Origin of the sequence: secondary endosymbiont of Heteropsylla cubana (assembly GCF_000287355.1) — a bacterium.
Taxonomy (GTDB): Bacteria; Pseudomonadota; Gammaproteobacteria; order Enterobacterales; family Enterobacteriaceae.
Genome location: NC_018420.1, coordinates 634,384 through 692,054, shown reverse-complemented (window position 1 = coordinate 692,054; position 57,671 = coordinate 634,384). Strand labels below are relative to the sequence as shown.

Annotated in this window: 28 protein-coding genes, 1 tRNA gene, 1 other RNA gene and 1 pseudogene (1 of these 31 running past the window's edge); 23 read left to right on the top strand and 8 right to left on the bottom strand. The window is 29.0% G+C overall.

Going from position 1 to position 57,671, the window contains the following annotated elements:
* Both alaS and csrA read left to right on the top strand, forming a co-directional pair.
* A protein-coding gene (alaS, locus tag A35E_RS01815; protein WP_014888978.1) for an alanine--tRNA ligase crosses the window boundary here: on the top strand, positions 1–1,594 show its 3' portion. It extends 1,037 nt beyond the left edge of the window; only the last 1,594 of its 2,631 coding nucleotides appear in the window; the start codon falls outside the window, past its left edge; the stop codon is at positions 1,592–1,594.
* Between the two features lie 267 nt (positions 1,595–1,861).
* Positions 1,862–2,047 carry a carbon storage regulator CsrA gene (csrA, locus tag A35E_RS01810; protein ID WP_014888977.1) on the top strand — a complete coding sequence of 62 codons (186 nt, stop codon included), beginning with the start codon at positions 1,862–1,864 and terminating at the stop codon, positions 2,045–2,047.
* Between the two features lie 1,756 nt (positions 2,048–3,803).
* Here the strand turns inward: csrA and rne are convergent.
* The 4 genes from rne to ribD form a co-directional block, all read right to left on the bottom strand.
* Complete coding sequence (rne, locus tag A35E_RS01805; RefSeq protein WP_014888976.1) at positions 3,804–7,028, bottom strand: ribonuclease E; 3,225 nt, start codon at positions 7,026–7,028, stop codon at positions 3,804–3,806.
* A gap of 2,521 nt (positions 7,029–9,549) precedes the next feature.
* Complete coding sequence (gene nusB / locus A35E_RS01800) at positions 9,550–9,987, bottom strand: transcription antitermination factor NusB (RefSeq protein WP_014888975.1); 438 nt, start codon at positions 9,985–9,987, stop codon at positions 9,550–9,552.
* Positions 9,988–10,000: 13 nt separating this feature from the next.
* Positions 10,001–10,471 (bottom strand): 6,7-dimethyl-8-ribityllumazine synthase, encoded by a 471-nt coding sequence (gene ribH, locus A35E_RS01795; RefSeq protein WP_014888974.1) that lies wholly within the window; start codon positions 10,469–10,471, stop codon positions 10,001–10,003.
* An 81-nt stretch (positions 10,472–10,552) separates the two neighbouring features.
* Entirely contained in the window at positions 10,553–11,680 is a 1,128-nt protein-coding gene (gene ribD, locus A35E_RS01790; protein WP_014888973.1) for a bifunctional diaminohydroxyphosphoribosylaminopyrimidine deaminase/5-amino-6-(5-phosphoribosylamino)uracil reductase RibD, read from the bottom strand.
* 533 nt (positions 11,681–12,213) lie between these two features.
* Between ribD and ftnA the strand changes: the two genes are divergently transcribed.
* The 20 genes and pseudogenes from ftnA to zapB all read left to right on the top strand — a co-directional run bounded on the left by ftnA (position 12,214) and on the right by zapB (position 44,495).
* The gene (gene ftnA / locus A35E_RS01785) at positions 12,214–12,723 is read left to right on the top strand and encodes a non-heme ferritin (protein WP_014888972.1); all 510 of its coding nucleotides are present in this window, start codon (positions 12,214–12,216) and stop codon (positions 12,721–12,723) included.
* A gap of 851 nt (positions 12,724–13,574) precedes the next feature.
* Positions 13,575–14,327 carry a Nif3-like dinuclear metal center hexameric protein gene (locus A35E_RS01780; RefSeq protein ID WP_014888971.1) on the top strand — a complete coding sequence of 251 codons (753 nt, stop codon included), beginning with the start codon at positions 13,575–13,577 and terminating at the stop codon, positions 14,325–14,327.
* Between the two features lie 1,288 nt (positions 14,328–15,615).
* On the top strand, positions 15,616–15,831 hold the full coding sequence (rpsU, locus tag A35E_RS01775; protein ID WP_014888970.1) for a 30S ribosomal protein S21: 216 nt from the start codon (positions 15,616–15,618) through the stop codon (positions 15,829–15,831).
* Between the two features lie 126 nt (positions 15,832–15,957).
* The gene (dnaG, locus tag A35E_RS01770) at positions 15,958–17,709 is read left to right on the top strand and encodes a DNA primase (protein WP_014888969.1); all 1,752 of its coding nucleotides are present in this window, start codon (positions 15,958–15,960) and stop codon (positions 17,707–17,709) included.
* Between the two features lie 155 nt (positions 17,710–17,864).
* Positions 17,865–19,712, top strand: coding sequence for an RNA polymerase sigma factor RpoD (gene rpoD, locus A35E_RS01765; RefSeq protein WP_014888968.1), 1,848 nt, complete (start codon positions 17,865–17,867; stop codon positions 19,710–19,712).
* A gap of 2,373 nt (positions 19,713–22,085) precedes the next feature.
* Positions 22,086–22,607: a shikimate kinase AroK gene (gene aroK / locus A35E_RS01760; protein WP_014888967.1), complete on the top strand. Its 522-nt coding sequence runs from the start codon at positions 22,086–22,088 to the stop codon at positions 22,605–22,607.
* 1,107 nt (positions 22,608–23,714) lie between these two features.
* Positions 23,715–25,643: a threonine--tRNA ligase gene (thrS, locus tag A35E_RS01755; protein WP_014888966.1), complete on the top strand. Its 1,929-nt coding sequence runs from the start codon at positions 23,715–23,717 to the stop codon at positions 25,641–25,643.
* Positions 25,644–25,646: 3 nt separating this feature from the next.
* The gene (gene infC, locus A35E_RS01750; protein WP_071818285.1) at positions 25,647–26,195 is read left to right on the top strand and encodes a translation initiation factor IF-3; all 549 of its coding nucleotides are present in this window, start codon (positions 25,647–25,649) and stop codon (positions 26,193–26,195) included.
* Between the two features lie 76 nt (positions 26,196–26,271).
* Positions 26,272–26,469: a 50S ribosomal protein L35 gene (rpmI, locus tag A35E_RS01745; protein ID WP_014888965.1), complete on the top strand. Its 198-nt coding sequence runs from the start codon at positions 26,272–26,274 to the stop codon at positions 26,467–26,469.
* A gap of 44 nt (positions 26,470–26,513) precedes the next feature.
* A complete protein-coding gene (gene rplT / locus A35E_RS01740; protein WP_014888964.1) occupies positions 26,514–26,870 on the top strand; it encodes a 50S ribosomal protein L20 in 357 nt (118 codons plus the stop codon).
* A 1,313-nt stretch (positions 26,871–28,183) separates the two neighbouring features.
* Positions 28,184–29,167: a phenylalanine--tRNA ligase subunit alpha gene (gene pheS / locus A35E_RS01735; protein WP_014888963.1), complete on the top strand. Its 984-nt coding sequence runs from the start codon at positions 28,184–28,186 to the stop codon at positions 29,165–29,167.
* Between the two features lie 15 nt (positions 29,168–29,182).
* On the top strand, positions 29,183–31,582 hold the full coding sequence (gene pheT, locus A35E_RS01730; protein ID WP_014888962.1) for a phenylalanine--tRNA ligase subunit beta: 2,400 nt from the start codon (positions 29,183–29,185) through the stop codon (positions 31,580–31,582).
* A gap of 4 nt (positions 31,583–31,586) precedes the next feature.
* A complete protein-coding gene (locus A35E_RS01725) occupies positions 31,587–31,883 on the top strand; it encodes an integration host factor subunit alpha (protein ID WP_014888961.1) in 297 nt (98 codons plus the stop codon).
* A 1,732-nt stretch (positions 31,884–33,615) separates the two neighbouring features.
* Positions 33,616–33,744 (top strand): septum formation initiator family protein, encoded by a 129-nt coding sequence (locus A35E_RS03275; protein WP_326544380.1) that lies wholly within the window; start codon positions 33,616–33,618, stop codon positions 33,742–33,744.
* A gap of 25 nt (positions 33,745–33,769) precedes the next feature.
* Positions 33,770–34,549: a 2-C-methyl-D-erythritol 4-phosphate cytidylyltransferase gene (gene ispD / locus A35E_RS01720; RefSeq protein WP_014888960.1), complete on the top strand. Its 780-nt coding sequence runs from the start codon at positions 33,770–33,772 to the stop codon at positions 34,547–34,549.
* Positions 34,495–34,998 carry a 2-C-methyl-D-erythritol 2,4-cyclodiphosphate synthase gene (gene ispF / locus A35E_RS01715; protein ID WP_014888959.1) on the top strand — a complete coding sequence of 168 codons (504 nt, stop codon included), beginning with the start codon at positions 34,495–34,497 and terminating at the stop codon, positions 34,996–34,998. The genes ispD and ispF overlap by 55 nt, the downstream gene beginning before the upstream one ends.
* A gap of 376 nt (positions 34,999–35,374) precedes the next feature.
* Positions 35,375–35,751, top strand: an RNA gene (gene rnpB / locus A35E_RS03015) — RNase P RNA component class A.
* A 1,088-nt stretch (positions 35,752–36,839) separates the two neighbouring features.
* Positions 36,840–38,090 carry a serine hydroxymethyltransferase gene (gene glyA, locus A35E_RS01710; RefSeq protein WP_014888958.1) on the top strand — a complete coding sequence of 417 codons (1,251 nt, stop codon included), beginning with the start codon at positions 36,840–36,842 and terminating at the stop codon, positions 38,088–38,090.
* Positions 38,091–40,011: 1,921 nt separating this feature from the next.
* Positions 40,012–42,552, top strand: a pseudogene (gene mutS / locus A35E_RS01705) (DNA mismatch repair protein MutS).
* A 1,703-nt stretch (positions 42,553–44,255) separates the two neighbouring features.
* On the top strand, positions 44,256–44,495 hold the full coding sequence (gene zapB, locus A35E_RS01700) for a cell division protein ZapB (RefSeq protein WP_014888954.1): 240 nt from the start codon (positions 44,256–44,258) through the stop codon (positions 44,493–44,495).
* Positions 44,496–45,544: 1,049 nt separating this feature from the next.
* Here the strand turns inward: zapB and pfkA are convergent.
* The 4 genes from pfkA to A35E_RS01680 form a co-directional block, all read right to left on the bottom strand.
* Positions 45,545–46,507, bottom strand: coding sequence for a 6-phosphofructokinase (gene pfkA, locus A35E_RS01695; RefSeq protein ID WP_014888953.1), 963 nt, complete (start codon positions 46,505–46,507; stop codon positions 45,545–45,547).
* Between the two features lie 2,910 nt (positions 46,508–49,417).
* Positions 49,418–49,494: transfer RNA gene (locus A35E_RS01690), tRNA-Val, on the bottom strand.
* A gap of 4,363 nt (positions 49,495–53,857) precedes the next feature.
* Positions 53,858–55,108 (bottom strand): UDP-N-acetylglucosamine 1-carboxyvinyltransferase, encoded by a 1,251-nt coding sequence (murA, locus tag A35E_RS01685; protein ID WP_014888952.1) that lies wholly within the window; start codon positions 55,106–55,108, stop codon positions 53,858–53,860.
* Positions 55,109–55,163: 55 nt separating this feature from the next.
* Positions 55,164–55,421, bottom strand: a complete 258-nt coding sequence (locus tag A35E_RS01680; protein WP_014888951.1) for a BolA family protein — start codon at positions 55,419–55,421, stop codon at positions 55,164–55,166.
* 1,308 nt (positions 55,422–56,729) lie between these two features.
* Between A35E_RS01680 and map the strand changes: the two genes are divergently transcribed.
* Positions 56,730–57,524 (top strand): type I methionyl aminopeptidase, encoded by a 795-nt coding sequence (map, locus tag A35E_RS01675; RefSeq protein WP_014888950.1) that lies wholly within the window; start codon positions 56,730–56,732, stop codon positions 57,522–57,524.
* Positions 57,525–57,671 lie beyond the last annotated feature (147 nt).

Sequence of the window (57,671 nt, the reverse complement as noted above, 5' to 3'; positions counted from 1 at the left end):
AAGCCAAATAGATGTAGAAAAAGAAACAATAGAAAAAGTACTTTATGTTGAAGAAGAACAGTTCTATCGTACACTAGAACGCGGTCTGATTCTCTTGAATGACGAGCTGAAAACAGTATCTAATAATCAGCTAGATGGAAAAACTGCTTTTCGTCTTTATGATACTTATGGTTTTCCCATAGACTTAACTACTGATATCTGTCGAGAACGAAATATGCGTGTTGATCTCGAAGGATTTAACCGCGCCATGGCTGATCAACGTAAACAAGCGCGTCTGTCTCATGCTTTTATTGCTAACAACAATCATATTCCATATATTTATAATGCTACCTGTTTTTTCGGTTACGAACAACTTGAAGGTGAGGGAAAAATAATCTCTCTGTTTTATAAAAACAAGCCTGTAGATATTATCTGTTGTGGAGAACATGCGATGATCGTACTAGATAAAACACCCTTTTATGCTGAATCAGGGGGACAGGTAGGAGATCATGGTACATTAAAAACACTTTCCGCTCAATTCGAGGTAACAAATACGAAAAAACAGGGAAATGTTGTTTACCATATAGGAAAACTTAATTACGGAAAACTAAAAGTAGGTTCATACGTAACTACAGAAGTTAATAGCAAACGCCGAAAATACATCTCCCTGAATCACTCCGCTACTCACTTATTACATTCGGCATTACGGAAGATGCTAGGTAACCATATAAAACAAAAAGGATTTCAAGTAAATGAACACTATCTTCGTTTTGACTTCTCCTATCATCAATCTATAACAGTTGAACAAATTTATCAACTAGAAGAGATTGTAAATGAGCAAATCCGTCGTAATTTATTTATACAAACCGAAATCATGCCATTAGAAGATGCTCGGAATAAAGGAGCTATCGCGCTATTTGGAGAAAAATACGATACAAAAGTAAGAGTGTTAATCATGGAGGATTTTTCTATCGAATTATGCGGCGGAACTCATGCACGTCATACTGGAAACATTGGCCTATTTCGAATCATTTCTGAATCATGCAGTGCTGCTCATGTTCGCCGCATTGAGGCTATTACTGGTGCAACGGCTTTAAAAGCCCTACATAACCAAAACAATCTAGTACGTCAAATAAGCCAATTAGTAAAAAGCGATACCAAAACACTAATAAATAAAGTAAAGATAATACAAGAACGTCATAAACAGTTAGAAAAAAAAATTCAAAAATTACAAGATCAACAAGCAGATCAGTTAATAACCTCACTTTCTTATAAAGCACGAAACATCAAAGGCGCTAACGTTTTAATTACCCAACTAGAACGTTTAGATTCAAACATCATCCGAAGAATGGTAGAAAAGCTAAAAAACCGATTAAAATCAGCGATTATTGTTTTTGCTATAGTAATAGAAGGGGATATTAACTTGATAGCCGGAGTAACTGAAAATTTAAATGTTCGTATTAAAGCAGATGATATCATCACTTATCTTACACTACAAGTGGGAGGAAAAGGGGGTGGTCGTCCCGGTTTCGCACAAGCAGGCGGTGGTAACAATGTCTCTGCCTTACCAAAGGCTCTAAAAAATTTAAATACAATGCTATATGATAAAATTTAAATAATAACATACGAATATTTTAAAATAAAGTATTCTATATTTTTAGAAATACAGGGTATTTTTAATATATCAACTATATAAAAATAATATTTAGATCTAATTCTCACTAACATCTATTACAATGATACCAATAAAAGTTAACGTTGATCCCTACTCAAGACAGAATGTATCTAGTAAATATTAAGCCGATTACAATTCTAAGCGATATGACAAATAATGGTGAAAAACTGAGATATCTGACTCTTTTACTCTTGCAAGGAAACAAGAATGCTTATTCTGACTCGTCGAGTTGGTGAAACCCTCATAATTGGCGATGAGGTTACGGTTACTGTGTTAGGCGTGAAAGGTAACCAAGTTCGTATCGGTGTAAATGCGCCTAAAATAATTTCTGTACATCGTGAAGAAATATACGATCGTATCCAGGCGGAGAAATTACAAGACACTCCTTACTGATCTTTTTTTCTTCTGCGCCTTCTTACTCTTTAGGAGGCGTATCCAATTACATTATCCTATACCTATACCCACACCTCCTAACGTTAATATCTTTCTTTGGATTAAATTGTATAGGTTTCAAGCCTACTATAATGGTTTTAATAAAAACTAAATCATACTTATTAGCTTATCCGGTAGGATAATTAACCTTATCTAATAATACTTTGTTAAAAACTTTGAGTGAAACATATAAAAGTTATTATTTACTAATATAAATAGATAATTAATCTGGTCTTAAAAAAGTTGCTATGATGAAATCTATTTCATTTTGATTTTTTTTATAAAAGAAATATTATATTTAATAATTTTATTATAAATGTTCTGTCACTTATTTGATAAACCATTTAGAACTGAAGCAATTTTTACGTTATTGTATTGATAATAATTAATTTAAACTATCTATCGTTCAATAAAATTATTTGTTACGATTTTTGTGAATTTCCACCAAGATCTAATATAGGGTATAATATATAATTATGTATACTGCTCAAAACAATATAAAATGTTTTCCCTATTTATAGAAATAAAATACATGCCTTATGTACTTAGTCATATTGATTGGATCATCAGAATCCTAAACTTCATTTCATAGTAGTATTATTTTATATTTAATTAAATATTTTTATAAATCCAATCATATACAATAAATTAAATTTTAATTTGAGTTGTACTAAAAAAATAAAAAATATTTTTTAATGTATTCTACTATAGAAGATGTATTCTATTTTTACAGATATTATCTAATGTTGTTATGACATAACAATATATCTTAATCTCTATTGATTATTTTTAATAATCTCAAATCATGTTTTTATATACATAAATATTCAATGCAAATTACAATAAATATTGTACGTTAATTTATAACATTGACAAGTTAATTTCTTATCAAATTTTCTTAAGAAGATTGCTTTTATCCTGAAAAATAAATGTACTTTAGTAAATAAAATATCATTTGAAAAAATGTTCATCATACTTTGATAAAATCAACTACATTTAACTCATACATCATATAACTATGCTATGTTATTTTATCTATCAATAGATCTCTATAAACATATCTTTAATAAAATGTGGTTATTTAAGATATACTTTATTAGTAAAAACGCTTTAAAGTTTTATTTTTTAAAGTCGTTGTAACTCGCTTTAATGAATCTATTTGATTATGTATAGAAAAATCTAAAAGTAAATATATTTAATATTTTTTTCTAAAAGAGTTTTTTAAAATTTTACTATTAATATAGTCCAATCTATTTGCATATTTTTTTATAGAAAAATTAAATAATCTTTAATCAATGTGACATTTATATATATTTAGAGAAATACCATAATTCTCACAAACTTTCTTTTATTCGAATTTATTACCTCTTCTTATTTATCTACAAAGTAAAGAGAAATCATCATTAAAAACATGGTAATAACAGTAATCATCGAAATTTTTAAATATCTTTAAATAATCTAAACATTTCGATAAAAGATATCAATTATAAAAAACGCTAAATAATTTAAAAACATCTATTTAATTTAAAGTTTATATTAATTCAAATTTAGAGCTGTTTGAAAGATGATACACAATTAAATAATATTGTCTCTACAATCAAAAAACTCAAAATTTATATAAGATTTCATCCGATTAAAGAATAAAATGTTGTTAATTTCAAGATATAAAAATATAAAAAAAGACCCGCTAAAAGCGGGTTTAAAAGTTCATAGGCTTTTAAAAAGAATCTGCTATATTAGGACGACTTACAGGTGCTATAGCCTGATGGTCTGCAGCATGACCACCTGCAGCAGGTCGGTCTATACAACGATCATATACAGGTCGCTGTCTCTCACTACACGGTAGAGGTGAAAAGATATATGGTGGCATAGGTACTTTTGTTATTGGTGCACTAGCATAATTCTTATCACTCATACTAGAAAATTTAGATTTCTCCTGCAACATCTCTATTTTTTTTAGTAATGGAAAACTATTAATTTGAAGAATGGTATCAGAAGTAGCAAAGATCTCATAAAATTTGATAGATTCTTGTGTTAAATTCTCAAGATTTAAAGTAACAATACTGTTATTTACATTTAGATATCGTTTTTCTAGTTTTAAATCATCTGACAAAATTATCCCTAGAACACGAAGGGGAAGAGCAAACGTTTCTTTTAAAGGAGCGCAAGAAACTATTTTTTTATTGAAGTTTTGTTCATTGAGCTCAATTGTCGGTCTTTTTAAGATTGAAGAATATAGCATATTTAATTGTTTCTCTTCAATATGAAATACCTCATTACTATGAATGTGTTTGTTCATTTCAGTAATTACATTTTCTTTAGGATGCTCAATACGTATGAGAGGATATCTAGCCCAAACTTTACCATAAGCTAATTCTAACGAAACCACTGCATTTGTTAGTAGTGTCGGTGATGATAAACAAAGAGGATAACGTTCATCGCGATAACGACGACGACGTTGACCACTTACTCGAAGATGACGAGGTGAACGTCGTGATCGACGAGGTAATCCCCCGCCTATCTCATAAAGAGAATCTGAGGAAACAGACGAACTCTTGATAGTATCGGGCGGATTGTCTTCTTCTCTTTTTGGTAAATACTTACCATGATTAATATCATTCTGATTTTCTACTGCAGCATTAAAGGTGGTCATTGCAGCTTCTGAGTCAGGAAAATGAAGGATAGTCCTATTTTTATTCTGTTTTTTTCGATTCAATATTCTACGATAACGTCGAGGGAAAATCCGTATTCGATTTTCTTCGTTAAAAATATTTTTGTAATGTACATCAATTTCAGAAATAATTGTTTTTTTTATTTCTAAGGATTCAACTTTAGATTTTGTCCTTTGTGGGTCTCTTCGAGAATGATCTTTATACTCTTTAATATGTATTTGGTTGTCTTCTTCTGGCGATATTTCTTTAAAAATTGTACTTGATACACCTATTTCGTTATGGATCGTCATAGATTGTGGTTTCGAAAGGCAAGAAGTATTGTAAGATTGATTATTGTTGTCCTTTTTCATGGAAGAAGAAAATGAAGTGTTGAAATTATTTTTAATACTCTGAGCTTGATCTTTTAAATAAACAGACTCTTGATAAAATTGGGCTATTTTCTTTTTTACCATATCACCCGGTGATATAGAACCATCTGATTTTTTCAGATTCGATATTACTTTATCAAAAATAAATTTAATTCTTCTGATTGGCATAGAAAGTAAAAAACATATTTTTTTAGTCAAAAGAGTGGCCCTTAGACTAAGAAACATTGTTATAATCGTTCTAGTTTTTGAGCAATGAGAGAAAATAGATAATTTTTTGGTAACTAGGTTCGACGATGACGTCGTAAACCCCTCTAATGCTGGTTGTTCTCGACATTTTTTCTCGGAAATAGACTCCTCTGATAATTGAGCTATTTCTGCTTCATGAAGCTGCGGTAAAAGATAGCTGAGAGTTGAAACTTCTTCACCTTTACGTAACCGTGATACCGTATAATGCGGAGTCTGCATTTGAACGTTTGGTACGATAATTGCTTTAACACCACCTTGACGTTTTTCAATAGCATTTACAGCTATACGTTTTTCATTTAGTAAGTAAGAAGCAATAGGTACTGGAACGATAGCATGTACTTCGTAAGTGTTTTCTTTTAAAGCCTCCTCTTCAATAAGCCGTAATATAGATAAAGAAAGAGATTCGTTATCACGAATAGTACCTGCCCCACTACAACGAGAACAAATTTGATGACTAGACTCACCTAATGATGGACTCAAGCGTTGACGAGATAACTCCAGTAAGCCAAACCGGGAAATACGTCCAATTTGAATTCTAGCTCGATCTTTACGAACCGATTCTCGCAAACAGTTTTCCACTTCTCTCTGATGACGTATCGCCATCATATCAATAAAGTCAATAACAATCAAACCTCCTAAATCACGCAATCGAAGCTGTCGTGCAATTTCATCTGCCGCTTCAAGATTTGTATTAACAGCAGTTTCTTCAATGTCTCCTCCGCGCGTTGATCGTGCAGAGTTGATATCTATAGCGGTTAAGGCCTCTGTAGTGTCTATGACTATAGAGCCCCCTGAGGGGAGTCGTACTTCACGTTGAAATGCAGATTCAATTTGTGATTCAATCTGATAATGGCTAAAAAGAGGTATCTCTCCACCATAAAACTTAATTTTATTGACAAAATCAGGTCGACCTAGCGAAGAAATATGTTTTTTAGCTAGATCCAACACTTTTGGGTCATCAATGAGAATTTCTCCAATATCAGGACGCAAATAATCCCGGAAGGCACGAACAATAACATCACTTTCTTGATGAATTAAAAAGGGAGCAGACCGTTCTTCAGCAGCTTTTTTAATTGCTTTCCAGTGTTTGAGGCGAAACGCAAGATCCCACTGCAAATCATCAACTGACTTGCCGACCCCAGCAGTACGTACAATCAACCCCATACCAGTAGGAAGTGTAAGAGAAGATAAAGCTTTTTTGAGCTCATTACGGTCATCACCTTCGATACGACGCGATATTCCTCCAGCACGAGGATTATTAGGCATTAGAACTAAATAACTACCAGCCAAACTCAGAAAGGTAGTTAATGCTGCACCTTTATTTCCCCGCTCTTCTTTGTCAACCTGAACGATGACTTCCTGCCCTTCATGCAAAACATCTTTTAGGTTAGGCCTGCTATAATAGGTAAGATATTGAGCAGGAAAATATTCCCGAGAAATTTCTTTAAGAGCAAGAAAACCATGACGATCTGCCCCATAATCTACAAATACTGCTTCTAAACTAGGTTCAATACGAGTGATTTTTCCTTTATAAATATTGGATTTTTTTTGTTCGTATCTAGGCCTTTCAATATCTAGATCGTATAATCGCTGACCATCTACCAGCGCGACGCGTAACTCTTCCTGTTGAGTTGCGTTAATTAACATTCTTTTCATCGTAACATACTCATTTTTATGCATTGGCATCAGAGGCGAAACTAAAAGAGCATGGCAAGGTAATTAGTTACTTTTTTTGTTAGAACCAAGAAAAATCAATAATAGTAACCTTATATAATAATTAAAAATTATATGCTGTCGTTAGGTTTCTACCCAACATAATAAATAGTACTTATAAGGAAACATAACCTCTGATGAATATTTTAAAAACAGGTTCCTTTTTTTCTGTTTGAGTGGCAGTCTTCAGGACACTTACTGTTTTATTGGCCGTTAAATCTAGCGCTATTACCGGTAAAAGAGGAATATAAAATCTTTCGATTAGTTTTTTTAACTATAAATAAGGTAGAAAACAAATGTAGCATTTTTTAATAATGAGGACGGATAACAAGACGACTTTAAATATCGATGAATATCGATAAAAAAAATAAACCAGATAGCTAGCTTGAATATTAATTATTAAATATGAGTAATTTTTTAGTTCTTTTTATCAACACTACAAGCATAAATTTAGTTCTTTACATATCATTATTAATATAGATTTAACTTTTTTTAAAATAAAACTTTAAGGATACCTATTGTAGATAACAAATATCTTTAAATAAATAAGCTTTTATAAACATTATTGCTCCCAACAATTTTAAAAAAACATCATCACGATTATAATGTTAATTTAAATAATATTGCGTTTTTATAGTTGAAGAAGAAGAAGAAAAACGAATTGATCTATTTTGTATTAACGCATTATAAGAGTGCCGGATATAATTAAGTGTTATTTTCTAAAACTTTTTTATTTTTAATTAGTCTTAATTTATAGAAGTAAAGCATCTAATTTTAAATCCTCCAACTAAAAAAATGAGGCATTAAAAAATAAATCTTATACGTTATGTTACTCATGACATGCAACTTATATTGACTCTCTCTTTCGAGACACCTGTGAAATTAGTGTTTTTGTAGTGTTTTACTCAACTAAACTTTTTTCGCTATATCAAAAAGAAACACGTTCTTATAACAATGCTTTACTAGTATCAAATTAATTTAAATTGTATTGTGTATTTCTCAACTGAATAAGTTTTTCAAAATATTTTTTTTATAAAATCTCCCATTGTTATTAAAAATTAAAGATAAAAATACCTTCTAAATCTAACAAAATGTAAATATGAAGTTCATTACTTAAAAACTTACAATATTTTTTATGTTTAAAAAAAAAGTTTAAATAATATTATATAAATATTCTTTTCTAAATTCTTTTAAAACTTATAATTTAGCAAACCATGTTATAAAAAAATCATTTAATCTCTATTTTTTTAACTAAACTAAATTTATAATTTTAAATTTTTCATAAATTGTAAAGATTAAAATAATACTGATCTAATGATCAAATCGTTATCTAAAATATTAGACAGAAAATAAGTTTTTATTAATAGTTATTTATATTGTTATGTTAAAACTCTTATCGTTATAAATAGATACTATGGTAAAGTTATTTTATTATAATCCAGATCAGATTATATCTAAGAATAGTTGTTGAAAATATCCATACTGTTACTAAACAATCAGTTTATCGAATCAACTTCGGGATTTTTTTAAGAAAATGGTCCGAGAAATCAAAAGTAACACCGCATGCCTCAACAACATACTTAACGACTTTTCTAGGAAAAAATAGTTCTTCTTAAATCAGATTTCTAGTCACATATTTAATGTTTAAAATTTATTTTTTTTAACTGTAAAATTACGTTATTTGATTTTTACCTCATTTATTTATTTCAAATAAATCCAACTTCTTTTATTTATAAAACTGATTGGTATACTAATAAAAAAAACAATTCGGATCTATATGAACATCTTAATGTTAATCTGGTGTATTTTCTCTTAGATATAATAAAATTAAGAATTTGTCGTCGAAGGAAAAAAATAAAAAACTACAAAAATAACGGCTCTATATAATTATAGAATTGAGCGTACAATCTGAATAGATAAATATTGTATAATCCATAATATTATCTATACCGACTGATCTCTTAGAGAGAGACCCAACTAAAAAAACCTTATCTAATTTAACAAATTAAACTTACTAAAAATGCAGAAATCATACGCTTTATAAATCTATTAATTTTTATAAAATTATAGTATAAAATAATCTAATAATTTAATAGGTAAATCCTCTCTAAATTAATACCTTCTAACAAATAACGGTGATCAAGATTGATAAAAAAATAAAATATGTAAAATCACTCAGCATAAATATTTTAGTTAATTATATTCTAGTTAAAAACTATTAACATGTTTAATTTTTACGTTTTTTCTTGCAATTTAAAACAACTAATACAAAAAAAATAATAACGAAATGATTTTATGCAATTAAATTAAAAGAAATTTAAAAACTTATCAATTCTTCGAAACTGATAGTTTTTTATAACAAAAATGACCAAGCTTTAGAGCTTAAATTACTTAATTAAAATGATAGAATTTCGTATACTAAAATAAATTTTTAACAAATTCAAAATTAATATGTTGTGAAAAATTAATTTTTCTTACAGGAAGATTTTTTATTTATACGAATCTTAGGCACTATTTTATCTAAAACACCGTTAATGAATTTATAACTATCTACTGCACCAAAAGTTTTTGCTAACTCAACAGCTTCATTAATCGCTACTTTATAAGGAACATCATAACGCTTACTTAGCTCAAAAAGTGCAATACGTAACACAGCACGCTCAACGTACCCAAGTTCTGTTAGTCGACGCGAAAGGTAAGGTTCCATTAGTTTATCTAATTCCCCAGCATTCTTTGCTGTACCTTCATGTAACTCATAAAAATAAGAAATATCTATATCTGACGTATCTAATTCCTCTAAAAACTGCACTGCAATATCAGTAATATCATTATGTGATATTTGCCATGAGTAAAGAGTTTGCACAGCGCATTCACGAGCTCTTCGACGAGCGGCAGGTTTCACAAAGTTGCCCCTTTTATCTTTTAATTTCTAGAAGAATATTAATCATTTCGAGAACGCTCAATGCGGTTTCTGCTCCCTTGTTTCCTGCTTTAATTCCAGCACGATCAATAGCTTGTTCAATGCTTTCGGTAGTTAACACTCCAAAACCTACCGGTAATGCACAACGTGATGCAACAGAAGAAAGACCAGCACTACAATCTCCTGCAACTAAGTCGAAATGAGCGGTCCCACCACGGATCACTGTACCTAGCGCCACAATACCGTCGTATTTTTTACTGTCCGCTAACACATTAACTATTAATGGTAATTCATATGCTCCTGGGACCCATATCACTGTAATATTTTCGTCTTTAACTTGACCAATACGCTTTAAAACATCAACAGCACCGTTAAGTAAGCTATCATTTACAAAATGATTAAAACGGGCAATTGCAATTGCAACACGCGCATCAGGAGCAGAAACAACACCTGCAATAATGTTCATAGTTCTCCGTTGATAGAATAGAATATAGTTAAACTATTTTAAATTACATCTTAACATAATTTTTCATACTGCTAAAAACAATTAAGAATTTTTTATTGGTTTCAAGCAGAATCGAATATCGGGTCCTAACTGTTTCATGTCTAGAATCGTAAAAGCTGGTGCCTCACTAAGATCTATAGGCTTAGAAAGGAAAAAGAGTGGACGCGCGTTAGAACCTAGCAATTTAGGTGCCTGATAGAGTATCAACTCATCTATCAACTCCAAACTTAACAAGGCACCGGCAAGACTGGGACCAGCTTCTACCCATAAACTGTTAATCTGATAGTGACCTAAATAAGTCATCAGTGAAATTAAATCAAGAGACTGAATATGTGTTCCATGAAAAGTTGGAAATAAAAGCTGTTTTACCGAAGATGACCATGTTAAATCATCTGGAACAATACGTGCTAGCCATGTCAAACCCTCTTCTTTAATAACGCGACAGAATGGTTTCACTCGGTTCGCTGTATCAATAATCACTCGCAAAGGTTGACGCAATCGTTTTTCAGGATAAAGAAATTTAACACTTTTAGGTAATGAAGCCCAACGTACAGTCAAAGCGGGATTGTCTGCCAAAACTGTAGCAGCGGTTGAAAGAATAGCATCGCTTTCAGCACGCCAGCATTGAACATCTTGCCGAGACTCTAAAGAAGTAATCCATTGGCTTGCCCCGGATTCCATGGCAGTCCGACCATCAATAGATGCTGCCAGCTTAAGTCTGATCCATGGAAAACCAGTGCGCATACGTTTAAGAAATCCAGGATTCAAAGCCTCTGCTTCCGATTGCATGAGACCATATCGTACTTTTACCCCCGCCTCTTGTAATCGACGAAAACCAGAGCCGGCGACTTGAGGGTTTGGATCAGGTATCGTAGATATAACTTCTTTCACTCCAGCATTTATTAAAGCATGGGTGCAAGATGGAGTACGGCCTTGGTGGTTACAAGGTTCAAGGGTAACATAAGCAGTGGCACCACGCGAATCATCTTTGGCCTGACGCAAAGCATGCACTTCAGCATGCTCAGTACCAGCGCACTGATGGTAACCTTCACCAACAATGTATCCATTGCGGACAATAACGCAACCAACATTAGGATTTGGAGATGTAGTAAAACGTCCCTTGCGAGCAAGTAAAAAAGCACGCGTAAGATAGAACTCATCGTGATTCACGGTATATAGTCCTCCTTAGTCGAGTTTATCTAAAATGAATATAGCTATATTATAGCTAAGCTAGTTTAAAAAAACTCAAGGATATCTTGATATCGTATCTAAAATCACAATACAATAACAAAAATAAGATATAAGTAACTTTTTTGAAAGTGGTAACTGTAATAAAAAATTACTTATTAATCTGCTCTCTACTTAAATAAGGAGCTTTAATTACCTCAAATGTTTTATCATACAAAAAAAACACTCCCATATTCATGCTAAAAAAGTCCTTTAAAATAAACTAATCATTTATTTGTTACTACTAAAAAATTTTTATTACCTTTCCCAAGTAGTATGGACAAGATTTTTTATCAAAAAACAATAAATAAAATTCTTTCATTAAGCTATCATTAAATTGTAAAAATTAATCCTTTAATACAGACTTTCTCTATACATCAAATAATCTGTTTTCTTCTTGCATTCAGTAATTTGTTTTTTTAACCTAGTTATTATAAAAAGTTTATTATACAAATGTTACATGAGGACACTAATTAATGTTAAAAGAAGAAATGGCTAAAAAACTTAATGAACAATTAAATCTTGAATTATTTTCTGCAAACCTATATCTGCAAATGAGCGCTTGGTGCAATGATAAAGGGTTAGAAGGTGCTAACTATTTTTTTAAAATGCAGTCCAATGAGGAAATGGATCATATGCGCCGCTTATTCGATTATCTTGGCGATAGCGGTATTATGCCAACACTAACAGCTCTTGACGCTCCCCTTGTTAATTTTTCTTCTCTATCTAAACTGATTAAGAGTGCCTACGAACATGAACAAATGATTACAATAAAAATTAACAATTTAGTTCATGTAGCTTTGACATTACAAGACTATTCTACTTTTCACTTCTTGCAATGGTATATTGCTGAACAACACGAAGAAGAGAAAATGTTTAAATCTGTCATTGATAAACTAGCTCTAGTAAACAATAATTCTAGTGGACTGATGTTCATAGATCAAGACATGAAGAAAATGAGCATGAATAACAACACAACAATTTAGTTTTTAAATAATTAAAAAAAATAAAGGGTTTTTTTACTTATTAGTAACTAACCCTTCTACAATTAAACTTGATTAAACGAATTCTGATAACGTCTCAAAACGTTTTTTTTAAAATCTCGCCTGTTATGCATATTGTTATTGTTGACTACGAAAATTTAATTCTATGTAAATGTCAATTTATTCATAAAATTCTTCATAACTTCAGATCAACGTTCTAAGTTTTATAAGAGTAAAGTTACAGCATGCATTAAAATTTTATTTTTACCACATTGGTATTAAATATTTTTTATGATCTTTGCTAATACATACAGAGATGTGTCTATTGACGTCTAGAGCGCAATTTTTATCACTTTTACTTTTAAAGTGATCTATACATTCACGAAAAAAATAACTATAAAAATAGTCACAAATAACATTTGTGAACACAAAAAAAAAAGCGATTTTATATAGTATTGTTTATATTAATAAAATTATTATGAGATAATATTTTATCTTTTTTAATTTATATATAAAGGTGGTCGTGCTTTTTCTTAGACTAAGGGTCTTAATATTAATTTAAACTATCAATTAAGAATCTCTAATATATAACTTCTTCTAATTTTTTAAAAATAAAATAATTTATAAAAATTATTTTATTTTCATCTTTATTGAATTATCACCCAATGTAAAACAACTCTTACAAAAAAATATAGAATATGATTAAGCATATAGATTTTCATTAGGGTTAAGAAATAATCTTAATTTATCTCTAAAAAAAAAGAAACTGAGCAACCATAGATCACATGTTGACTATTTCTATAAATTCATTTATTATCTATCTCAATAAGATTGAGTAGTAAACTAACTCTACAATGCATAATAAAACACTAGAAAAAGTTATTAACGAAAAACTCAGAAGCAATAGTTTGGAAGATTATGCTCCTAACGGCTTACAAGTAGAAGGGCGTGAAGAAATACATCGTATTGTCACTGGTGTCACTGCATGTCAAGCACTACTAGAAAGTGCTATTACATATTGTGCTGATGCAGTTATTGTACATCATGGTTTTTTTTGGAAAAACGAATCGCAGATTATTAGCGGAATGAAACGTCAACGGTTGAAAATGCTCCTAGCTAACGATATAAACTTATACGCTTGGCATATCCCGCTAGATATCCACATGGAAATAGGCAATAACGCGCAGCTTGCAAAAGACCTGAACATTAAGGTGAAAAAAAAACTAAACTCTCCTTTTGTATTTTTCGGAACACTCGAACAACCTATTAGTGGGAACAATCTACGAGTACTTCTTGAAAAGCGATTAGGGCGTCATGTGTTGCATTCCTGGAACAACAAGTCACCAAAAAAAATCTCAGAAGTAGCCTGGTGTACCGGTGCGGGTCAAAATCTTATTGAGTTAGCAGTATTAGCAGGTGGTATTGATGCATTTATTACCGGAGAAGTTTCTGAAAAAACAATTCATGTAGCCCGAGAAGAATGTCTGCATTTTTATGCCGCAGGACACCACGCTACCGAACGTGGAGGAGTTCGTGCATTAGGTAACTGGTTGCGGGATGAACATGGATTAGATACAAATTTTATCGACATTCCTAATCCGGCTTAATGCGATGTTTATAACCATCGTTATTTCGTTAAAAATTGAATAGATAAATTAGGTGTTTAATAATTTTTATCTAAGTTTCATAAATTAAGTATGAGTTAATATCACAACATTAAGATTATTTAAAATGCGCCAGAATTTGTTTTTACTTTATATCATTGTATGATATATGTGTCTAATTTGTCGATCTGCATTTTTATTATATAATGCATATGTTAATTACTCTTTATTTTTAGATGTGTTTAGGTTTTTTCTAAATCAATTTTACACATCTTAACTAGTTGTGACCCTAAACACCCAGACCTATAATAAATATATATTATTAGACCATAATAATAGTTAAAAACCTGACTAAAATTTAAATAAATTATTTTAATCCCAATCTAAAGAAATATGTAACTAGCCTTATTAACCCTAAATAATATGCATAATTGTACTACTTGTCAATACAAATCGAGTATAAACTAAATAAATCTCCTAAAACGAAGTTCAATTAAAAGCATTTTTAAGATTTATGGTTATTACTTAATTCTATAACAATGCTTAAATTCGAGCCTTATTTTAAATCAAGTTTATTAGAACAATTAAAAACTTTAATATAATAACATGTATTCTACCTAAAAAATCAACTACCAAAGAAACTAAAGGTGTTTGTATTGCTATGAAATTATTTTAATTAATAATTAATGTTAAAATATTTCAAATAACACATGCATAAAATATCTAATAAAGTTTTTTTATCTAATAAAAACACCTTAAAATCTATATTTGTCCATATAACACTTCCTTAAAAAAAATTAAATGATACCTGATTAATATAAAAGTGGCACTTTAAAAGTATTTAATAAATTTAAAAAAAATAAACTAATAATCATTATTTCTTCAAGCCTATAATAATTTTGAAAAATTACTATAACGAACACTGGCAAGCTCATCAGTATAATACACTAACGAATTTTATCCACAGAACAATTTCTCTAACTCATAAAACTATAATATTTATAGAATATTTTAAAATTTTTATTAATTTAAATTACCAATTTAAACAAATAAATCAACCCAAGATATTTTTTATGAAGATAGCATCGAAAATATTCATTTTTAAAAAAATAATATTTAGACATACTCAAATTAGTGTAATAATATAAACCTGATATTAAAAAAAATATTTTTTTAGATAGATCGCAAGAAAATTATGTTTTATAACTTCAAAAACTAGAGTATAATTAAGTAAATTATAAAAAACTATAGATTAACGAAGAGTTTTCACATAGCATTGAGGTAAGAGTACATGCCAGTAATTAAACTCCGTGATAATGAACCCTTTGACGTAGCACTCCGTCGTTTTAAGCGTTCCTGCGAAAAAGCCGGGGTTCTTGCTGAAATTCGACGACGCGAGTTCTATGAAAAACCAACAACGGAGCGTAAGCGAGCAAAAGCTTCTGCGATTAAACGTCATGCAAAAAAATTAGCTAGAGAAAATGCACGACGTGTTCGTCTTTACTAAATTATCAGTAATCTGACAAATCTTGTCAACATGAATAACAAACAACCTACATGTTGCAAACAAAATCAAGCTGTCCATTTTAGATGGATTGGCATTTATTTTTTAAATGCTGAATGTACATAGCTTATGGTTAGAAAAATCCCACGTGTTTTTATTAATGAATTGTTAGCTAAAACCGATATTGTCGATTTAATTAACGCACGAGTAAAGCTTAAAAAGCAGGGAAAAAACTTTCAGGCATGCTGTCCGTTTCATCATGAAAAAACACCGTCGTTTACTGTAAAAAGAGAAAAACAATTTTACTATTGTTTTGGCTGCGGTGCTCATGGTAATGCCATTGATTTCCTTATGCATTATGAAAAATTAAAATTTATAGATTCTATTGAAGAGCTAGCTACCCAACAAGGACTAGAAGTTCCTTATGAAGGAAATGTTGAATCGAATCAAGAAAAACTCTATCGAAGAAAAAATCTATACGATCTGATGGATAAATTTAATCAATTTTACCAACAATCTTTACAGACACAAACGGCATCAGATGCACGTCACTATTTAAAACAACGAGGAATAAGTGAAAAAATAATTAACTATTTTTCTATCGGATATGCACCGCCAGGCTGGAATAATCTCTACAAACATTTTATCTGTTTAGGTGAAGACAAGGATTTACTCCAGCATACCGGAATGCTAGTGGTAAATCACCATGGACATACCTATGATCGATTTCGTAATCGCATCATGTTTCCTATCCGAGATAAACGTGGGCGAGTTATTGCTTTTGGAGGAAGAATTTTCGACAAAACAAGGCAACCGAAATATTTAAACTCCACCGAAAGTGATATTTTTCATAAAGGACACGAACTCTATGGACTATATGAAACACAACAAAAAAATCAAAAATTATCGCGTCTACTTGTAGTTGAAGGATATATAGATGTAGTGTCTCTAACACAATTTGGCATTAACTACGCGGTAGCGTTATTAGGAACCTCGACTACTAAGGAGCATATCCAACTACTTTATCGTGTCACTGATCAAGTAATCTGTTGTTATGACGGTGATGAAGCTGGGCAAAAAGCGGCATGGCGTGCGTTAAAATATGCACTACCATCATTAACTGATGGCCGTCAATTACGATTTATGTTTTTACCGAGAGGAGAAGATCCCGACACGCTAGTACGTAAAATTGGTAAAAACGCTTTTCAGCAATATATTGAAAAAGCCAAATCACTCTCGACCTTCTTATTTGAAACTCTCATGCGACAAATAGATTTAAGCAGCCAAGAAGGCCGAGCTAAATTAAGTACACTAGCACTACCACTAATAAAACAAGTTCCAGGTAATACGTTACGGCTTTACCTACGCCAACAGTTAGGATATAAACTTGGAATCCTTGATGATGCTCGACTGGAAAAGTTACTACCCAAATCCACTATTCAGGTAAATAACTTCCAGCAACCAAAAATAAAACGCACAACTATGCGTACTTTAATAGCGTTGCTACTGCAAAATCCACAACTTTCTACCTTAGTTCCTAGCGTAGAAGGGCTAGATAGGATAGATATACCCGGCATTGCGCTATTTATTAGTTTAGTAAACATATGCCAGTCTCAACCAAAATTAACAAACGGTCAACTACTAGAATGCTATCGAGGATATAGAACCTACTCCCAACTTGAAACCTTGGCAACTTGGAACCACTTAATTATAGATGAAATGATTGAAACAACATTTGTCGATACCCTAAAAAATTTTTACGATTCTATACTTGAACACCATCAAGAAACGCTGATTGCTCGCGATAGAACACGAGGATTAACAACTAACGAACGTCTAGAACTCTGGTCGCTAAACCAAGAATTAGCAAAAAAACATTAAAAAAAACAAGTTACATTACCTATATTTAATGGAATAAAAACCTGAAAAATGCCATATTGATCTTCGGCTAGAAAAACGTGTCGTTCTCTTAATGATGGTTCGTTATAATAGATGAACTAATACAGAATATTACTCTGAAGTGTGGATACTGTCTTATGGAGCAAAACCCGCAGTCACAGCTCAAACTACTTGTCACGCGTGGTAAGGAGCAAGGGTATTTAACCTTTTCGGAAGTCAATGACCATCTTCCCGAAGATATCGTCGATTCCGATCAGATTGAAGATATCATACAAATGATAAATGACATGGGCATCCAGGTAATGGAAGAAGCACCTGATGCTGATGATCTTTTATTAGCTGAAACTACATCTGATGCAGACGAAGATGCAGCAGAAGCTGCCGCGCAGGTTTTATCTAGCGTAGAAGCCGAACTTGGGCGAACAACTGATCCCATACGTATGTACATGCGCGAAATGGGTACTGTAGAACTTCTGACTCGAGAGGGTGAGATCGATATTGCTAAACGCATTGAAGATGGAATCAATCAGGTACAGTGCTCCGTAGCAGAGTATCCTGAGGCTATCACATATTTACTCGATCAGTACGATCGTGTCGAATCTGGCGACGCACGGCTATCTGATCTGATTATTGGATTTGTAGACCCTAATGCAAAAGAAGATATCCCCTCTATTGTAGATCAGATCGCAAATGAACTTTCACCTGATTCACTTTCTAATCACAGTGAAGAGGATGAAGAAGATAACGAAGATGAAAATACAGACGATGATAATAGTATTGATCCAATATTAGCGCAAAAAAAATTTGTTGCATTACGAAAACAATATGAAATTACTTGTCACGTCATCAAAACTAGAGGACGAAGCCATCCTAAATCTGCTTCTGAAATTTTGAATCTTTCCGAAGTATTTAAAGAGTTTCGCTTGGTACCGAAACAATTTGAACACCTAGTAAATAAAATGCGCAGCATGATGGATCGCGTCCGTATTCAAGAACGCTTAATTATGAAATCTTGCGTAGAAATAAGCAAGATGCCAAAGAAAAATTTTATCATGTTGTTTTCTGGACATGAAACAAGCACAAGTTGGTTTCAATCTGCTTTGATGATGAATAAGCCTTGGTCTAAAAATCTACATGAAGTTGATGCAGACGTACTAAAAAGAATGAAAAAATTGCGCCAAATTGAAGAAGAAACAGGTTTAAGTATTGGGCAAGTCAAAGATATTAACCGCCGCATGTCAATTGGAGAAGCCAAAGCACGACGAGCAAAAAAAGAAATGGTCGAAGCAAATCTACGTTTGGTTATTTCTATCGCTAAAAAATATACCAACCGTGGTCTCCAGTTTTTAGACTTGATTCAAGAAGGCAATATTGGTTTGATGAAAGCTGTAGATAAGTTTGAATATCGTCGTGGTTACAAGTTTTCTACTTATGCCACCTGGTGGATCCGTCAAGCCATTACTCGATCTATCGCTGATCAAGCCCGTACTATCCGCATTCCAGTACATATGATAGAAACAATCAACAAACTTAATCGCATATCTAGACAAATGTTGCAAGAAATGGGGCGTGAAGCAACGCCAGAAGAACTCGCAGAACGTATGCTTATGCCAGAAGAGAAAATTCGGAAAGTGCTTAAGATTGCTAAAGAACCTATCTCGATGGAAACGCCTATCGGCGATGATGAAGATTCACATCTAGGAGATTTTATCGAGGACACCTCTCTTGAATTACCGTTAGATTCTGCTACGTCAGACAGTCTTCGTTCAGCTACACATGACGTACTTGCCGGTCTGACTACGCGTGAAGCAAAAGTTTTACGCATGCGATTCGGAATTGATATGAATACTGACCATACTTTAGAAGAAGTAGGAAAACAGTTTGACGTTACGCGAGAACGTATTCGTCAAATCGAAGCAAAAGCACTCCGCAAGTTACGTCATCCAAGCCGTTCTGAAGTTCTTCGCAGTTTCTTAGATGATTAAAAATTCTATTTTGGTTGTTCTGAGCCATACTGATAAAAAAAGAAATTTACTTCTAAATTAAGTTTTACTATAAAATAGCGACCTTACAACATCGAAGATATAATAATTTTTCCAGATTGTTCTATATATAATGATATATTCCTGAATATACCTACAATTTAAGTTATGAGCATATTATTGTAAATGATATTATCATTTATAATAATATTATTTACGTTAAAAATATTTATAAAAAAATACATTATTAATTGTTATTTTTTAATATATTAAAATAAGAATTATTAAAAATATATTTTAATATTTATTATATTATATAATTTACTATATATTTTTTCTTATAAAAAGTTAATAACTACTATCTACTAATGAATTAGTATTCAATACACATCTCTCATCTAGTGCGTATTTTTATAAAAATATTTTTTTTAAAAGCATTTATATCAATTAAAAATACAAGTTTCTTATTAGTTTAGATTCATTAAAGTGCAGACCCTCTTCTTAAGGATTTTTTAAATATATATTTCACCTACTATATACTGAATCGTAATAGACTTTTTTTATATAAATGTTATTATTCATCTTTAATATCTTCGATATTAAAAAAAATGATTCAATTAATTGAATATAACTTATAATCAATATAACCATTAAATAGTAGAGCTTAAAGTTTGATCTATGTTTATCAACAAGCGATCATACAAAAAAAAACGCTGATATAATAATCACTATCAACTAATTAGTTGTTAATAATTACTACAATAAATAGTTAATAAAAACAAAGTAATCTTTACTATTAATTTTACTACTAATATAAATTAGGATAAGTAATCTTATCTACCGAACTAAACAGTACTTTTTTCTAAAAACTCAAGTATATTCTTATGTACTAATAAATACGTTGTTGATTTTTTTTTGTGCTGTCTTTACAAAAAGAGCTATAATCTTAGTTATACTGTTTATTTAGAGATCTCTCAAAGTCTGAAATCAAATATTCTGACAATTTATAAATATCATAAACATCTACTAAAATTATTTATTAATATCTATATGAAAATCAGCAATGTGAAAAAAAATTTTAAACTAACAAAAAAACTACCTGAATATTAAAAATATAAATATATCTAGTAGCAAGATACTGCTGTATAGTTACAGTTAAAAAAGTTTAATAGTTTTTTCTATCTATAATATTTAACATCTAAACAACATAAGACACACAATTCAGTATCAGTTTTATTTAAAATAATTCCTTAGTTAGTAAAACAATCTTTATTGTTCTAGTTTCTTCTTTGTCTATTTGATGTTAGATTTTAAAAGTAACAAAAAATATTCATATAAAATAACTTTTATAATATATATAAAACAGCTCAACGAATACGTAGATACCTCAAATCCTTTATTGTATGTATTCTGGTATATTACATATCGCTTGATATAGCTACTATTTTAGCCTTTTTCATGCGATAAAAACTGTTCTGAAATTCTTTTTAATCTAGATAAAATTTTATTAAAATGTCGTGATTATTTTCTTTTTATCAGTAAAACTGATAAGTTTACATTAAAACAATATCTATATTATATTAAGCTTACATTTCATGCTCATTAACTATAAAATTAAACATCTGTAGTGGTAACCAGTAAAAATGTACCAATATAAAACATCATGAGGAGAATTGCGCTTAAATGGATCTTAGAGTTAATTGAAATCAAACTAACTTTTCTTACTTTTATCAAAAAAATCGATAGTAACAATACTAAAACCATAATATTTTAAGAAATCAAGCTAATTAAAATTAAAAAATTATTACCATAAAGACATTATCTATAATGCCGTAAAACATATTAAATAAATATATGTTCTTTAAATAAAGATAAAATACAACATTAATAAATGTAATATCATAGAGTAGATGAACTGATTTTTTTATAAATAATCAAGGTAAAATAACTATTTCTAAAAAAACGAAACAAAGAGTTTTTAGTAGATATACAAAGTATTTTCTACCTCACAACTCTTATCGAACTATGTTTCAGTTCGCATAACTAAAACATAGTGGTACTATCTATAATAATAGCAAGGGTATGATTTCTAAAAAAAACAACGTCATTAAAAATATTGATGACTTTTCAACCTTTGAATAAACATAAAAAACAGGAGGATATTTTTTTTACTCATAATAGTAATATAAACAATAATATGAAGAATTTTATTTATCGTATGGATATCGATTTAATCGATTGCCAAATAACCCGAAGTATTGAGATAATTTTCACTTAATTCTTGCATTAATGCTTATGCGAATTCACTTTAGGTCCCGCTGCTAATTTGATTGGCGGGGCGGGTTGTCATTAACAAATCATTTTAGTAAAAAGAACATGGCAGAAAAACGTAACATCTTTCTGATTGGACCTATAGGAGCAGGTAAAAGCACTATTGGTCGTCAATTAGCTCAACAACTTAATGTAGACTTTATCGATTCAGATCAAGAGATTGAGAGACGCACTGGAGCTGATATAAGCTGGGTATTTGATGTGGAAGGAGAAGACGGGTTCCGTAGTCGAGAAGAAAAAATCATTAATGAGATTACCACGAAACAAGGAATTGTATTAGCGACGGGAGGTGGTTCTATAAGCTCTAAGATCACACGTAATCGCCTTTCAGCTCGAGGAGTTGTTGTTTATCTTGAAACTACCATTGAAAAACAGTTGGCTCGTACACAGCGAGATAAAAAACGTCCTCTATTGCAATTTGAAACACCAGCACGTTCAGTCCTTACAACCTTAGCTTCTGTACGTAATCCTTTGTATGAAGAAATCGCAGACATCACTATCCGAACTGATGAACAAAGCGCTAAAATTGTTGTTAACCAAATTATTCATCTATTAGAAAATATATAATAAACGTTACGATATGATCGTGAAATCATTTGTTCTTTTAAAAAGAACGATATAACTCATATTATAAATTAGTTGCATCACGCTAATTTCTAGAAAATTGTTTACTTATAATGCTAATATCACTTTAAAGTCGAGTGTTCTATAGCACGCACACGTCTATTGATAATATATGGATGTGTTTATAATAAACTCTTGAAGAAAATAACTCTTTGAGAGAAATATTTGGTCGCTTAAAAAGCTTATATAGACATCTATCAAAAATATATACTATAGTCATCATCTGTTTTTTTACAATAAAGACATATATCTTACTGATATTTTAATGATAAAATTTCTATTTAGCTTATCTTTTAAGATTAAGAACCACTTTTAACTTTGCACTTAAATATATAATAATACTGCAATTTAAGTAATTTAAATAAGGTTATTAACTAAGTTCATAAGAAAATCAAACAGTTTAGAATAATACAAGAAATCTCATTATAAAAAAATTACATCATTACTTATATTTTACACAAGATACGATGTCTTTTTTAAGGTTGAATTAAAATAAAAGATTTTTCTCCACTTTAATAAAAATTGTGTATAGGATACTATAATATAGGCAGATCGTTTTATGTAGAAAATATTGTATTTTTTTATTTTTTTTATCTCTATTAAATTTAATAACTGATATTCAGACTACACCTAAACCAATAAAGTAGGTTATTGAAAAACCTATACAGTATAAAAGGAAGGAGGTTAATATATCCGGAACAATTATAATTAATGAGTTAAAAATATTAAAGAAAAGCTTTTCATAGCTCTATGATCAGTTCAATAATCCAAAAAATTACTACTTTTATCATGATAAAATTTTAAAAAAAAATAAATCATTATTGCAACTCAGTGATTTATACTACTATAATCTAATTAACACTTTTATGAATATATTTAAGTTCATATGACATATAAACTTCAAATAACTAAAACTATAGCAATAATAACACCTAAAATAAAAAAATATTATTAGAAAAAAGAAGCAGTATGCAGATAAAAACATTGCTTATTAAGGGAAAGATTGTTGCTATTTTATGCAACAAATTTTATATATAAAGGAAACCAATCATGCCTATTATAACTTTTCCTGACGGAAGTCAACAATATTTTTCTAATCCTATCTCTCCCCTTGATATCGCTTCTAAGATAAAACCTACTCTAGCCAAAATCTGTATTGCTGGCCGAATTAATGGAACTTTTATTGATGCTGTTGATCTAATTAATCAAGATTCTAGACTGACTCTCATTACCAGCAAAGATGAAGAAGCTCTCAACATTATTCGTCATTCTTGTGCACACTTACTTGGACATGCCATAAAACAACTGTGGCCCCAAACGAAAATGGCTATTGGTCCAGTGACTAATAAAGGCTTTTTCTATGATGTCGATCTTGACCATATTTTAACGAAAGATGATCTTAAAATCCTCGAGAAACGAATGCATGAACTAGCCGAAAAAAATTACGATGTTATTAAAGAGATAGTAACTTGGAAAAAAGCCAGAGATATTTTTATAGAACGAGGTGAAGACTATAAAGTTGCTTTACTTGATGAAAATATTTGCATGAAAGAACATCCTGGGCTATATCACCATGAAGAATATATTGATATGTGTCGAGGACCCCATGTACCTAACATGCGCTTTTGTCATCACTTCAATCTTCAAAAAGTTTCCGGTGCTTACTGGCGAGGCGATAAAAATAACAAAATGCTACAGCGTATTTACGGTACTGCGTGGCAAGACAAACAACATCTTGATATATACATAAAACATTTAGCAGAAGCAGAAAAACGCGATCATCGTAAAATAGGTAAGCAACTTGACTTGTATCATATACAAGAAGAATCTCCTGGAATGATATTTTGGCATAATAACGGTTGGACCCTGTTTCGAGAACTAAAAAAATTTATTCGTATGAAATTTACAGCTTACCACTATGAGGAAGTAAAGAGCCCTTTTTTGATAGACTGTTCTCTCTGGAAAAAAACCGGACATTGGGAAAACTATAGCGAACATATTTTTACCACATCATCTGAAAATAAAGAATACTGTATCAAACCAATGAACTGTCCTGGACACGTACAAATTTTCAATCAAGGTCTAAAATCTTATCGCGATCTTCCTTTTCGAATTGCCGAATTTGGTAGTTGTCACCGTAACGAACCATCTGGTTCATTGCATGGTTTAATGCGAGTGCGCGAATTTACACAAGATGATGCTCATATATTTTGCAGTGAAGACCAAGTACCTACGGAAATAAATGGCTGTATTAAAATGGTCTATGATGTGTACAGCGTATTTGGCTTTAAAAATATTGCAGTAAAATTATCTACTCGACCAAAAAAACGCATCGGAAGTGATAATATCTGGGATAGAGCTGAAAAAGATTTAGCGACAGCTTTAACAAACAACAATATTCCATTCAAATACCAACCAGGAGAAGGAGCGTTTTACGGACCTAAAATAGAATTTATACTTCTTGATTCTCTCGAACGTGCTTGGCAATGTGGTACAGTACAACTCGACTTCTCACTACCTAATCGCTTAAATGCTTTTTTTGTCTCTGAAAATAACAAATGGCTCGTACCAGTCATGATTCACCGTGCTATTTTAGGTTCTATGGAACGATTTATTGGTATTCTCACAGAAGAATATGAAGGATTTTATCCAACCTGGTTATCTCCAATACAGGTTGTAGTAATTAACATAACTAAAAATCAATCTAAATATGTCGAAAAAGTGACAGAAAAGCTATTCACAGCTAATATTAGAGTAAAAGCAGACTTGAGAAATGAAACAATAGGTTTTAAAATCAGGGAACATACTCTTCGTCGTATACCTTACATTTTTATTTGTGGGGATAAAGAAATGCAAACCGAAAAAGTATCCGTACGTACCCGTCGAGGTATAGACCTTGGTAGTATCAATGTTCACGAAATTATAGCTAAACTGAAGAAAGAAATTCACAGCCGTAATCTTCATCAACTGGAGGGATAAAGTATTAAAGGTGGAAAACGAGTTCAATCAACACGACCCAATCGAATCAACAAAGAAATCCGAGCCTCAGAAGTTCGACTCACAGGTATTAACGGAGAACCAATTAGTATTGTCAGCTTAAAAGAAGCACTCGAAAAAGCAGAAGCAGCTGGCATCGATTTAGTGGAAATTAGCCCTAACGCCGAACCACCAGTTTGCCGAATAATGGATTATGGAAAGTTCCTGTATCAAAAGAGTAAATCAAGTAAAGAACAGAAAAAAAAGCAAAAAATAATTCAAGTGAAAGAAATTAAATTCCGTCCTGGTACCGATGAAAACGACTACCAAGTAAAACTACGCAACCTTGTTCGTTTTTTAAAAGACGGCGATAAAACTAAAATTACCCTCCGGTTCCGAGGGCGTGAAATGGCGCATCAACAAAGTGGTATCGAAATGCTAAAACGCGTTCGCGATGATCTGAGTGAACTAGCAATAATTGAATCTTTCCCCTCTAAAATTGAAGGTCGACAGATGATCATGGTTCTCGTACCTAAAAAACACACTAAGGCATGAACATTCGATGTTGTTTAAAGCTAATTAGTTTTCCTCACTGATTCATATTATTTATAATTCGGAGTAAAGATCACTCATGCCAAAAGTTAAGACAATACGTAGTGCTTCAAAGCGCTTTAAGAAAACATCTTCAAGCGGATTTAAATATAAGCACGCTAATCTGCGTCATATTTTGACCAAAAAATCCTCCAAGCGAAAGCGGCATCTTCGTCCAAAATCTATTGTTTCAAAATGTGATATAGGGTTAGTTATTCGTTGCCTTCCCTACGCATAAGGATCATTTAAATTCGGTTTGGATAAGACTTTAGGAGAAACTATATGGCGCGCGTAAAACGCGGTGTTGTAGCACATGCACGTCACAAAAAGATATTGAAAAAAGCGAAAGGTTATTATGGAGCTCGTTCACGTGTTTACCGCGTTGCCTTCCAAGCGATTATCAAAGCAGGTCAATACGCTTATCGTGATCGTCGTCAAAAGAAACGTCAGTTCCGTCAACTGTGGATTACTCGTATTAATGCTGCAGCCCATAAAAACAATATTTCTTACAGTCAATTTATTAATGGCTTAAAAAAAGCTTCTATTAAAATAGACCGTAAAGTACTTTCTGATATAGCTATATCTGACACACTTGCTTTTTCTGTTTTAACAGATACAGCTAAAAGTGCCTTGGCATAAGAAAACATTTCAAAAATTAGAAATTTAATTCCTTTTGTTTATCGATTTCAATACTATCTAAATTGCTTACTATACTGCAAAAGGTAATAAAAATATACGTATGCCACTCTCTATGTATCGTTTTAGAAGTTATATCTCTGCATGTTTTCGATATATTAACAAAAAGGAAAAAACTAGTAAGCCTCCTTAATTGGAGGCTTACTAGTTAATAAAACTAAAAAACCTCTCTCTTTTAATATAGATTGAGGTTTTTTCATAGAAATAAAGTTATAAACAACAAGGTCTTTTTAAATAATTCACTTTTTAGAAAATTAGAAACTAATTACATCAAGCAATTTCACAGTATATTTTATAAAAGAATAGAGGAATCAAGTAGTCTAATTAACATCTAGAAGATTTTATAAAAATCTATCTGTAATTGACTATGACGCTTAAATTGATCAACCCTACGTGAAATAAAAAGAAGAAACCCTTACACAAAAAAAATGACTCGTTAGTCTATCGAATGCAAATTTCGAGTACTATTTTATTGATTAAACAAGTATTTAATTCTAATTTTATCTATGTAATTTTATTAATTAATTTGTTTAAATATAAAATAATTATTAATAAAATATTTAGATTACTTTATGACATAATACCTTATTTAAACAATTGAAATAATTATAAACATAATAACTACAATAATCCTATCGAACAAATTGTTAAAAACAAACAACAAATTAAAAAATCTTTAACAAAATATGCAAAAAAAATTCAAATTAAAATAATTCTAAAGATAGGATAAAAAAACTGTAAATTATATGCAGTTTATAGCTCTATATAATATAACTTATGAGATTTAACTTACACCTCTTCATCTGAAGCTATAACGGAAATCAAAACCATGCACCGATCTAATCTATAAGATTAATATAACGAATTAAACACCTCAAATTAGTAATGCTTGCTATACCTGTTATATATTAGGATATATTGCCGACATACAAAGCAAACTACTTCTATTTTTTTGATAAGAAAAAGGTCAATATTTTTAAGAATCAATATAATAAAAATAGACCAGTTAATAATCAACATTGTTAAAATATACATAAAATTAACAAGAAAAACTGCATATCATTAAAGATTCTAAAGATAAAATATTTAACATACATAGCATATATATAAAAAAAATATAAGAGCATAACATGTCAAAATAAATCTTTTAAGAGGAACTGCTTAATAGTGTTTTTTTATATAATGAAATTAATTAATCAATGTTCCTCTTACCCAATTCTTGAGATGTTATCTGCGATAAAAATAAGAGGGAAATAATGCCACATCTTACAGATTTTATTATGAAGGCTAAGATAGATATCGAAAGATCCAATGATCTTGAAACTTTAGACCTAATTCGAATTGCATATTTAGGAAAAAAAGGGTTGCTTAATAAAAAAATTAAAATATTAAAAAATGTTAAAGCAAACGAACGAGCACCATTAGGTCTTATCATTAACAAAGCAAAAGAAACGATTCAAAAAGCATTAACCGATCGAAAACAAACAATAGAAAAATTAACTCTACAAAAACGACTTTCTGTTGAAATGTTAGATGTTTCACTACCAGGACGCTTCATCGGAAATGGAAGTTTTCATCCAGTGTCGACAAGTATTTCACGCATTGAATGTTTTTTCGAAAAATTAGGTTTTGCAGTAATAACTGGGCCAGAAATTGAAAACAACTACCATAATTTTGATGCGCTCAATATTCCTCCTTATCATCCCGCGCGGACGGATAATGATACCTTTTGGTTTGATACTAATCGGCTGTTGCGAACTCAGACTTCAGGAGTACAGATTCGTACTATGAAGGAACAAAAGCCTCCAATTCGAATTATTTCACCAGGTCGAGTATATCGAAACGATTACGATCAAACACACACACCAATGTTCCATCAGGTGGAAGGTCTTATGGTTGATAACCATATTAGTTTCAGCGCCCTAAAAGGAATATTACATGATTTTCTGCATATTTTTTTTGAAAAAAAACTAAAGATACGTTTCCGTCCGTCTTATTTCCCATTTACCGAACCCTCTGCCGAAGTAGACATATTAGGAGAAGATGGTCGTTGGCTAGAAGTGTTGGGATGTGGGATGGTACATCCAACTGTCTTACGCAATGTTAGTATAGATCCAGATATCTACTCTGGCTTCGCGTTTGGTATGGGAGTCGAACGACTAACCATGCTACGTCACGGTATTACTGATTTGCGTGCTTTTTTTGAAAATGATTTGCGTTTCCTTAAGCAATTTAAATAAAAGTGGGATTAATAAATGAAAGTCAGTGAACGTTGGCTACGTGAATGGATAAATCCAGATATAAACAGCGAGGAATTAGTTGATCAAATAACAATGTTAGGACTAGAAGTAGAAAGTGTTGAACCAGTTTCTGGTTACTTTTCTAACGTAGTGATCGGTCGTATTGTTGGATGCCAACAACATCCTACAGCAGATAAGTTACGCATTACTAAAGTAGACATCGGAAAAAAAAATTTGTTAAACATCGTCTGTGGTGCGAAGAATTGCTGCCTTTACCTTCATGTGGCAGTTGCTATTCCGGGCGCTATTTTACCTGGAAATGTGAAAATTAAGTCTACTATAATACGTGGTGAGCTATCAGAAGGCATGCTTTGCTCATTTTCAGAACTAGGTATTAATTATAATCATCATCCTAATAATGTGATTATTGAACTTCCAGATGCAGCACCTATAGGACAAGATATACATACTTATTTACAACTTAACGATAAATCTATCAATATTAATGTTACACCAAATCGTGCAGATTGTCTAGGATTACTAGGGATTGCTCGTGATGTTGCATCATATAATCATCTCCCTATTCAAATGCCAACAATCAAAATGATTCCTCCAGAAGTTATTGATACACTCCCTATCCAAGTCGATGCAATCAAGGCTTGCCCACAATATTTAAGTAGGATTATAAAAAACATTGATATACATGTTAAAACACCACTCTGGATGCAAGAGAAACTACGTCGATGTGGCATTTTTATCGTAGATGTTATAACAGACATTATGAATTATGTACTTCTTGAACTAGGACAACCTTTTCATGTTTTTGATTTAGCACATGTCGAACAACGCATTGTGGTCCGTCATGCTAAAGATGGTGAAACAATGAAGTTGCTTGATGGGAAAGAACTGAAACTTTTACCAGATACCTTAGTAATTACTGATTACAGCCAAGTTATATCAATAGCAGGAATTTTCAGCGGATCTGCTGCAACAATATCCGAAAATACTATTGACATAATCTTAGAATGTGCTTTTTTTAACCCATCAGCTATTATAGGATATGCTCGCCATTATGGACTTCATACATATTCATCTCAACGATACGAACGGGGTGTAGACCCAACTCTACAGCCGCATGCTATGGAACGAGTAACGGATCTATTAATTAGTATTTGTGGTGGTCAACCAGGTCCAGTTATCAACATAACTTCATTATCTACCTATCCTCAATTAACCAATATCACTTTGCGTCGAGCTACTCTTGATCGCTTAATTGGTCATGTAATTTCAGATGAAGATGTAATAAAAATCCTCAAACATCTTGGTTGTCAGGTAAGTTATGTCTCTGAAGGTTGGCAAATTATCGGGCCAAGCTGGCGTTTTGATTTGTCTATCGAAGAAGATTTAATAGAAGAGATTGCTCGAATATACGGTTACGAAGCAATTCCTATCATAAAGGTAAACACAGAACAACTAAACTCAAAAAACAAGTGTGATAATGTTCTTCCAATGGCGCGAGTTAAAACGTTGCTGGTAGATCGTGACTATCAAGAAGCTATTACTTATAGTTTTGTCGATCCAAAAATTCAGTCGTTACTACATTTTCAGCAAAAGCAATTAATAGTCGCTAATCCAATATCTCAAGATATGTCAGCTATGCGTTTATCACTCTGGACTGGACTAATCGGAGCTCTTCTCTATAACCAGAATCGACAGCAACATCGTATTCGCTTATTTGAAACAGGTTTTTGCTTTATTCCCGATGATGCAGAAGATTTTGGTATTCGTCAAGATTTGATGGTAGGAGCTGTTATTTCTGGCTCTCGATTTAATAATCATTGGGATCAACCACATCAAAATTTAGATTTTTATGACGCTAAAGGTGATCTAGAAGCGATACTTGATCTTACTTGCAAAGTAGATGATATTGATTTCAAAATCACAAAACATTCAGCGCTTCATCCAGGACAAAGCGCTGAAATTTATTTAAATAACGAATCTATTGGATTTATCGGAGTTATTCATCCTGAGCTGGAGAAAAGACTAAATTTAAATAATCCTACAATAGTTTTCGAACTTATATGGAAGAAACTTACTACATATAAATTGACTATGGCGAACAAAATTTCACGCTTTCCTGCTAATCGACGAGATATTTCTTTATTAGTTCCTGATGATGTAACTGCAGCTGCGATTATAAAAGAATGCAAAAAAATAATAAAAAATCAATTAGTTAATATAAATATATTTGATGTATATAGAGGTCCGGGTGTGCAAGTCGGATTTAAGAGTGTAGGTGTTAGCTTAATCTTACAAGATATCACTCGTACACTTAAAGAAAAGGAAATTAGCAGTATAGTTACAAAATGCATCTCAATATTAAAACAGCGATTTGCTGCATCTTTAAGGAGTTAAATTTATGACACTCACAAAAGCTAAGATATCAGAATATCTTTTTAAAAAACTTAAATTTAGTAAACGGAACGCAAAAACAATTGTAGAGCTTTTTTTTGAAGAAATGCGCAAGGCCTTAGAAAGCGGCGAACAGATAAAATTATCAGGATTTGGTAATTTTGATGTCCGTGATAAAAACCAGCGACCAGGACGAAATCCAAAAACAGGTGAAAAGGTTCTAATCACTGCACGTCGGGTAGTAACATTTCGTTCAGGTCAAAAACTAAAAAAACGAATCGAAAATACTTTTCAAAAAAAATAAAAATAACAAGCTTTTGAGACATTACCTTTACTAAATAATTTTAATATCTAACCTTACTTAATAGAATTCTGATTTCATGATCAGAATTCTAACTTAAAATATCTAAACAAGTTATTTACACTGCAAATAATCATTGTTTTTTTACATATTATTTCTTACTAATATAAATATTATATACAATAAGTTTTAATAAAAATTATATAAAATAGATTTTATCATTAACAATAGTATTGTTATTAAAATATTTATATTTTTATTACAATCTCTGCCTAATTGCTATAAATAGCACCAGCTATACTGAAAAATGATAATATCAGAATATTAATTAATAAGATTTTAACATTTGACTATTTATTTAAATATTATTTTTAGGTAATTGTAATGACTTAATAGAGATAATAGCTATTGATATGCCTTCTAAATTATATAAAATAATAAGCGATTTTTATCTCTTTACTTTATGAGACATACCATAAATATGGTGCGCATGTTTAATTAATACATGCTAAATATTTTAATAAATCTAATATATATAAAATATAACGTTAACAAATTTATTATCTAGAACAGCATTCAAAAAAAAGTTAATACTATTATTATAGTACATTTTAAGTTATATCTTCTATAGCATGGCCTCTTAAGATCTTTTTATTTAGTTATCAACCCATATTTTTATTAAATTAATTTAAATCTAAATTTAATAAAAATAGCTGATAATCATTTTAATACTAAATAAAAATTTTTTTATTTTTTTTTACTTGAAACATTTATAGACTACTATTAACTAACTTTGATTTAATCTTAATTAAATACAAAATATAACTAACTACTTAAAAAAATTAAAAAAATAATTTACATCGTTATAAAAACATCTATTTTAAATCAATTATAACAATTACCTGTCAAAAATATCCGACTAGAGATCCTCATTGAGGATACATTAAAATGTTGCATTTGATTTTAATAATCACAACCTCCAGTACCTTGTATATAAATATAACTAATAACACATAAAATTATATCAGGTTAATTTTACAACATCATATTAATGATTAATATGTAGTCTCTATTTGTTCTAGTAACTTACATTAGAAAACAATTAAAACTTTTAAACAAACTGCTTAATGCTCATAAATTTATTCTTTAATTATACAAACTGATTTCCTGTTTAAAATAATGATCAATCAGGTTGATATTTTCAATATAATATTGATTGTTAAGGTATCTTAGGTGTAATAACATCTAAATAAAAATTTAAAGTCTATGTTTACTTAACAAACACAAGTTATGCTTTCATTTTTATTATTTATATAGATAATATAAAGCTATATAACTATATTAAAAAATAAGTTAATAGACTAGAATAATAAAATATTTTTAATAAAAATTAATACTTTATTAATTTTTTTATAATCCAGTATATGTGTGATTATTGATTTAAGTAATACAACTTAGGTGGATAAGATCTAATCTTATACAATCAACCCGTAAAATATTAAAGCTATTTTTAGTTACTATACATTCTAAAAGAATATGATGGAATAATTTTAGAAAGAATTAAGGAAAACTATGCACAAACTGACGTTATTATTAATATCCATGTTTGGATGGACATAATATTCACCATGGCAAGGTAAAAATGGTATAAACGACTTATTACCTATAAAAAAGATGTTGCAATACAAACACATTGCAATGAAAAACTCAAAAAAACCTTAACAATCAACTTTTTATAGAAATTGCAAATTTAAATGATAACAAAGAAGCTATAGAAGAACGTGCACGAAACATACTTTGCATGATTAAACAAGAAGAGAGCTCCTATCGCCTATTACTAAAAAATTCAAAAAATAAAAAATAGCAACATAAAACAATAAGAAAATCATATGACAAGTACATCAATAACACATAATCCAGATGTGATTGGTATATTGCCGGCAGCCGGAATAGGAAGACGCATGCAAACTGCTTTGCCAAAACAATATTTTATTATTGATAACAAAACTTTAGTTGAACATGCTATTGATTCACTGCTTTATCATCCCTCTATTCGTGAAGTTGTTGTTGTAATCAGTGTATCAGATCGATGGTTTCATAAATTACCAGTTGCTTGCAATTCACGCGTAAGCATTGTAACAGGTGGGTCAATACGGGCCGAATCAGTTATGGCTGCTTTGAATTACGTTAAAAATAGTTCAGTATCATGGGTATTAATACATGATGCTGTACGCCCTTGCCTACATCAAGACGATCTCTGTCGACTACTCTCGATAACTGCATATACCGAAATAGGTGGACTCCTAGCAATACCGGTGCGTGATACTATGAAGCGCTCTCATCCTGGATCAAAAATTATTTCTAATACAGTTAAACGTGAGGATTTATGGCATGCATTAACTCCACAAATTTTTATGCGAGACTTACTAATAAATTGTCTTAAAAGAGGATTATTAGAGCGAGCATATCTTACAGACGAAGCCTCAGCTTTAGAGTATTGTGGTTATTCGCCTCTACTTATACCAGGGCGCTCAGATAACATTAAAGTAACCTACCCGGAAGATTTAGCTCTCGCTCGTTTTTTTTTCAATCAACTAATCAGGAGTAGGTTTACATGCGTATCGGACACGGTTTTGATGTACATAAATTCGGTGGAGACAATCCACTGATCATTTGTGGAGTTCACATTTCTGAAAGTCATGGCCTACTAGCTCATTCTGACGGAGATATTGCGTTACATGCTACTATTGATGCTCTTCTTGGTGCTGCTGCGTTGGGTGACATAGGAACACATTTCTCAGACAATAATCCTGCTTTTAAAGGATCTAATAGTCGTATGCTTCTGCGAAAAATCTGGAAAAAAATTTCTGATAAAGATTATCATCTAGGTAATCTTGACATTACCCTGATTGCTCAGTTTCCAAAAATAACACCATACATTCATCAAATGCGATTAAATGTCTCACAAGATCTCAATTGTCACATAACTAATATTAATATTAAAGCGACAACTACTGAGCAATTAGGTTTTATCGGTCGAGGTGAAGGAATTGCTTGCGAAGCTGTTACATTGCTGTTAAAAGCTTATAATAATAAAATAGTAGACAAATTGATATAAAAAAAATAGTTGAAACTTTTTTTAATATGCAAATCTAGTTTTATTATTATAATAATATATTTGTATTCAAGAAATACAAAGAAAAACAAAAATAACTATTTATCGCTATTCATGCTAAAAATAAATAAAAAATTCGTTCATATAAATTTTATATACTATTTTGTTTTCACAGAATCTTAATAAGAAAATTAATACTTTTAATAAGCTTGAAATTTTCACAAAAAAAATAAGTTAGATTAAAGCTAATTATGCAATTATCTAATTTACATAAACGATATCTTTTGTTAATAAACGTTAAAATACAAAAAAATTTTCTTTTATAATATTATCGATAATAAAAGATGATAAATATTATAAAATGTCTATAATAAATAGTGAAGTTAACCAGACAGTCGCTGCTTTTTATATTCATTAAATAGAACAATATATCAAGGGGAGGAAAGTCCGGGCTCCACAGGGTATGGGTGCCAGGTAACACCTGGGGGGTGAAAATCCACGACAAGTGCAACAGAAAAAAAACCGCCTTAGCCAAACGGCGTAATGAGGTAAGGGTGAAAAGGTGCGGTAAGAGCGCACCGCGCAACTGGTAACAGTTCTCGCGGCATGGTAAACTCCACTCGGAGCAAGGCCAAATAGGAGTTCACATAGTGCGGCCCGCACTGAACTCGGGTAGGTCGCTTGAGCCACTACGTGAGTAGTGGTCTAGATGAATGACTGTCCACGACAGAACCCGGCTTACGGTTAACTTCAGAAGTTTAATTTTTCTATAATCTAAGTATATTATTTGTATTAGTATATAATCTTAAAAAAAAGAATTTTAGATAGAATTAAAATTCTACATTCTATAGAAACTTAAAATATAGTTAAAAAAAGATTAACCATATTTTACAAAATTAGGTTTTTAGCTAACATTATTAGGGTATATGGCTATCATTTGAAAATTTAAACCAAAAAAATTAGCTTTTTACAAAATTACGTTTAATTAAATATTATTTTTATCAATAACCCACACAACTTCTTTCTATGAAAACATATAAAATAATGCTTAATCTATTGAACAAGCAATATATTATTAATAATTCTAATTACCACCTTATTAATCTTCAAAACATTTAATTTTGTTACAACACTTCAAAAACCCCATAAATTTAATTGAATGTCTTAAGATGACTACTATTTAATATAGTAAAATTACTAAACCGTTGAAAATTAAAAATATACACAATCTGAAATTAATAATATAAAAATATTATTTTTATTTATTACTATAATCAATAGTAAAACAATTAATAAAAGCATCAAATATAGGAAAAACTGTTCTAACAAACCTATTTTTGTGAACTAAATTATGTAAAAATAACACATAGTATTGTTTGTAAAAATCACGATTAATACTTTAAACTCAATATAATACATTTCTTTCAAAAAAAAAGAATAAAAATTATCGGTTAACAATATTTATAATATATATCGTCGTGATTTCCGAAAAAAAATAAGATCACTAATTTATTTATAGTAAATATAAAATTTTAATCATGGAAAATTGACATATCAACAAAGAAAAAGAAGATCTTTATTATCTAAACCCAATTTATTATGATTGCTTTCTCGCTAGAAAGCGTTTCGGTTTAGATAACTAAAAAAATACATCGCCTCAAATAACAAAGATCATTAAAAAAGAATTATTCAATACAGATTGATAGAATTATCTATACTTATTCTAAAATAATATAAAAATTAATTTATAGCACAAATAAAAACATAATGACTTAATTTTACATTTCTGATGTTAATATTTATTGAAATTTATTATTTATGTTAATTGTAATTGTAGGAAAAATATGTTAAAGTCTAATAAAGGTATTGAGTATTATGATCCTGAATTATGGCGGGTTATGAAACTAGAGTTTACACGCCAAGAAGAGCATATTGAACTTATCGCATCTGAAAATTATACCAGTTCACATGTTATGCAAGCACAGGGATCACAGCTCACCAACAAATACGCTGAAGGTTACCCTGGATATCGTTACTACGGTGGATGCGAATATGTTGATATAATAGAGCAACTAGCTATCAACCGCGCAAAAATTCTTTTCGGATCCGATTATGCAAATGTACAACCTCATTCAGGATCTCAGGCTAACTTTGCTGTTTATGCTGCTTTATTAAAACCAGGAGATACCGTACTTGGGATGAGTCTGTCTCACGGGGGCCACTTAACTCATGGATCCCCAATTAACTTTTCCGGGCAACTATATAATATAGTATCTTATGGAACAAATAAATCTGGTCAAATTAATTATGATCAACTAGAAGACCTCGCTATACTCCATAGACCAAAAATGATTATTGCTGGTTTTTCAGCCTATTCTGGCGTAGCTGATTGGGCTAAAATACGCTTGATTGCTGATAACATTAATGCATATTTCTTTGTAGATATGGCGCATGTAGCAGGTCTGGTCGCTGCAGGAATATATCCGAATCCAGTTCTACATGCCCATGTTGTCACTACTACTACTCACAAAACGTTAGCTGGTCCACGCGGTGGCTTGATTTTAGCTAATGGTGGCAATAAAGCTCTATATAAAAAACTTGATTCTAGTGTATTTCCTGGTACACAAGGTGGTCCTTTGATGCATATTATTGCTGCGAAAGCTATTGCATTAAAAGAAGCAACAGAGCCAAGTTTTAAACTTTATCAACAGCAAGTAATTAAAAATTCCACAGAAATGGTAAAAGTTTTTTTATCACGAAAATTTAATATTGTTTCTGGAAACACTTTTAATCATATGTTTCTCCTAAACTTTATAGGTAAAAATTTAACCGGAAAAACAGCTGATGCGGCTCTTGGTCGAGCCAATATTACCGTAAATAAAAATAGCATACCTAATGATCCGCAAAGTCCATTTATTACTTCTGGTTTACGTATAGGCACACCAGCTGTAACTCGACGAGGATTCAACGAATCTGAAGTAAGTGATGTAGCACAATGGATTTGTGATATATTAGATAATATAGACGATGATGCTTTAATCCAAAGCATTAAAAATAAAGTGTTAGACATATGTGCACATCACCCTGTATACTAACGATAGTATATACTTTAAGCATTAAAAAAATTTTCACTAAAACTATTATGAAAAAACATCACTATTAATAGATTACTTTCTATTTTTCTAATATTTATTTTTCATTTTTTTATTTCCCGCCTGATACGATATATATTCTCTTTAATATATAAAAAAATAGAAAACGATATTTTATCAGTCTATCGAAAACAATCACTTTTTAACAAAAGTGAAACTATTTTAGTATGTTAATTAATATTTACTCTATTTTATTCTTAATGTTTAATATTTTATTGCTAGAAAAAAAATATTTCGTCACATTGTTTATATAAAGAAAAATAAACACTTTTATTGAACTATTAGTTACAAATTGTAAATCTTCTCTAATTTTATAAAGAACTTTACTTTTAAAGATCTTTTAAAAAAAATATTTCAAATACTACATAAACTAATCATATATTATATCAACTAATTTTATTATATAAAAACATTACAATTCAAATTCAATTTGAACAACTTGTTTATAATAGTATAAGAAATATTACAATATTTGCTTAAATAAGCAAGCTATTTTATTTTTTTACTTGTATAATACACCACATTAATCATTGTTATTATTTTCAACATGTTTGTTTAAAATAGATTAAATAATCTTTAGAAGATTGCTTTTTCGTATAAATTTTATCTTTTGATAACAAAAAAGTAAATGATTCTATTTTAAACCTGATACACAATAATAAAATTGTTTAATAAAAAATAAAATGAACGATATATTCATAAAAACTAAAAAAGATTCAATATATTTCTTTCCTTAAATTTTTAATAATTAAACATTTCATAATATTCTTTTTATATAGAGATGAAAGATATATCCTTGCATTCATTTTAATCCTTTAAAATTTATTCTACTAATCAGATGTTTTATTAAATATTCGGAACAAAAAGTATATTTTTGTAAAAATCGTATTTTAAATAAAAATTATTCGTTTTTTCTAAAAAAAACGTAATGATAACTTAAAAAATATCTAAAACATATCAGATAGTTTATCTGAAAACATGGTATGCATAAGATAATGATAAATTATAATAAAAATAACGCTTTAAAGAATACCAATGAAAAACCCAGATCTTATATTACCCTCCAAACCCCATCATAATAATCTACTTTAACGAGCCTATTAAATATTTTTTAGCATCTTTATATTGATCAACCAAAAATATCGCAAGGGTTTCAAGTATCATTAACTCATCTTCCTTTTTGTTTTAATTAATTTAATTCTTAATTAATATAAAAAATCTTGTAAATTTACATTTACACCAAAAAAAACATTTGGTTTGCAACTAAGGTTGAAAAACAGCATTTATATTCACAACTTCTTAAGAATATACATTCTATTATTATTGAGTAATGATATTTTATCTTATTTTACGTTAATTAAAAAAAATAATTTTAAATATGTTCAATTAACATTAAAAATCTTATTTGTTAATATAAAATAGATATTTTTATGTCAAATTGTTTCTCTATTTAAGTATCTAGTTATCTTAATAACTTAGTGAACAAGATATTTAATAATAAACAAGGGAACTATATCAAACTAAAAATAAAGTATAGATTTTACTGTTCACAGTGGCTCATAATTATCTTTAAACACCAATATGGTTTTTATCTTCTCAAATTCTTTTTATCTAGCAAAAAAATTTTAAATACTAATTCATCAAATTATTTTTTTATTAAAATCCAACTAATAAAATTATATATCATATAAATAAACTGTTTTTTTTGTTATTTTAAACTTTTTCTCTGTTCTAAAATTTTAAGTGTTACACTTACATTAATAATAAATATATAGTTGCTTAAAAACTCAATGCATAATATAACACTATAGTTATATAACTATTTGATTAATATAATTAATTTTGTATTATTTTAACTATATCAATAATTTATGTTACAAATTTGAATTCACATGTACCCATGATGCAACAGCACAGCATCCAGATATATTAATATTCTATCGAATGGGACATTTTTATGAACTATTTTATGATGATGTCAAGACGTGCATCACAACTCATGGATATTTATCTAACTCAACGAAAAACTTCCGCCGGAAAACCAATTCCAATGGCTGGAGTTCCATAGAATTCAGTAGACAATTATTTAGCTAATCTAGTTGCATATGAACAATCAATCGCCATTTGTGAACAAACAAAAGATGCAAAAAAAAAACAAGACTCTTAGAGTTTTGTGTAGTACGAATCGTAACCTTGGGTGCTTTCAGTGAAGAATCTTTATTAAATGAAAGATAAGATAATCTCTTAGCTGCTTTTTGGGGATCACAATAAAGATTTGGTTACACTACATTAGATCTTACCTCAGGTCGTTTTTTATATCTAAACCTGCCAACCGTGAAACTATGGCAAAAGAATTAGAACATATTGATCCCTCTGAACTTTTGTGCCCAAAAAAAAAACCCTACAAGATATAACACTCATTATAGATCGTCGAGGATTACGACGTCGACCTACTTAGGAATTTAATCTCGACACATTCTATTATCAGCTTGTTTTACAGTTTGGTACTAAAGATCTCACCGGATTTTCCGTTGAAAAATCTTGACTAGCACTGCGCGCTGCTGGCAATGTAGTACAATACGCTAAAAATACTCAAAAAAAATCTCTTATTCATATTCAAACTATTGTCTTACAGAACTCAAAGGACGTTATAATCATAGATTCCGCAACACAGAAAAATTTAGAATTAACGAAAAATCTAAGTGAAAATCAAAAACATACCCTAATAAATATTTTAGGTCACACAGAAACCCCGATGGGAAGCCGGATGCTAAAACACTAGCTACAAAACCCGACACGAGACATTAAGATCTTAACAAATCGTCAAGAGATTATTATTTTACTATACGATTATACATTTGCATTATAATCTCTCCTTCATCAAGTTGGTAATCTCGAGCAAATATGTTCTCGTTTAGCACTCTGCTCATCAACTCCTCCAGATCTAGCGAAGATACCGAATGTTTTTCTACAATTACCACGCATTCATTTTCTCCTTCGCAAAGAAAAAGGCTTTATTTAAAAAAATTGTTAGATAGAATAAGCTTATTTGGAATGCTGCATAGCCTATTAGTTCAAGCTATCACAGATACACCACCAATTCTACTACTCGATGGAGGGTCTTATTGCTCCTAGTTATAACTATAAACTAGATAAGTGACGCACCTTGTCTTCGGAAGCTAGCGATTATCTAAATCATCTAGAAATTCGAGAACGAAAAACAACTCAATTATAGAAATACTTAAAGTTCGATTTAATTCAATACATAAATATTTTATTGAACTTAATCGAACTCAAAGCCACCTAGCACCCATCTATTATACTTATTGTCAGGCTTTAAAACATTCTGAACGATGTATTGTTTCAGAATTGAAAGAATTTGAAGGTAAAGTTTTTATGTCGAAACATAAATCATTAGTACTGGAAAAGTGCTATACACAGAACTGCTTTAGCTATTTTTGCCACATATAAGAACGTTATAAAAAAAGTTCTTCTGCACTAGAAGCACTAGATGCACTAACTAATTTAGTCGAGTGCGCAGAAACAATGAACTATGTCTGTCCAACCATTGTCAGCAATCCAGGAATACATATTAAAAAATGGTCGCCATCCAGTTGTGGAAAAATTTTTAATAACACCTTTTATACCCAATCCATTGTTTTTATCAGATACGCGACGTATGTTTATTTTATCAGTAGCCCTAACATAAACGGTAAAAGCACCTATGTGCGACAAATAGTTTTAATTGTTATTCTTGCATATATAGAAAGTTTTATCCCAGCTGATGAAGAATCTATTGGACTAATAGATTAAATTTTTATATGGATTAGCGCTACTGATAATCTCAGTTCTAGTCGCTCTACATGTATGGTTGAGATGACTTAAACTTCTAATATTTCACACAATGCAATAAACCAAAGCGCAGTACTAATAGATGAATAGGACGAAATATATCGACTTATGATGGTTTATCATTAGCCTGGGCTTGCACTCAAAACACCTTACTATGCATATTAAATCCATGACTTTATTTGCTACACATTACTTTGAGATAACTACTTTATCGGAAAAAGCAAAAAGTGTAAGTAATTTATACTTAAACGCAGTAGAATATGATAGCAAAATAGATTTTATGCATAACATAGAAGGGGTAGGTAGTTAATAAAAACTATGGAATATCAGTGGCAACTTTAGCCGGAATACCCACTGAAGTAATTAAACTCTTGCTAAAACAAAACTCAACCAACCAGAAAAACCATCTATATAGAATTGCAAGTAAAGATTCACATACCTTCCAAGAGTCATCACTTATTTCACAAAAAAAAATAAATTTATAATACCGGTAATCGAGTTATTGAATACACTAGAACCTGATACTATTTCTTCAAATCAAGCCCTAATTTAGCTTTATGAGCTAAAAATATTATAAATAAATTAGTAATTTATAAACAATAAACCTGATGATAAGATTATTATCTTAAATGTTACTCATTATCGATAATAATGCCGATATATTTTACTAAAGCTATACGTTTATTGAGTATCGTTTTCATTAAAAAAACATATTTCTAGCAGTTGATTTTATATAAAAACCATTATTTTCTTACAACGTCTAATATTTATTAGACATTATGAGTACGCTTATTAAATATTAATGTTAACAGAAATAAAGTTATATTTCATTAAAAATATATTTAAATCATATTAAATACACGGCAGTATATATTGTTAAATATTCTATGATAAAAATCTACCGAATAAAAAAATCTACTTAATAGCACAATTTTTATATAAAATAAATTTTTTAATATATAAATTTAATAACCTTACTATATTTATTAATAAAATATAAAATATATCTAAAAACTTTAATTATTTTTTTTCAGATAAAGTTTTTATATCAGCTCTCTAAAACTAAAAGACTTATTTGATGTTTTTATGTTCTAAAAAATATGAAAACAAAATCAAAAGCAAACAACAAAATACTTAAAAAGTATATATTCTTAGTGATCAAAGTATTAAGAATGTTGATTATATTAAACATTGATAAAATTTTACTTGGATAGATAAATAATTAAATAGAATTGATTAAAAAAAACAACTTCACTATAAATTAGTGTGTAAATATAAGAAGTCTAAAAAAATGAAGTTATTTATGTTAATTAATCGTCTATTCATAAAATTCACATTACGCTGTTATCTAATTTAATAATTTATTCTACTCGAAAAATTCGAAATAAAACAGATTAATAGCCAATATGTTAAACTGCATTTTTTCGATAATAAAAAAATAGATAGACATCTTTTATTATTCAATAATATATATACAATTTCAATGAGTTTAAAAAAAATAATTTAACTTATGGCACATAAAGAAAACATATAAAAACTTAAATGATTTAAAAAAATAATTGTCATATCGTTCTTAATTTAAATCACATAACTAATTGATAACTTAAAAGTTCTATTCTAAAAAAAACATCATTTAAACCTTATATCTATGAATAAACATAGACTATATGACATTTATCATAAAATATTATTTTAAATCAACAAGAACAATTTAATTCTTAAACACACTGAATAAATCTAGCTTGATGTAATCATTTAGCGATTTTTTTTTGAAATATGGATCCATGCAATCATGAATCTATTATAAAATGATTTAAGTAAGAAGATTATAAAAACAATATAACAACCTTATCTCTAACTAAAACAATGCAGTGAAATAGAATATGTTAGTTATGTTATAAACATAATAATTTTAATATACATTAATTATTATACTTTTTCATTATTCGTCGTGTTAAATAAATTAATCTTTATTCTTGACTGTTAACTATTTAGAAAATAAAAACAATTTGGCTAAAATCTCTATTAAAAAAACAAAGCTTTTCTAGCAAAAAAAACAAAAAAAAATCATGACAAGGAATATAATGTTCTTAATTACGATAATTTTTATAAATATAGGAAGAATACAATTACTTCTCATCTAATATAAATTAGTAAAGTATAGATAAAGATATACCTAACGGTCTAGTGATTTAAGTTATAAAAAAATACCTCAACACCACTGATCAAAATCTCTTATTTTTTGAGGAAAAATAAATGACATTTGAAGTATTTGAAAAATTAGAAATTAAAGTTCAGCAAGCAATTGACACAATAACGCTTTTACAAATGGAGATAGAAGATCTAAAAGAAAAAAATAAGTGTCTAAACAAAGAGATGGAATGGTTAAAAACAAACCAAGAAACGCTAGTTAGCGAAAATGAACAACTTAGAGAAGAACAAAACATCTGGCAAGATCGTCTACGTTGCCTATTAAATAAGATGGATGAAGTTTGAGTTTTGATAAAACTTTTATTTGTAGGCCGCTGTATCCTAGCTATTAAAGTTGAACGCCATTCAATTGCAAACAAATGCAATTTTAAAGTAAAAGAAAGTAAAATCTAAACAAATAATGTAATTTACTAAATTAATGCTACTAATCAAATAACTTATTATCTAATAAACATTATGGAAAACTAATGTCGCCACTTCAGTGGCGATATTGTTAAGTGATTTTAATTTACAACATTTCTTAATATAAGAAAGTTTTTAAAAAGTTTATAGTATAAAGCATGTTATGATTACGACCATAATGTTTTTATGCTATAAAAACAATTATTGTTGTACCCATTCCTAAAATATGCTCAAAGAATCCTTAACATTAATCTTTTTTTAAAAAGTGGTTATTTTGGTCATTCATTACTCACTTTCTTAATTTTAAACTAAAAACAATTGTATATGTTCTTAGAACAACTTATTTTTACTTTAGATTAATTTTGTGGTATTATTATATCATAAAATAATAAATTTATTTATGTATGAAATGGATCAATAGTATATTGATAATCGGTTTTTATTAAAAAAACAATAACAATATCATTAATGTTTATTTGTAAAAATCTGAATCAATAAAACCTAAGTAAAAAAATAATCATCCTCTAAAAATAAGATGATATAACATAATAATTTTAAATTCAGACCAAGGGGTTTTAAATAAAATTATCATCAAAATTAACGACAATTCAAATTTTTATTTATTTTATGTCCAAAGATAAAGAAAAGTCGTTGTATTTTTTATCGCTTTTAACAAATCTATGCAATTATCGTCATATGATAAGTTAGAAGAAACATAAAAACTTTATATAAAAATACTGTTAAGACTTACTATGAGCAACTCTATCTTTAGAAAAAATTCATGTCAATTTTCTATCATAAATAATTATTTTTAAAATGAATCTAATTTTAGATAAACATATTCCTCTAAACATTAGAGCATAGTTGTATAGATAAATCTATCTCAATGCAGCAATTACACTTACATTAAAAAATTAAGTTAAAGAAAAAAATCAAAAAAGCTTTTTTGCTATTTTTAGGATGTCTTTACGGAAAGGACGTTTCATTTTTTTTAAAGCATCAACAATATTATGATGCACTAATTGCTCATTTTGCACCCCAACACACCGACCACCGTAACCCTGTAATAACAATTCAATAGAATATGCACCCATACGAGATGCTAAAATACGATCATAAGCGACTGGGCTACCACCGCGTTGGATATGACCTAATACGGTTGCACGTGTTTCCCGCCCTGTTTTTTGTTCAAGATATTGTGCTAATTTGGAAACATCACAGATATGCTCAGTAATAGCAACAATAGCATGTTTTTTACCCTTAGCGATACCCGCCTTAATTTCGTATACTAAGTTTTCTGGTTTAAATTCTTCTTCAGGCAAAATAATAAATTCGCATCCGCCTGCAATAGCTGCCGCCATTGTTAGGTCCCCACAATGCCGCCCCATAACTTCGACTATAGAAATACGTTGATGTGATGTAGACGTATCACGAAGTCGATCTATCGCTTCAACGACAGTTTCTAAAGCAGTGAAATAACCAATAGTATAATCGGTACCAGCTACATCATTATCAATTGTACCCGGCAATCCAATACAAGGAAAACCCATTTCCGTCAATCGTTTAGCCCCCATATAAGATCCATCTCCCCCAATGACAACCAACGCATCTAGACCACGTTTTCTCATATTTTGAATAGCAACAAGTCGAATTTTTTCTTCTTTAAATTCTGGAAACCGCGCAGAACCGAGAAAAGTGCCACCACGGTTAATCATATCTGAGACACTATAACGATCTAATTTTTCCATACGATCTTGAAAAAGACCTAAATAGCCATCGTAAATGCCGTAAACTTCTAAACCTTCAGATAGCCATGCCCGTACAACTCCTCGGATAGCTGCATTCATTCCCGGTGAATCACCACCACTTGTCAGTATACCAATTTTTTTAATCATATTTACCTCTTAACTTAAAATACCGATCTTTAGAATACAGCACGTTTTTCAGTATCTGTTTTTCCAAAAAAAATACCGGAACTTCAAAAGAAAGAGTATAATAAATACCCGAAATTAAATAGATTTAGATAAAAGAATTTTTTATTCTTCAATTGGAAAATAAAAATGTTAAATATATTTCAATGTAAGAGAGCTATTTCAATTTGTTGCATAAAGAAATATAGTAATCACGCTCTTCTGTTAGTAGATAAATTATTATATTCAATTTTGTTTATTGGTTATATGATTGTTATTCATATTAAGTGATTTTATTATTTTCATAACCTTAATATTTAATATATGTAATTAAATAAATGTAGTTATACCTATTATCAGTAAAATAAAATATATCTATTACAGCTATTACTCATACAATATTCAATTTATCTAAATTTCTTATTTTTAATTAAAACTTAACTCTGATTTAGATTGATTAGAATCATCATTCTATTTTAATTCATATTAATGCGTACCTTATCAATGAACACTAGGTCAATTTTATTAATTCATAGGCACACCATTGCAGCCAAAAATAGAATCAATATGTTTAGCTAAAGTTACTTAAACATTTAAATAAAAAAATAAAACTATACACCTAAAAAATATTAAGAGAATATAATTCTCTTATTTTACGTAGAAGCAAGTATATACCTTGTTTTGAAAATATCGGTTTAAATAAAATCCCCTCATCGATCTGTTCATTTATTTGCATAAATAATTATAAATATTGCATCTAAGTGGTTAAATAGATAATATTTATTTAGAAAAAAAAGCATTTCTAAATTAACTTACACTATTTTTAATTAATTATTAATGAGTGATCTAAAGATTTTTTAATAAAATCTCTGTCATGTCCTAAACAATCTGTAATAATCTTTCTAGAACATCTAAAATAGATAAACATAGGTCTTCTTTTAAAGAAGACAAATTATAATTTTTATTCAAGTTATTAATTAATAAACTAAATAATAAAGATATCTTTTTATATATATGGCGATAATCATTAAATCATCTGAACATGATATATAACACCCATCCTTACTTAAACTTTACATTGAAAGTAAAACAATTTTTTATTTTTTAAAGACTTCAGATAATACAACATTATAAATATTGATCTTTTAAAAAAATATGAAATATTTTTATTTGATATCTTAATGCTCTAGTGCTCCCTTCAAGGAAGCAGTTAATAAAAAAAATCCTAATATTAATTTAATTTTCCCTGCATGGAAACAATTATTTATATGAATAGCTTTAATTTTTATATATACCTCTACAATAAGTTATCCTACTCCCTAAGAGGGTAAATCTTATATTTGATAAAACTTTCTATTTGATTAAAATATAAAAAATTTATTTTTTTAAAGTTGTCGTCATTCTATAAACGTTATATATACAGCGTAGTTACATAAAATAATAAAAAATAAGTAAATTAATTTTCTTTTATAACGGAATATTATCGCTTATTAATACGCTTACTTGCAAAAATTTGTTTACTATTGCAGTAATAAATTATATTATTTTTTAAGTGACATTTCTTACAAGAAATTAGATTTTTCTATTTAATGATTAATTCAGGATAACAGACAATATTAAATATTTTTATTTAATTTCATTCAACTATTTTACCAAATACTGACGTATTAGGGCTTATGCTCTGGTAGAGAGTCAACATTCCAGTAGCAGAGAAACACATTAATACACGTTAATCTTATAAATTATAATTTATATATAAACATATATCACTTAATTGTATATCCCACTCTTATGATAAAAACATAAATATTAATTTTTATACTAATTTCTAAAAATTTTTATTTTTTCCAACTTTAATCTTCTAAAAAAAACAATTAATTGTACATCTATTTTTACGATTTTAATCGCTCTCATTCTGATCTAACAAAAAATATTATTAAAAACTATTAGTTTAATGTGAATTAAATACAATTTAAAAAAATTAACACATCTTCCAATACTTAAAAAGAAAAAAAAGACTAAAGTTATAATAAACTTTAAAGCAATATCTATATACATAAAAATATTAAGATTATATTTAAATTATTTAACGATTTTTAAATTTTATATAAAAATAAATTAAATAAAAAAATATTTTATAAGAAAAAGTACTCTACTAATTTAAAAATATCAAATCAATAAACTTATCGTCTTAATTCTCAACATTACTTCTAAATTTTAAATGAAAAAATAATAATATTATTAAAAATTAGTTTTTATTAAAAAAATATAATTTTTAAGAAAAAAATTAAAACAGTTACTATTAGCAGGTAATATCTTTATTTAAAAAAATATAAAAGAACTATCAATGACTAAATTCTTTTTTTAGTTGTTTAATTTAAATAAAATATTTTATTAATATAAAGGTGTTTATTTTAAAAAAAATAATATTGATAACATATCATATTATATATTTCGATTATCTATATTAACTAATCGCTAAATGATGCGCCATAGAAATAAAAAAAATAGAGATTTAATTAAAATTTAAAAGATAACTGACCAATAAATTTAAATTTACATCTCTCATTATCACAATTTAGTTATTAGAAAAACAAAAAAAATTATTTTTTTAAAAAAGCGCCATAAGAATGAAATCAATACCCTTTAAAAAAAAACCATTTCCTTATTATTTAAAATAATCAGAAAAAAAAGAATAGTCATAAAAAAAATACGTCAAAGGTTTAATGACGATATAAGAAATAAGCATAATTTTTAATTAATACTGACGAAAAACGCATAATCAATTCACATAATAGATATTGAAAACGTTAATATTTTGTTAAAAATAAAACTATAAATGTATGACATTCTTTAATAAATTGATCAAGTCAGATACATCTGAAAAAGAACAACTGGTACATCCGAGTGGATTTGAACCACCGCCCTCTACCATGTCAAGATAGCACTCTAACCAACTGAGCTACGGATGTATATTTACATGCTACTTAAATAAATTCTTATTAATATACTCTTATATTTTTAATAATGGAATAGATATATTTTTTTTCTGATTGGTAATTTATTTTAGTAAATCCTATCTATTAAATAGACTTTTATTTATATATTAAAAATATGTAAACAGCCATATAAAATATATTGTCGAACGACATATCGTCTCTTTTCTTGTCTATAAGATAAATCGTAAGAAAATTTAGCAATAAACTAACTTAAAACATATTTTTATGTAAAAAAACACATTTTTAAAGAAAAATTCATTGAAAGTAATTACTATCTAATAGTTTTTTAAAAAAAATATCCATCTTGCTATATTTTTACAAAAACAGTGTTTTTTTTAATGAAGTTAATTATTTCACTAATTTATTTTTTTATAGCATAAAATCTACTTTTGTTTATAATAACGATATTTAATAAACATATATCTGTTTTTAAAATAAATCCTCATATCATTGATGATAATTCGATTTTATTCTGAATGTTATTATTTCCGAATATTCTTGTATCAATGCTAAAACCATTAATATACATTTTGACCCTTATTCAGAAAAATAATCCGCATTAACAGTCGTATTTATTTTACAATATCTTTATATTAGTATTATAACATTTTTAATTTAATGTATTATATCAACCTAAAAAATAAGAACTATCACAATAAATAATTTGATTATTTAATATTTCTTAAAATGATATTTTACTTTATTTTGTTTTTTTAAATAAAACTGTACTATTACCTTTTATTTATTTACTTCTTAATTCTTCTAATGAAGAAAGTAACTTTAATCTTCTACATAAAAATTAATTTTTATTTAAAAGTAAAATTTTTATTTGCATTCTCATTAATTAGAAATCTAAATTTTTAGTACCAGTTTAAGTATTATTAAAAATAACGTCAATCAACATGTCTAAATTATAAAAAAATAAACCATTCAACATTATTTAGATCAATAGTTTTATAAATATAAAAACGATAAAACAAGAAATTTTTCCGTATATTTTTTTATATCTATTTAAAAAATTAACATTTTTTCAAAATCATCTAAACGTCTCTACAAGAAAAATCACCGTATTTATAATTAGAAATATAAATTATACTCTATTATCTTATTCAAATCCAATAGAATATAATTTATATTTATTAAAAAAAAAGAAACGTTGTCATTTCTAATGGTTTTTAAGTCCATGCTAATTAGCATTCGACTCAAATATATCAATTATTTTTAATAATCCTATCAAGTACTTTTTATATCAATTTAATCTTCCAAGAAGGAGATACATTAGTATAAATGAGCCCGATCACTTCCGGAAACAATTTACTCTTACATGTCTTTAGTTTGCTAAAAATCCCCAACAGCAATGAACTAAAAATTAGAATACTAATAAGTATTTCAATTTTAACCTTACCCCCCCCCTCGATTTTAAATTTATCCGCAAACACTACGCAAAATTATTAAAATAGTATTTCAACAGATGCTATTTATGGACCATTTTAATAATTCGCCATAATTTTTATTACCACATCTTGATAAGATTGTGGACTAAAACGTTACAAAGCTAACATATTCGCAAACAAATTGCTGAAAGGTCTTTATCTAATCAATTATACTAAATGTTTTTCATTACATCCATCTGGATAGAGAAATAACGATTAGCTATTGCTAAGGAAGTCATGATAGAACCAAAATTTTATTATTTAATGAACTAACATTAACTCTGAAACCGACTATACTAGTTAAAATGGTCAACATCATGCATAAGATTTAGAATATGCATCACTTAAATAATTGTTGCTCATTAAGCAGAGGGTCAAATGCAAGTAATTATCCGAGTAAGTATATAAAAAATAAATCCATTATAGAATAAGATGATAAAGATCTTTTTAATAGTAATAAACATTAGTGATTATCAGTAGTCACCTAATTAATCTTTTCTAGAAAAAATGTCAAAAATAAATAAATCTTCTTTAGTATATTATTGATTACTATGTGTATGAAGACTAACAGCTCCACAAAAAAACTCTACGTTTTTCTTTCTGAAGCAATTCATAAACCATTTGAGTCTATAGGTTTTAATAATAGAACCATGGTTTTAGTATTAAGCTAAGCTAAATGCCTATATAAAAAACACAAACAAATTACACTTTCAGTAATCAGGTATTTATTTATTAAATTCTAGTTTCTACTTTTATCGATATGACAATATAATTTCTGATAGAGATATTACTTTAGATAGGCTGAAACAAATAACCTTTATAGACCTACACCATAAAAACTCAGCACCTTTCATCACCAAGAAAGATGCATTAAGAAACAGTCATCTCTATCTGGTTAAAGTTTCGAAACACAAAACAACTCCACCATTCAGAAACACCCAATATAAAAAAAACATCCTGAAAATTATTTTGATATCATATGATATAGTTAATAAAATTCTATTTTAGTTTATGAAATAGGCGGATATAAAGCGTATTTAAAGACATTGCTGTTATCAATGAAGATTTAATCAAACATCACAACTTTATAACCTTTTCAGAAAGAGTAAAAAATAAAGATTATTTTTAGATAGGATCTTAGTATCTAAGTTTAACTTAATAATATAACGTTGCTAAATAATTTTAACAGAATATGTTAGAACACCTAAAAAAATAACATTGGTTATTATACCTTTAAAATATGGTCTACTAAATAAATTATCTTGATAAAAACTCATTACTATCACTACTAGAAATAACTAATTTGCTAGCTATAAATTCAATGGTAATCAGACTTATTTTAGTTATTAAAATCCTACCTCTAGAATTGATATAATATTTTTTAGATTAAAACTAGAACATTTATAATGATACCATAAGACTTTATATAAAGTATTATTAATAATATTTATTTATTTTGTAATATTAAAATTATTAATTATTTTAGTAATAAACATAATAACAAAATTAAGATTTATTTATTATGATTTCGTTATTCAGTTAAAATTTTTGATACTAGTCATTTTTTTAAATTTGTCACATTAACATTATTATATGGATCTTAGGCGCCTATCAAATATGGCTATAAAATCTATTGAAAAGTAGATAAAAGTGATGGAAATCAAAAAAAAAATAAGCGATTAAAAAAATAACTAATGTTGCAACGTACTTCTAAATAACTTTACTATAAAAATATGATATAACATTATTATCTATTTCGAGGACCAATAGATTACTTCATTGATAAATATTGATTTTATATTATTAATTGGCGTCAGCGAAGTAATGTTTTAAATAAAAAAACTATTATTATAGTAACCCAATAATCTTTTAATTGGTATGTGAACAATGGTTGATATTTATTTACTTATTATTCTTTGTTACCACGTGTTATTAAAAACTCAAATTGAAGAACCAATCGCTTTAAAAGTATTTAAATAATTTATTATTCATTAAAAATATTATCTTAAATCCCTATCAACTTGTCTCTCTCGATTATGATTTTATAGTAATGTCATTACTATTAATGATATTTTTATCATTATTCGAATAATGCGCATGTTTTTGTTGTCAAAGCTCATCACTATCTATATCGCAATCTTCACTAAAACCCTATAATTAATATAAAACAAATCGTTAATATACTACGAACATAGCCAATTTTTGGCTCATATAAAATTCCTTAATTCTAAAGATTACTTTATCAAAATTAGATATGTGCAACACAATCACGTTATCATTAAACATTGATTTTTATAGAACCTAACTATTTTTTTCGTATAATGAGCACTATTCCACCTGAACAATGGTAATCTTACGCTGAACTACGAAAAAAGTGCATGTCAACCGGTATATCTTCTACCGCCACTTATTATTAAACGTATTTTTCAGATTTCTTTAATAAAAATATGGTGATAATCTTTTAAAATACTGTATTGTTCTACATTATTACTCTCATAGATATTATTTGACAAAGTCAAATCCTGTATGATCGCACTTATGATGGAATAATTTTCTACATCACGGTCATTCTTTATTTGTTTATTAACAGTCTATTGACTTTATTTATAAAAACAATAAATTTCCAAGTAAATCGATCAATTTAAATAAAATAACATATTATAACATTTCTATTGAAAATGCCTAATATAATAAATCTATTTTATTAATTGATATTTTCAACTCATATTAAATTAATGATTACGTTGAACTCAAAAATAGTTAAAAATATTTTTATATATTTGATGCATACAGATCGTACAAGTGATATGGAAAATATCCAGTAAAAATTAACAAACAATTGCACAAATATGCTAGAATAAAAAAAATAAAAACTTCTTAATAGAAAGTAGATTTACTATCTACTAAATCCTTTCAATATTAGCCCCCATACTTCGTAATTTTTCTTCAATACAGGCATACCCGCGATCAATATGATAAATTCGATCTACTATGGTTATTCCCTTAGCTATACAACCCGCTAATACTAAACTGACTGATGCACGCAAATCACTTGCTATTACTTTTGCTCCTGATAATGTCTCTACACCACGACAAATAATAGTATTACTTTTTATTTCTGCTTGTGCTCCCATGCGAATTAATTGAGGAACGTGCATAAATCGATTTTCAAAGATCGTTTCTGTAATACAACCAGTTCCCTTGGCTACTAAATTTAGCAAACTAAACTGTGCTTGCATATCGGTAGGAAACCCAGGATGTGGAGCAGTGTGCACCATAACTGCTTTTGGTCTCTGAGAGTGCATATCTAAACTTATCCAATCTTTTCCAACACTAATATCAGCACCTGCTTCTCGTAATTTTAGTAACACAGGTTCTACTATATTAGGGCAGGTATTATGACAAATCACTCTTCCGCGAGAAACAGCTGCTGCTGCCAAAAATGTACCTGTTTCTATACGATCTGGTAAGACACGATAAACACCACCTCCAAGACGTGTAACCCCTTTTATTATAATTGTATCGGTCCCAGCACCACTGATTTTCGCTCCTAAAGTAATGAGAAAATTAGCGGTATCAACAATTTCTGGCTCTCTAGCTGCATTTTTTATAACTGTAGTACCTGTAGCTAATGTCGCCGCACCCATAATTGTTACTGTCGCCCCTACACTTATTTTATCCATAACAATATGCGCACAATGTAAACCATCATTTACTGATGCTTTAATATAACCCTTTTCTAATTGAACAGTAGCACCTAACTGCTCTAACCCACGAATATGCAAATCTACAGGACGTGTACCGATAGGACACCCACCAGGTAAAGATACTTTTCCTTGACCAAAGCGCGCCACTAAAGGTCCTAATGCCCAAATAGATGCACGCATGGTTTTTACTAACTCATAAGGTACAGAGTAAACATTAACGTAACTAGCATCTACATAAACTGATTCATTACGTTTTACTTTTGCACCAAGATGAGCAAGCAATTGCAGAGTGAGATCAATATCTTTTAATTTTGGAACATTTTTGATTTCTACAGGTTTTTCAGTAAGCAAAGCTGAAAAAAGGATAGGCAAAGCGGCATTTTTAGCACCAGAAATAGTAATTTCACCGCTTAACTGAGTAGGACCCTGGATCCTAAATTTATCCATCAAGATTTCTCTCTGTATTACACGAAAAGGCAGTTAATTAAAAAAAAGATTGCATTTAAAAACTATTTCGATTATTACTATCACCCTTCCACTCATTAGGAGTACATGCCTTAATTGTTAAAGCATGGATGCGATTATCTAAAATATACTTTACTAATGGTGCATATATTATCTTCTGTTTTTTTACCTCACTCATACCATTAAATTGCTCACTAACAGCGATAACATGAAAATGATTACCATTTCCACTCACATGCACTTCATCTAATACTAAAGCTTTCATTAGTATTAATTTTATTTCACTTTTGTCCATATAATATTTTACAGTTTTAAAAAAAAAGATTAATTAGCCAATTAAGTGGATCACGTTTTAAAAAAAACAATTAACTGTAGTACTAAATAGTAGATAATATGAAACATCATTTATATTTGTTATCTATAGATAAAATACCGACGACTTTTGTGAGATCAGGATATTCAAAGATCAAACAGTATAAATAATAGAAAATATAGGTAACATAACAAATGCACTATGCCTAAATTAAAGTTAATTTATTTTAATTATTAATTATATAAATTAATATTTTTTTGATTAAAAAAACTTATCTAAAAAGAATCAATTTCTCAAAAAAAAAACAATAATTAAAAAAAAATCTTTATCCAGTTATATTGATCACAATTTCACTTCCGCTAATTATAACATTTTTTAGCAATAGTTTTTATTCTTACCAATGTAAGAATAAATTATTAACATGATATTAAGCATTTTTTTCTTTATTATAGAAGAGATCTTCTATAAAAATTTTAAAAATTAAATATAACAAAAATTTAAAAAAAATATACTTTTCTTTGTTGTATATTCAATCTTTTTATTAATTTATTAAAATTAATAACTTTTTTATTTAAAGCATTATTTTTATCAAAAATTATACTAATTATCTTAAATATAAGAAAAAATAACTTTCTTCTTCTTAATTAAAAAACATTTTCTTAAAAAGAACTATAAATACTAATTAATTCTTTTCAAATCATTCTCTGAAGCCAATAAAAAATCTCATGTTTTATATTATCTTCTACTTCTATGTGATTACGATCTGATTTTAGATCCGTCAATTAATCTTTTGATAAATTCTCTCTTATTACCTTCATAAAACAATTTAAATTATGATATAATCGACATAAAAGATCGGGTTTATTACAGCTACATTTTTATACCTAAATGTTATAATATAAACTTTATCTGCTTAAAACAAATTCAATAGAACTATTTTAAACTTATATAAGCACTATAGTATTCACATACTTATTTATCAATACATTTAATTAGAAAAATCGACAAGTATCTCATTTGGAGATTTTAGTTAACTAATATAATTTTGAAATTATTAAAAAATATTATAAAAATGTTTTACTTAAACAGATATTTTATAAATAAAGCACTGTTACAATAAAAAAAAGTATTGTATTCAGATAATAATCTCTAAAAATTACAAGAATCATATGGTTGCCATAAAATAAAAATTATTTAGTTAATTCAATCAAACAAACATTAATCTCATTCGCTAATTTATTCGATATTATTTATCATTATTTAAATTAATAGCGAATGTAGGTCTTTATTATGGCTATTTCTATAAAAACAACACATGATATCGAAAAAATGCGCGTTGCTGGCCAACTAGCTGCTGAAGTATTAGATATGATTAAACCTTATATCAAACCTAATATTAGTACTGGAGAATTAGATCGTTTATGTCATCAATATATTACTGAGAAACAACATGCTATTTCCGCTTCGCTGGGCTATCACTCTTTTCCAAAATCAGTTTGTATTTCGGTTAATGAAGTTGTTTGTCACGGAATTCCCAGTGATAAAAAAAAACTTAAAGAAGGTGATATTCTTAATATTGATGTCACCGTTATAAAAGACGGGTTTCATGGAGACGCATCTCGAATGTTCTTTGTAGGGAGACCAACTATCATGGGAAAACGTTTATGCCAGGTAACCAAAGATAGTCTTTATCTTGCAATTCGTATGATTAAACCAGGTATCCGATTGCGATCATTAGGTAAAGCTATACAAAAATTTGTTGAAGAAAGAAATTTCTCACTAGTTCGGGAGTACTGTGGCCATGGTATTGGAAAAAAATTTCATGAAGAGCCGCAGGTGTTGCATTATGATGCAGAAGACGGTGGCGTGATATTAGAACCCGGCATGGCTTTTACTATTGAACCTATGGTAAATGCAGGTGATCGCCGTATTCGTATCATGAAAGATGGCTGGACTGTCAAAACCAAGGATCATAGTTTATCGGCACAGTATGAGCATACAGTCGTAGTAATAAAAAATGGTTGTGAAATCATGACAATAAGCACTGATGACACCTTACCATCAGTAATTTATCATTCTATCTAAAAGTTTTATAAATCTATTTTTAGTGTGTTTTTCTCTTAGAGAGAACATGCTAAGTCATTTTTTTATCCATGCAGGACAAAACTGCTAAATAGTCTCAGTTTTTAAAACCAAGAACAAGCACTTTAGTGCTCTTTTAAAAAAAATTTT

Excerpts from the sequence above, each read along its gene's own strand:
- csrA (WP_014888977.1), top strand. The coding sequence starts at position 1,862 with ATGCTTATTCTGACTCGTCGAGTTGGTGAAACCCTCATAATTGGCGAT.
- rne (WP_014888976.1), bottom strand. The coding sequence starts at position 7,028 with ATGAAAAGAATGTTAATTAACGCAACTCAACAGGAAGAGTTACGCGTC.
- ribH (WP_014888974.1), bottom strand. The coding sequence starts at position 10,471 with ATGAACATTATTGCAGGTGTTGTTTCTGCTCCTGATGCGCGTGTTGCA.
- ftnA (WP_014888972.1), top strand. The coding sequence starts at position 12,214 with ATGTTAAAAGAAGAAATGGCTAAAAAACTTAATGAACAATTAAATCTT.
- A35E_RS01780 (WP_014888971.1), top strand. The coding sequence starts at position 13,575 with ATGCATAATAAAACACTAGAAAAAGTTATTAACGAAAAACTCAGAAGC.
- rpsU (WP_014888970.1), top strand. The coding sequence starts at position 15,616 with ATGCCAGTAATTAAACTCCGTGATAATGAACCCTTTGACGTAGCACTC.
- dnaG (WP_014888969.1), top strand. The coding sequence starts at position 15,958 with ATGGTTAGAAAAATCCCACGTGTTTTTATTAATGAATTGTTAGCTAAA.
- rpoD (WP_014888968.1), top strand. The coding sequence starts at position 17,865 with ATGGAGCAAAACCCGCAGTCACAGCTCAAACTACTTGTCACGCGTGGT.
- aroK (WP_014888967.1), top strand. The coding sequence starts at position 22,086 with ATGGCAGAAAAACGTAACATCTTTCTGATTGGACCTATAGGAGCAGGT.
- thrS (WP_014888966.1), top strand. The coding sequence starts at position 23,715 with ATGCCTATTATAACTTTTCCTGACGGAAGTCAACAATATTTTTCTAAT.
- rpmI (WP_014888965.1), top strand. The coding sequence starts at position 26,272 with ATGCCAAAAGTTAAGACAATACGTAGTGCTTCAAAGCGCTTTAAGAAA.
- rplT (WP_014888964.1), top strand. The coding sequence starts at position 26,514 with ATGGCGCGCGTAAAACGCGGTGTTGTAGCACATGCACGTCACAAAAAG.
- pheS (WP_014888963.1), top strand. The coding sequence starts at position 28,184 with ATGCCACATCTTACAGATTTTATTATGAAGGCTAAGATAGATATCGAA.
- pheT (WP_014888962.1), top strand. The coding sequence starts at position 29,183 with ATGAAAGTCAGTGAACGTTGGCTACGTGAATGGATAAATCCAGATATA.
- A35E_RS01725 (WP_014888961.1), top strand. The coding sequence starts at position 31,587 with ATGACACTCACAAAAGCTAAGATATCAGAATATCTTTTTAAAAAACTT.
- ispD (WP_014888960.1), top strand. The coding sequence starts at position 33,770 with ATGACAAGTACATCAATAACACATAATCCAGATGTGATTGGTATATTG.
- ispF (WP_014888959.1), top strand. The coding sequence starts at position 34,495 with ATGCGTATCGGACACGGTTTTGATGTACATAAATTCGGTGGAGACAAT.
- glyA (WP_014888958.1), top strand. The coding sequence starts at position 36,840 with ATGTTAAAGTCTAATAAAGGTATTGAGTATTATGATCCTGAATTATGG.
- zapB (WP_014888954.1), top strand. The coding sequence starts at position 44,256 with ATGACATTTGAAGTATTTGAAAAATTAGAAATTAAAGTTCAGCAAGCA.
- pfkA (WP_014888953.1), bottom strand. The coding sequence starts at position 46,507 with ATGATTAAAAAAATTGGTATACTGACAAGTGGTGGTGATTCACCGGGA.
- murA (WP_014888952.1), bottom strand. The coding sequence starts at position 55,108 with ATGGATAAATTTAGGATCCAGGGTCCTACTCAGTTAAGCGGTGAAATT.
- A35E_RS01680 (WP_014888951.1), bottom strand. The coding sequence starts at position 55,421 with ATGGACAAAAGTGAAATAAAATTAATACTAATGAAAGCTTTAGTATTA.
- map (WP_014888950.1), top strand. The coding sequence starts at position 56,730 with ATGGCTATTTCTATAAAAACAACACATGATATCGAAAAAATGCGCGTT.